Raw genomic sequence first — 57,671 nt, 5'->3', positions numbered from 1 at the left:
CAACACCGAAGGTCTTCATCAGGTGCAGCGTGATATCGATGTAGGGCTTAGAGACCAGGTCACCTTTGATGACAATCGTCGTGTCCTGCGGTGCCAGCGGCGCGGTCATCAGCAGTGCCGTCAGGAACTGGCTTGACACGCTGCCGTCAACCTCAACATGACCGCCGGTGAAACCTCCGCGCAGACGCAGCGGCGGATAATTTTCCTGCTCCAGATAGTCAATCTGCGCGCCGCCCTGACGCAGGGCATCCACCAGATGACCAATCGGACGCTCTTTCATGCGCGGCTCGCCGGTCAGCACAACGTCGCCACTGCCGAGACACAGCGCCGCCGCCAGCGGGCGCATTGCCGTCCCGGCGTTGCCGAGAAACAGTTCCAGCGCCTCAGACGAGCGTAACGCGCCGCCGTTGCCGGTGACGTCACAGCGGGTACGGTCTTCGGAGAGCGTGTAGTGAACTCCCAACGCTTTCAGCGCATTGAGCATATGGCGCACGTCATCGCTGTCCAGCAGATTCGTGAGGACAGTGGTGCCGTTTGCCAGAGCTGCCAGCAGCAGAGCGCGGTTCGAGACACTTTTTGAACCAGGCAGATTGATGGTGCCATCTACCCGCGCGATAGGTTGTAACGTCAGGGATTCCATGAAACTTAACTCTCAACTCAACTGAATAAAAACCCCGCAGCCAGGCTACGGGGGTGAAAAACGGTGCAATTAACCGTGACGACGTTCGAAGTCAATCATGAAGTCGGTCAGCGCCTGAACGCCTTCCAGCGGCATGGCGTTATAAATGGAGGCACGCATGCCGCCAACAACACGGTGGCCTTTCAGCGCGTGCAGGCCTGCAGCAAAGGACTCTTCCAGGAAAAGCTTATCCAGGCCGTTGTCCGCCAGCTGGAACGGCACGTTCATGCGGGAGCGGTTGGCTTTTGCGACGTCGTTGCGGTAGAAGTCGCTCTTATCAATGACGCCATACAGCAGTTCGGCTTTCTGCTGGTTGATTTTGTCCATCTGCGCCACGCCGCCGTTCTGTTTCAGCCATTTGAAGACCAGGCCAGAGAGGTACCAGGCAAAGGTTGGCGGGGTGTTGAACATCGAATCGTTATCGTTCAGGACGGTGTAGTCCAGAATCGACGGGCAGGCTTTATGCGCTTTTCCGAGCAGGTCTTCCCGCACGATAACCAGCGTCAGGCCAGCAGGACCGATATTCTTCTGCGCACCGGCGTAAATCACGCCGTAGCGGCTGATATCCAGCGGTGAGGAGAGAATGGTGGAGGAGAAATCCGCCGCCACGACCACGTTTTCGCCGAAATCTGGCTCTTCGTGAATGGCGATGCCGTCAATAGTTTCATTCGGGCAGTAGTGAAGGTAAGCCGCATCGCGGGAGAGTTGCCATTCGCTCATTGGCTTCACGGCACGCAGGCCGTCAACGGTCACTTTGGCGTCGATGACGTTTGGGGTGCAGTATTTATGCGCCTCTTTCACCGCGCTGGCTGCCCAGTATCCCGCATCAACGTAGTCAGCGGTCGTTTTGTCGCCCAGAATATTGAGCGGAACGCCAGCAAACTGACCGCGTCCCCCGCCGTGGCAGAACAATACTTTGTAGTTCGAGGGGATGTTCAGCAGATCGCGAAAATCCTTTTCTGCCTCTTCCGCCACCTGAATAAATTCTTTACCACGGTGGCTGATCTCCATCACCGACGTACCCAGACCGTTCCAGTCACACAGCTCCTGCTGAGCCTGCTTGAGTACATCCGCCGGTAACATTGCCGGACCTGAACTGAAATTAAAGACTTGAGTCATTTCCCCTCACCACGCTAAAAGCCATAAGTTATAACTGTGGATATCGGTTTTATCATTCAGTGACACGCGCCGCAATGTCTAAAACTGACGAGCGTTAAAATGTGTCCGCCGTCACACAAAACAATCTGCCACCCTGGTCATAAGAAACCGACAAAATGGCTGTCAGGTGATACGTTTAGCCCTGCTAACCCTGGTCCATTCTGGATTGGCACAGCGCGGACATAATTGATGAGAACCTGCCTGCATCGTAATGACATGGCTGCATTTTATGCAGGCATATTCTCCGGCGTCGGGCACGGTGGTAAATCGCTCAATTAAATTATCAGGCAAGATACACAGACCGGGCTTAACCTCATCGTCAGAATAATAGTAAACGCTGATTTGCCCGTTGGTTTCCATAATAGCCAGCCGGACCTGGCCAAGCTGCTCGACGCTGTTCAGACGCAGCTCCATGAAGAATTCAAATTCCGTCATGTTGGCGCGTTGCACTTTTTCCCACGCCAGTTGCCCTTCTTCCACGATGACCACCGGCTTGCCTTCAAACAGATCTTCCAGCTTTTCGCTTTTCGACATCAGCCACATCACCAGCCGGTACAGCAGGGCAAGCGAGAGGAAGACGATAAACACCGGCACCATGGGGACATCGTCATAAAAGGCCACGTCCCCCGCCGCCGAGCCAAGCGTCAGGATGATCAGCACCTCAAAGAGCGACATCTGGCGGACGCCGCGACGGCCAGTGATTTTGAGAAACAGAAAGACCAACACGAAGGTATAGAGGCTGCGCAGCGCCACTTCGCCTAAAAACTCGGGAGGAACTTTATCAAACGCCATCCGCTGGAGATCAAATGCTTTCATTTTTCTATGCCTTAACAGTAGGTTACTGACTCTAAGCATAGTCCAGCCTTTTATTTTCGCCGAAGATAGCACCCGTCACGCAAAACCCGTATCATTGCGCGCTTTACGTACGATAAAAGTGAACGCCATGACTCAAACGTTTATCCCCGGCAAAGACGCCGCTCTGGAAGATTCCATCGCTCGCTTCCAGCAGAAACTGACCGACCTGGGCTTTAATATCGAAGAAGCCTCCTGGCTGAACCCGGTGCCTCACGTCTGGTCCGTCCATATTCGCGACAAAGACTGTGCGCTGTGCTTTACCAACGGTAAAGGTGCGACCAAAAAAGCGGCACTGGCCTCTGCGCTGGGTGAGTATTTTGAACGTCTGTCGACCAACTACTTTTTCGCCGATTTCTGGCTGGGCGAAACCATTGCCAATGGCCCGTTCGTACACTATCCGAACGAAAAATGGTTCCCGCTGACCGAAGACGACGCACTGCCGGAAGGCATTCTGGATGCGCGCCTGCGTGCGTTTTACGATCCGGAAAACGAACTGACCGCCAGCATGCTGATCGATCTGCAGTCAGGTAATGAAGAGCGTGGGATCTGCGCCCTGCCGTTCACCCGCCAGTCGGATGAACAGACCGTCTATATTCCGATGAACATCATCGGCAACCTGTACGTATCCAACGGGATGTCCGCCGGGAACACCCGCAACGAAGCGCGCGTTCAGGGTCTGTCTGAAGTGTTTGAACGCCATATTAAAAACCGCATTATTGCCGAATCTATCAGCCTGCCTGAAATCCCGGCCGATGTGCTGGCGCGTTATCCGGGCGTGGTGGAATCCATCGCCAAACTCGAAGCGGAAGGTTTCCCTATCTTTGCCTACGATGGCTCGCTGGGCGGAAAGTATCCGGTTATCTGCGTGGTGCTGTTTAACCCGGCAAACGGAACCTGCTTCGCCTCCTTCGGTGCTCACCCGGACTTCGGCGTGGCGCTGGAGCGTACGGTAACCGAGCTGCTGCAGGGCCGTAGCCTGAAAGATCTGGACGTGTTCACGCCGCCTACCTTTGATGACGAAGAAGTGGCCGAGCACACTAACCTCGAAACGCACTTCATCGACTCCAGCGGTCTTATCTCCTGGGATATGTTTAAGCAGGACGCAGACTATCCGTTCGTGGACTGGAGCTTTGCCGGCACCACGGAAGAAGAGTTCGCCACCCTGATGGCCATCTTTAAAGCGGAAGACCAGGACGTTTACATCGCGGATTACGAACACCTGAGCGTTTACGCGTGCCGCATTATTGTTCCGGGCATGTCCGACATCTATCCGGCAGAAGATCTGTGGCTGGCAAATAACAGCATGGGCGCACACCTGCGTGAAACGCTGCTGTCCCTGCCGGGCAGCGAGTGGGAGAAAGAAGATTATCTGAACCTGATCGCCCAACTGGACGAAGAAGGTCACGATGACTTTACCCGCGTGCGTGAACTGCTGGGTCTGGCAACCGGAAAAGACAACGGCTGGTATACCCTGCGCATTGGCGAGCTGAAGGCAATGCTGGCGCTGGCGGGCGGCGATCTGGATCAGGCTCTTGCGTGGACGGAGTGGACCATGGAATTCAACCAGTCCGTATTCTCTGCCGAGCGCACCAATTACTACCGTTGCCTGCAGACGCTGCTGCTGCTCTCTCAGGAAGAAGACCGCGAGCCGCTGCAATATCTTAATGCCTTCGTGCGTATGTACGGCGCAGAGGCGGTTGAAGCGGCCAGCGCGGCGCTGAGCGGTGAAGAGCCATTCTACGGTTTGCAGGCTGTCGACAGCGATCTTCACGCCTTCCCTGCGCATCAGTCGCTGTTGAAAGCCTATGAGAAGCTGCAGAAAGCCAAAGCGGCGTACTGGTCAAAATAAGCGCATATAACATTATTAGCAGTAGGCGTATTCTGTCGTCTGGGCTATATTACGGGGCAATTTCATTGCCCCGTTTTTTATTTTATAAGCAATGATGTTTGAATGTAATAATTAAGTTAAATACGGGTAAATATATGAATACTTACCTGGGTATTACTGTTACTTATTATGGCAAATACTCCATTTTAATTAACTGTTTCAGAGGAGGTGAACCAAAAAAACTCAACTCTTTTTGTAACTTTTAAAATTTATTTTTATACGGATAATCAAATACTTACTCCGCTTTTGTTGTAAAACCGTACACATAGCGGGCCTATAAGCCAGGCGAGATATGATCTATATCAATTTCTCTTCTATAATGCTTTGTTAGTATCTCGTCGCCGACTTAATAAAGAGAGAGTTAGTGTGAAAGCTGACAACCCTTTTGATCTTTTACTCCCTGCTGCGATGGCAAAAGTTGCCGAGGAAGCGGGCGTCTATAAAGCAACGAAGCACCCGATGAAGACGTTCTATCTGGCGATCACGGCCGGTGTGTTCATCTCAATCGCCTTCGTCTTCTACATCACTGCCACTACCGGTACTGCTGCCATGCCTTTCGGCATAGCCAAACTGATTGGCGGTATCTGCTTCTCACTGGGTCTTATCCTCTGCGTCATCTGCGGCGCCGACCTCTTCACCTCGACGGTGCTAATTGTTGTGGCGAAAGCCAGCGGACGAATTACCTGGGGTCAACTGGCAATCAACTGGCTTAACGTATACGTTGGCAACCTGATTGGCTGTCTGCTCTTTGTTCTGTTGATGTGGCTCTCTGGCGAGTACATGACCGCCAACGGCGGCTGGGGCTTGAACGTCCTGCAAACCGCCGACCACAAAATGCATCACACATTTATCGAAGCCGTTGCTCTCGGCATCCTGGCTAACCTGATGGTCTGCCTGGCTGTATGGATGAGCTACTCGGGTCGTAGCCTGATGGACAAAGCCATGATTATGGTTCTGCCGGTTGCGATGTTTGTTGCCAGCGGCTTTGAGCACAGTATCGCGAACATGTTTATGATCCCGATGGGTATCGTAATCCGCAACTTTGCGAGCCCGGAGTTTTGGACTGCAGTTGGTTCAACCCCGGATAGTTTCTCTCACCTGACTATTATGAATTTCATTACTGATAACCTGATCCCAGTCACTATAGGGAACATTATCGGTGGGGGTTTATTAGTTGGGTTGACATACTGGGTCATTTACCTGCGTGGCGGCGACCATCATTAATGGTTTCCTCAGGCAGTAAATAAAAAATCCACTTAAGAAGGTAGGTGTTACATGTCCGAGCTTAATGAAAAGTTAGCCACAGCCTGGGAAGGTTTTACTAAAGGTGACTGGCAGAATGAAGTAAACGTCCGTGACTTCATTCAGAAAAACTATACCCCGTATGAAGGTGACGAATCCTTCCTGGCTGGCGCAACTGACGCGACCACCAAGCTGTGGGACAGCGTAATGGAAGGCGTTAAACTGGAAAACCGCACTCATGCGCCAGTTGATTTTGACACCTCCGTTGCTTCCACCATCACTTCTCACGATGCTGGCTACATCAACAAAGCCCTTGAGAAAATCGTTGGTCTGCAAACTGAAGCGCCACTGAAACGTGCGATTATCCCGTTCGGTGGTATCAAAATGGTTGAAGGTTCCTGCAAAGCGTATAACCGCGAGCTGGACCCAATGCTGAAAAAAATCTTCACCGAATACCGCAAAACCCACAACCAGGGCGTATTCGATGTTTACACCAAAGACATTCTGAACTGCCGTAAGTCTGGCGTTCTGACCGGTCTGCCAGATGCGTATGGCCGTGGCCGTATCATCGGTGACTACCGTCGCGTTGCGCTGTACGGTATCGACTTCCTGATGAAAGACAAATACGCGCAGTTTGTTTCCCTGCAGTCTGATCTGGAAAACGGCGTAAACCTGGAAGCGACTATCCGTCTGCGCGAAGAGATTGCTGAACAGCATCGTGCACTGGGTCAGATCAAAGAAATGGCAGCGAAATACGGCTGCGATATCTCTGGTCCTGCGACTAACGCTCAGGAAGCTATCCAGTGGACCTACTTCGGCTACCTGGCCGCAGTTAAGTCTCAGAACGGTGCAGCCATGTCCTTCGGCCGTGTATCCACCTTCCTGGATGCATACATCGAACGCGACATCAAAGCTGGCAAAATCACCGAGCAAGACGCTCAGGAAATGATTGACCACCTGGTCATGAAACTGCGTATGGTTCGCTTCCTGCGTACCCCAGAATATGATGAGCTGTTCTCTGGTGACCCAATCTGGGCAACCGAATCTATCGGCGGTATGGGCGTTGATGGCCGTACCCTGGTAACCAAAAACAGCTTCCGCTTCCTGAACACCCTGTACACCATGGGTCCTTCTCCGGAGCCGAACATCACCGTTCTGTGGTCTGAAAAACTGCCTCTGAACTTCAAGAAATTCGCCGCTAAAGTGTCCATCGACACCTCTTCTCTGCAGTACGAGAACGATGACCTGATGCGTCCGGACTTCAACAACGACGACTACGCTATCGCTTGCTGCGTAAGCCCAATGGTTGTTGGTAAGCAAATGCAGTTCTTCGGTGCGCGTGCAAACCTGGCGAAAACCATGCTGTACGCAATCAACGGCGGCGTTGATGAAAAACTGAAAATGCAGGTTGGTCCTAAGTCTGTGCCAATCAAAGGCGACGTGCTGAACTTCGACGAAGTGATGGAACGCATGGATCACTTCATGGACTGGCTGGCTAAGCAGTACGTGACTGCCCTGAACGTTATCCACTACATGCACGACAAGTACAGCTACGAAGCCTCTCTGATGGCACTGCACGACCGTGACGTTGTTCGCACCATGGCATGTGGTATCGCAGGTCTGTCTGTTGCAGCTGACTCCCTGTCTGCAATCAAATATGCGAAAGTTAAACCAATTCGTGACGAAGACGGTCTGGCTGTCGACTTCGAAATCGAAGGCGAATATCCGCAGTTTGGTAACAACGACTCTCGCGTTGATGACATGGCGGTTGACCTGGTAGAACGTTTCATGAAGAAAATTCAGAAACTGACTACTTACCGTAACGCTATCCCGACTCAGTCTGTTCTGACCATCACCTCTAACGTTGTGTATGGTAAGAAAACCGGTAACACCCCAGACGGTCGTCGTGCTGGCGCGCCATTCGGCCCAGGTGCTAACCCAATGCACGGTCGTGACCAGAAAGGTGCTGTTGCCTCTCTGACCTCCGTTGCTAAACTGCCGTTTGCTTATGCGAAAGATGGTATCTCTTATACCTTCTCCATCGTGCCAAACGCGCTGGGTAAAGACGACGAAGTGCGTAAAACCAACCTCGCAGGTCTGATGGATGGTTACTTCCACCACGAAGCGTCCATCGAAGGCGGTCAGCACCTGAACGTGAACGTGATGAACCGTGAAATGCTGCTCGACGCAATGGAACACCCTGAGAAATATCCTCAGCTGACCATCCGCGTATCTGGCTACGCAGTACGTTTTAACTCCCTGACTAAAGAACAGCAGCAGGACGTTATCACCCGTACTTTCACTCAGTCCATGTAACTGGATTTGACTGAAATCACGCGTTAAAAGGCGTACAATAAAGGCTCCACGCAAGTGGGGCCTTTTTAACACCCTCGCTTCATCAGTCTCTTTTGTCCGCTATCTATACTTAATGGATAACAGCCAAAACAGACTCGACATAGCCTTTGAGCTGTGCAACTACATAGGCCCCCGGATGGGCCAAATTCGGAGATATCACCGCAATGTCAACTATTGGTCGCATTCACTCCTTTGAATCCTGTGGCACCGTCGATGGCCCAGGGATCCGCTTTATTACCTTCTTCCAGGGCTGCCTGATGCGCTGCCTGTACTGCCACAACCGCGATACGTGGGATACCCACGGCGGAAAAGAAGTCACCGTAGAAGATTTAATGAAAGAGGTCGTGACCTACCGCCACTTTATGAACGCGTCCGGCGGCGGCGTGACCGCATCCGGCGGCGAGGCGATCCTGCAGGCAGAGTTCGTGCGTGACTGGTTCCGCGCCTGCCGCAAAGAAGGCATTCACACCTGCCTCGATACCAATGGCTTTGTGCGCCGTTACGATCCGGTCATTGATGAACTGCTTGAAGTGACCGATCTTGTGATGCTCGATCTCAAACAGATGAACGACGAGATCCACCAGAACCTGGTGGGCGTCTCCAACCACCGTACGCTGGAGTTTGCGAAATACATCTCGGGCAAAGGCATTAAAACCTGGATCCGCTATGTGGTGGTGCCGGGCTGGTCAGATGACGACGACTCCGCGCATCGTCTGGGCGAATTTACCCGCGACATGGGCAACGTCGAGAAAATTGAGCTGCTGCCCTATCACGAGCTGGGTAAACATAAGTGGGTGGCGATGGGCGAAGAGTATAAGCTCGATGGCGTTAAGCCGCCGAAGAAAGAGACCATGGAGCGCGTCAAAGGTATTCTTGAGCAGTACGGTCACAAGGTGATGTATTAATAAAAGGCCCGGTTAAACCGGGCCTTTTTGTATTCTATTTAAATACGCCGTTAATAATGGTCGTGACGATGGCCGTGCTGAGCGCAATTAAGACCAGGTCGTCCCCCACCACCCGCCATTCATATCCGGGATAAGACGGAAGCTGGCCGAGCATAGAGGCGGGTACCGTTTTTTTCGCAATGCCCGGAGGCAGCGGTTTACCGCGTGCGAGGTTCTTTGCAATGCCCGGCGGCAGTGAATCATAACCCGTCAAACCGTAGTTCAACGCCAGATGACGGGCATGATCGAAGCTCACGCGGGCGTCGACATCATCACTCACGCTCTTATTCGATTTCCCCGGTTTTTGGTTATCGTTATTGTGCTTATTGCCATGGTTGCCGGAATTACCGTTCCCATGGTTGCCGCTATTGCCTTGCCCATTACCGTGACCATTTCCATTCCCGTTTCCGGGGTTGGCCATAACCGGCGCACTGGCAAAGGTTAAAGACAACACTACGGCCAGGGCAGTAGTGGTAAGACGACGAGTAGACATGATGGCTGCCTTTTAGTGATAGAACTCACCTGAATTATCGCCTGGCGCAATAAACACACAATGCGTAAAACTCTGATATGTGATGGAGACAAAAAAGCCCGTCATCGACAGGCTTTTATTTCATCAGGCATGCGCAACCGGCGTCGGGTGCTCTCCCACTTTTCGCAAAAGCATGAGCAGGTAAATAAACGACACGCTGGCGATCATAATAAACAACAGGTTGTCAGAATAATTTTGCATCAGCATGGCGGTAAAGGTTGGCCCTAATAAACTGCCGATGGTGTAGCTCAGCAGCAGCGCCTGGTTCATCGCCACCAGCTGGTGATGCTCGACCTTTTCACAGGCCCAGGCCATCGCCACCGGATAGAGAGTAAAGCCCGCTGCGCCCAGGATAAACAGTGCGGGCGCCATCGCGGCGTTGCTGAGCATCGCCAGGCATCCCATGATAACCACGAAGACCTGCACGCGCAGAACCAGCAAACGGCCAAAGCGATCGGCCAGGCGACCAACAGGCCATTGCCCGACGATACCTGCGCTGACCATCACCGCCATCCAGAATCCAATGCCGGAGTCGCTGACGCCCTGATGGTTAAGATAAAGCGGCATCAGGCCATAGAGCGAGCCAAGCACAATACCGGAGATGATACAGCCGTTCACGCCCAGACGCGCCTGGCGCAATCTGAGCATCGGCCAGACGTGCGTGGCTTCCTGATGTTCACTGTGCTGGTTCACGATGCGGGTGAACAACAGCGGCAGGATCGCAGCCAGGACCATGCCCGTCACCCACGGCAGGACGCTCACCAGATCGGTCGGCAGTTTGCTGACCATCAGTTGCCCCAGCACGGTACCGATGTAATAGACCATCATGTAGGCCGCCAGCAGGCGTCCACGGTTGCGCGAGGTGCCGCTGCACATCAGGGCGCTTTCCACCACCACCCAGATCATCGCGCAGCCGACGCCCGCGATAAAGCGCCAGGCCATCCAGCTCCAGAAGCCGACCATCAGGCCCAGTCCGGCGCATCCGGCGGCGAAAATCAGCGAGGCCAGATAGTAGCTGCGGTTAAATCCCACGCGCTTTATCAGGCTGCCGGTAAGCAGCGTACCGAGCAGGTTACCTGTAAAAAAGGACGAGCTAACCATACCCACCTGCCAGGTCGGTAAGTTTTCATGGGCGAGCCAAAGCGGGACGAGCGTGTTTAACACGGCGATCGCCAGGGTCAACAAAAGCAGGCCACAGAGCAACAGGAGCACTGGCCGGGTATAGGTGGTCATGGATTAAAAACCGTGAGGAAGTTCAGATTTCGTGCGCATCATGCCACTGGCAAAAACAAAGTCAATCCACCGTTTCAGGCCGCTCGCACAATATGTTCCTCGTCGATTTAAAAAACTCATCCAGCCCATGCCGGGCGAGTTATAAATTTTTATTATGTATTTGTTTTTATTTATTTATGGCTAAAATCGAAGCCAAACGACAGTCGAAAAATTTCATGATTGAAAAATGAAAAGCCGGGCACGCTGTCCTAATGCCGATCATTTAAGGATCAGTTGACCGATCCGGTGGCTGGTGTAAAAAGGGTTCATGTTTCTGCATGGACCCTTTTTAAATGGAACTTTCACAGGCACTTGGCATTATTAATGTCACCTCCCCTGAGCACGCACGCAGCCTCTCAGATCTCATTCCCGCTGAATTCATTCAGAAGGCGTTAACGCTGACTGATACTGTCACGCTCCGTAAACGCAAGCTGCCTCTTGAATCCATGATCTGGCTTGTCGTTGGCATGTCCATCTTCTGCAATCGTCCCATGACCGAAATCGTGAATCTGATGGATATCACTGACAGGACCGGTGAACCCTTCACCGCCCGCAGCTCAGTCATTCAGCGCCGGAAAACGCTCGGGGAAGATGCCGTGCGGGAGCTGTTCAGCATTACGCAGCAGCACTGGAATGAACAGGCGGCCCATCCGAAATGGCACGGCCTGAACCTGTTTGCCGTGGATGGTGTCGTCTGGCGTACACCAGACACGCCGGAAAACAGCGCAGCCTTCAGCAGACCTGCCGGGAGCAACGGTCCCGGTGGCTATCCGCAGGTCCGGATGGTCTGCCTGATGGAGCTCAGCAGTCATCTGATTAACGCCAGCGCCTTTGACAGCGAAAACGTCAGCGAAATGCGGCTGGCAGCGCAGCTGGCAGAGAAAGCACCGGATACAAGTATCACACTGTTTGATAAGGGATTTTACTCCCCGGGACTGCTTCATCACTGGCAGACGTCAGGAGAAAAACGCCACTGGCTTCTGCCGCTGAAAAAAAACACACAATATGAAGTCGTGCGCAAACTGGGACGTGGCGACGAACTTGTGGAACTGAAAACCAGCCCGCAGGCCCAGAAACAGTGGCCTGCGCTCCCCGAACGGTTCACGGCAAGGTTGCTGACCCGAACGGTTGACGGCAGGGAAAGACAGGTCCTGACATCCCTGACAGACCAGAATCGCTATCCGGGCAATGATATCAGTGAGTTATATCGCCACCGGTGGGAAATTGAACTGGGTTACCGGGAAGCGAAACAGGGGATGCTGGACAGCCGCTGGACGTTACGCAGCAGGTTGCCGGAGCTGGTGCGGCAGGAGTTATGGGGTGTGCTGCTGACTTACAATCTGGTGAGGTACCAGATGGTAAGGATGGCGTTCGAACTGAAAGGCGATTATCTGCCTTATCAGCTGAGCTTTAGCGGCTCAGTAAGTGAAATCACCAGGCTGCTGATAACGTTACCCTGGGCTTCACCGGGTAAGATGCCGGGCGAGTTAAGGACGTTGTATGAAAAAGCAAAATGGCTGGTATTACCGGGAAGAAGAGACCGAAGTTACCCCCGGGAAATAAGAGCAAAAGCCCAGAAAAATCCGGCGAGAAAAAATGCTGGTCACCTTAAGTGACCAGCATTAGGCACGCTGTCCCGGCTTTTTATAACGAAGAGTATGGTTAACTGGCGATAGCCATACCCACGGTCATATGCAAACCGTAGAAGACGCCACGACCAATGAGTTCCCCTGCCAGCACCAGCACGAAGGCCAGCGACAACAACGGCAGCGCAGGCTGATAGCCTTTCAGCTGAGGCGCAATCCAGCATACGCACGCAACCACCAGCAACGCCAGACGACAGGCCATCAGCGTGCCGTAATTCGGCACCAGCGCGGACGCCTGCTGAATGGAGCTGTGAATGGTTGCCAGCTCAGCGCCCTGCATCAGGGCGACCATCGCACTGACCACCAGCGCCAGCAGCGAAACCGCCGGCAGAAGGCGCATAGCCCAGCCATCGACGCCCGCCACACGTAGCAGCAGGAAGCCCAGGATCGGCCCGCCGATAAACATCGTCAGGAAGAAGCTCATCGGCGTCCACACGCTGTACCACGTCGGCACGGTGTCGATGGTGTTATACACCCGCACCATCATCCAGACGAACACAACGCCGAGCACCATCGTCACGATAAGCCACAGGCTACGCAGCCCTGCTGGGAGCTTTTTCAGCGCCGCGAGCAGCCAGCCAAGGCCGCCGACGGCAAAGAAGATCGCCCCGCTGGCAATCTCGTTACTGAGCGAAGAGGCACCCACGCGGTTCAGGGAGTTAAAGGCGCGCATCGGCGAACCCAGGTGCAGCGTAGAGGCGATGAAGCCAATCCCCATCAGCACCCACAGGCCAAACATGCTGAGTACCAGACGCTGCTGCTGTTCGGCATTCAGATTGCCCTTTAACATCGCCAGCGCGAGCACGATAAACCCGCCCGCCACGCACTGCCCAAAGACCGTGAAGATCATCAGCGGCCATTCATGCCATCCACTTCCCATCTCACACCTCCTTCGGGTTTGCCAGGTAGCCGGTGGTATCCCCGGTCGGGCGGCTGTTGGCGTTAGGTTTAATCACAATGCTCGGCCTGGTGAAGTGCGCGGATGGCAGCGGCGCAACTGCCGCCAGCTGGCCGTGCTTTTTACGCAGCTCCTCAATCGGGCCAAAGTCCAGCGCGCGCAGCGGGCAGGACTCGACGCAGATCGGCTTTTTGCCGTCCGCCACGCGGGTATGGCAACCGTCGCACTTGGTCATGTGCCCTTTGGCGGCGTTGTACTGCGGTGCGCCGTACGGGCAGGCCATGTGGCAGTAGCGGCAGCCGATACAGACATCTTCGTCCACCACCACAAAACCGTCCTCACGCTTGTGCATCGCACCGCTCGGGCAGACCTTGGTACAGGCCGGATCTTCGCAGTGGTTACAGGCAATGGACAGATAGTAGGCGAAGACGTTCTGGTGCCAGACGCCGTTATCCTCCTGCCAGTCGCCGCCCGCGTATTCGTAGATACGGCGGAAGCTGACGTCCGGGGTGAGGTTTTTGTAGTCTTTACAGGCCAGCTCGCAGGTTTTGCACCCGGTGCACCGACTCGAATCAATAAAAAATCCATACTGGGTTGTCATCGGTTACTCCTTACACCTTTTCAACCTGAACAAGGTTCGTGTGGGACGGGTTGCCTTTCGCCAGCGGCGACGGGCGCTGCGTGGTCAGTACGTTAATACTGCCTGCCTGGTCTATGCGGTTTGCATCCGGGCTATACCAGGCCCCTTCCCCCAGCGCGACAACGCCAGGCATCATGCGCGGTGTGACTTTGGCCTCAATGTGCACCTCACCGCGGCCATTGAAGATGCGCACGCGGTCGCCGTTGCTGATGCCACGCGCTTTAGCATCCATCGGGTTGATCCACATCTCCTGACGGCAGGCGGCTTTCAGAACGTCAACGTTGCCATAGGTGGAGTGAACGCGGGCTTTGTAATGGAAGCCCGTCAGCTGCAGCGGGAATTTCTCCGTCAGCGGATCGTTATAATTTTCGAATCCAGGCGTATAGACAGGCAGCGGATCGATAACATCCCCGTCCGGCAGCTCCCAGGTGGAGGCAATTTTGGCCAGTTCTTCAGAGTAAATTTCAATTTTGCCCGACGGCGTGGTCAGCGGATTCGCCTGCGGATCTTCACGGAAGGCTTTGTAAGCCACATGGTGCCCTTCCGGGTCGCGCTGCTTGTACATCCCCTGCTTGCGGAAGGTGTCGAAGTCAGGCAGGTCCGGGATGGCCTGGCGGGAGAGTTCATGCAGGTGGCGCATCCACCCTTCCTGAGTACGCCCTTCGGTAAACTGCTGCTCCACGCCCAGACGTTTCGCCAGCCCGGTAGTCATCTCATAGATGGTTTTGCACTCGAAGCGCGGCTTGATGGCCTGGTCGGTGAAGATCACGTAGGACATGTTGCCGCATGAGGCGTCCAGCGCGAAGTCCATCTGCTCGGAGGCGGTGCAGTCCGGCAGCAGAATGTCGGCATATTTCACCGACGAGGTCATGTGGCAGTCGATCACCACAATCATTTCGCACTTCTTGTCGTCCTGCAGGATCTCGTGCGTGCGGTTGATCTCAGAGTGCTGGTTAATCAGACAGTTTCCGGCGTAGTTCCAGATCATCTTGATCGGCACGTCCAGCTTGTCTTTGCCCCGCACACCGTCGCGCAGGGCGGTCATTTCCGGGCCACGCTCAATGGCATCGGTCCACATAAACATGGAGATGCTGGTCTGCACCGGGTTGTCCAGCATGGGCATACGTTCAAACGGCACTTCATAAGAGCCTTCACGCGCGCCGGAGTTACCGCCGTGAATACCGACGTTGCCCGTCAGAATCGACAGCATAGAGATCGCGCGGGTGGCGATTTCACCGTTGGCGTGACGCTGCGGCCCCCAGCCCTGGCTGATATAGGCCGGTTTCGCCGAGCCGATTTCGCGCGCCAGTTGAACAATGCGCTCAGCCGGAATACCAGTGATAGTGGAAGCCCACTCCGGCGTTTTCGCCACGCCGTCGCTGCCCTGGCCGAGAATATAGGCTTTATAGTGACCGTTGGCCGGCGCGCTGGCAGGCAAGGTTTTCTCATCGTAGCCGACGCAGTATTTATCGAGGAAAGGCTGATCGACCAGATTTTCGGTGATCATCACCCACGCCAGGGCGTTGACCAGTGCCGCATCGGTGCCCGGACGAATAGGGATCCATTCATCTTCTCGCCCTGCCCCGGTATCGGTGTAGCGCGGATCGATGATGATCATTCGGGCGTTTGATTTAGCGCGCGCCTGCTCAAGATAGTAGGTTACCCCACCGCCGCTCATGCGCGTCTCGCCGGGGTTATTACCGAACAGTACGACCAGCTTGCTGTTTTCGATATCGGACGGGCTGTTGCCGTCGGCCCAGCCGCCGTAGGTGTAGTTAAGCCCCGCAGCGATCTGCGCTGAAGAGTAGTCGCCGTAATGGTTAAGATAACCGCCACAGCAGTTCATCAGGCGGGCGACAAGCGTTTTTCCAGGTGGCCATGAACGGGTCATGGTGCCGCCCAGCGTGCCCGTACCGTAGTTCAGGTAGATGGACTCATTGCCGTAGTCTTTAATCAACCGCTGCATCGTGGTCGCGATGATGTCGTAGGCTTCGTCCCAGCTGATGCGCTCGAACTTCCCTTCCCCGCGCTTGCCTACGCGCTTCATCGGATACTTCAGACGGTCCGGGTTATAGACCCGACGGCGCATAGAGCGCCCGCGCAGGCAGGCACGGACCTGGTGTAACCCTTCGTAGTTGTCATCCCCGGTGTTATCGGTTTCGACATATTTGATTTCACCGTCCACCACATGCATACGCAGTGGACAGCGGCTTCCGCAGTTCACGGTACAAGCGCTCCACACCACTTTTTCCTGGGCAGCAGACGGAGACAGTGCATCCGCCGCCGAAGCCAGACGAGAAAAAGGGAGCGTGAAGGCGCTGCTGGCAACGGCCAGGCCGCCTATTGCCGTGGTTTTCATTAACCCACGGCGAGTGACCTCGGCAGCCATTAATGCATCAGGCGCTTTGATTTTCATAAAAACTCACTTTGGTTGCTCACAAAGAAAAGAGAGGCGGCCCCAGCCGCTGTATATTTTTATTTATAACGAAGTACTTCGTTTTCAGCGAGTTACGCTAAATATCATCTACCGAAGTATTACTACTTTAGAGGGAGGGGTTATTGCTTAGTATCAAACGAGGGGCATAAAAAAAGCGCCGGGAGGCGCTTTTTACACGACGGCTTTCGTTAGCCGATGTACTGCTGGCCTTTCATATACGGGCGCAGCACTTCCGGGATCTCAATACGACCGTCCGCCTGCTGGTAGTTTTCCAGCACGGCAACCAGCGTACGGCCTACAGCCAGACCCGAACCGTTCAGGGTGTGAACCAGACGGGTTTTCTTGTCGGATTTGTTGCGGCAGCGTGCCTGCATACGGCGCGCCTGGAAATCCCAGACGTTAGAGCAGGAGGATATTTCACGGTAGGTATTCTGCGCAGGCACCCAGACTTCAAGGTCGAAGGTTTTACAGGCACCAAAGCCCATGTCGCCCGTGCAGAGCGCCATACGGCGGTACGGCAGGCCGAGCAGCTCCAGCACTTTCTCCGCGTGGCCGGTCATCTCTTCCAGCGCGTCCATGGAGTCTTCCGGACGCACGATCTGCACCATCTCGACTTTATCGAACTGGTGCATACGGATCAGACCGCGGGTATCGCGACCGTAAGAACCCGCTTCAGAACGGAAGCACGGAGAGTGCGCGGTCAGTTTGATCGGCAGATCGTCTTCGTCGATGATCTCATCGCGTACCAGGTTGGTCAGCGGCACTTCCGCCGTCGGGATCAGCGCGTAGTTGCTGCTGTCCGCTTCTTCGTCCAGCGGACGGGTATGGAACAGATCGCCGGCAAATTTCGGCAGCTGGCCCGTACCGTACAGCGTATCGTGGTTAACCAGATACGGGACGTAGGTTTCACTGTAGCCGTGCTGTTCAGTGTGCAGATCCAGCATGAATTGCGCCAGCGCGCGGTGCAGATGGGCAATCTGGCCTTTCATCACCACAAAGCGTGAGCCGGTCAGCTTAACCGCGGCCGCAAAGTCCAGCCCCGCGTGCATTTCTCCCAGCGTAACGTGATCGCGAACCTCGAAGTCGAACTCGCGAGGCGTACCCCAGCGTTTCACTTCAACGTTGTCGTTTTCGTCTTTACCCACAGGCGCGCTGTCGTCAGGAATGTTCGGGATCGCCAGCGCAATATCGCGAATTTCGGCCAGAAGAACGTCAAGCTCGGCTTTCGCCTGATCCAGTTCTTCACCCAGTTTGTTCACTTCCAGGCGTAATGGCTCAATGTCTTCCCCGCGCGCTTTCGCCTGGCCGATGGATTTCGATCGAGAATTACGCTCTGCCTGCAGATTTTCAGTTTGTACCTGCAGAACTTTACGACGCTCTTCGAGAGCGCGCAGCTTATCTACATCCAGCTTAAAGCCCCGGCGTGCCAGTTTTTCAGCGACTGCGTCTGGCTCATTACGCAGCAGATTGGGATCGAGCATGCTTATCCTGTGCTTATCGAATTAAAAGAGGAAAAGTGACCACAGCCTGCGGCCACAAGGTATTACCCTAAATAATTCGAGTTGCAGGAAGGCGGCAAGCGAGCGAATTCCCCAGGAGCATAGAAAACTATGTGACTGGGGTGAGCAAGCGCAGCCAACGCACATGCAACTTGAAGTATAACGGGTATAGATTGCCAACATTACCGCAACGTTAGCGCTAACGGTAGCGTTTTATAGGGCTATTTTGATCCTGTCCGGCAAGCCAGGCGAGCTTTTCGCCAATCTTGCCCTCAAGACCTCTGTTTGTCGGCTGATAGTAGCGAGTTTGTGCCATCTCCTGCGGAAAATACTCCTCTCCGGCAGCATAGGCGTTGGGTTCATCGTGGGCGTAGCGGTACGCCTGCCCGTAACCCATCTCTTTCATCAGTTTGGTCGGGGCGTTGCGCAGATGAACCGGGACATCGTAATCCGGGCGCTCGCGCGCGTCGGCCATAGCCGCTTTAAAGGCGGTATAGACGGCGTTGCTTTTCGGGGCGCAGGCAAGATAAACAATCGCCTGGGCAATGGCGCGCTCGCCTTCAGCAGGCCCGACGCGGGTGAAACAATCCCATGCGGAAAGCGCCACCTGCATCGCACGCGGATCGGCATTGCCAACATCTTCCGAGGCAATAGCCAGGCAGCGACGCGCCACGTAAAGCGGATCGCCACCGGCGGTGATAATGCGCGCATACCAGTACAGCGCTGCATCCGGCGCGCTGCCGCGCACGGATTTATGCAGCGCCGAGATAAGATCGTAAAAACGATCGCCTTTATTATCGAACCGCGCGCTGCGCTCACCCGCAATTTCAGTGAGCAGTTCAGGTTTCAGCACGCGCTTGCCGGCATCGTCAACTTCGGCCATATCGGCCATCATTTCCAGCGTATTGAGTGCCCGGCGCGCATCGCCGTTCACCAGCTGCGCTATCGCCAGACGCGTTTCGTCAGGCAGAACGATATCCTGTCCGCCGTAGCCGCGCACTTTATCGCTCATGGCCTGCGTCAGGACGTGCTCAATATCCTCGGTCGTCAGCGATTTAAGCAGATAGACACGCGCCCGGGAAAGCAGCGCTGAATTGAGTTCAAACGACGGGTTTTCGGTGGTCGCACCAATGAAGAAGATGGTGCCATCTTCAATGTGCGGCAGGAAAGCATCCTGCTGGCTTTTGTTGAAGCGATGGACTTCGTCGACAAAAAGAATGGTACGCCGCCCGGCGTTGCGATTCTGCCGCGCGCGTTCGATAGCCTCGCGGATCTCCTTCACGCCGGAGGTGACGGCGGAGATACGTTCAACGTCCGCGTTAGCGTAGCGGGCAATCACTTCTGCGAGGGTGGTTTTACCGGTTCCCGGCGGCCCCCAGAGGATCATGGAGTGCAGATGCCCGGCCTCAATGGCGCGCGGCAAGGGTTTTCCCGCAGCCAGCAGATGCTGCTGGCCGATGTACTGCGCTAAATTTTCTGGCCGCATACGCGCGGCCAGAGGTTGAAACGCGTTATCTGAAAAATCGAGCGACAGGTTGCCCACTCATGCCTCTTACTTACGTTGGTCGTCCACCGTTACGCCCTGCGGCGGGGTAAAGGTGAATTTCGATGCATCGACAGCGCCGTTTTGCTGTGATTTGAGCTGATAGCTGCTGCGCTGATCGTCTTGCTCAACTGCACCGAACTGATTAATGGTCCCGTTGCTGCTCACGTTGATGGTGAACTGTTTCAGGTTACCGTTGTTGCCTTTTGGCGTCAGAACAAACTCGTCACCGGTCTGTTTGATATTGTACTGCTGCCAGTCGCTGGCCTGGTTACGGGCAATCAGCATGAACGGCGTGTTGCCCGTGGCGTCTTTCAGCCAGGTCGCGGTAGCCTGCTCAACAAACGGGTTATAGAACCACAGCGTTTTGCCGTCAGACACAAGGATGCTTTCATCCGGCTGTGTCATATGCCAGTTGAACAGATTAGGGCGTTTTACCCATAAATCTCCCTGGCCTTCCTGCACCGCGTTGCCGCTGCCGTCTGTAACTTTTTGGGTAAAGCTGGCGTGGAAGCTGCTCACTTTATCCAGGCGGCTTTTAAGGTCGCTGGCGGCATCAGCCCAGACGCTGCTGGCAACAAAACTGGTAAGTAATGCACAGGCGATTGCGATTTTTTTCATTCTTATTCCTTAAAATACGTCGTCCCGAAGCGGGTTCCGTTTCTATTCTGGACCTGCCCGCAGGCAGGTGACAGAAGAATATGCTTAATTTTGACTGATTTACCCTTCTTTGCAATCTCGAAGGATCATTCAAACGGCGGCGGAGCCAGCACCTCACGGTTACCATTATGCCCCTGCTCGCTGACAATCCCCTGCGCTTCCATCTGCTCGATGATGCGCGCCGCGCGGTTATAGCCGATACGGAACTGACGCTGCACGCCGGAAATAGAGGCCTTGCGTTTTTCGGTGACGAAATTAACCGCCTGATCGAATAACGGATCCAGCTCCTCGCCACCGTCAAACCCGCCACCGCCGCCTTCGCTTTCGGTGTCGTTGGTAATGCCATCCACGTATTGCGGACGACCGCGGGCCTTCCAGTCCTGAACAACCGCGTGCACTTCCTGATCGCGGACAAATGCGCCGTGTACGCGCACCGGAGAGGTCGAGTTCGGGCCGGAGTACAGCATGTCACCCATACCCAGCAATGACTCTGCGCCGCCCTGATCGAGGATGGTACGCGAGTCAATTTTACTGGAGACGGTAAACGCAATACGGGTCGGGATGTTCGCTTTGATAAGCCCGGTAATAACGTCAACGGACGGACGCTGGGTCGCCAGAACGAGGTGAATACCGGCCGCACGCGCTTTCTGCGCCAGGCGAGCAATCAACTCTTCGACTTTCTTACCCACGGTCATCATCAGATCGGCGAACTCGTCCACCAGCACCACGATGTAAGGCAGTTTTTCCAGTACAGGATGCTGCGCATCCATGCTGTCACCCGGCTTCCAGTAAGGGTCCGGGATCGGACGGCCCATGCGTGCCGCCTCGGCGATTTTCTCGTTATAGCCCGCCAGATTACGCACGCCCAGCGCCGACATCAGTTTGTAGCGACGTTCCATCTCATTGACGCTCCAGCGCAGCGCGTTGGCAGCATCTTTCATGTCGGTCACAACTTCGGTCAGCAGATGCGGAATACCTTCGTAGACGGAGAGTTCCAGCATTTTCGGGTCGATCATAATGAAGCGCACGTCTTCCGGCTGTGCTTTGTAGAGCATGCTCAGGATCATGGCGTTCACGCCGACGGATTTACCGGAACCGGTGGTACCCGCAACCAGCAGGTGCGGCATTTTCGCCAGATCGGCGACCACCGGGTCGCCCGCGATATCTTTGCCCAGCACCACGGTGAGCGGGGATGGGTTGTCACGGAACTTGGTGTTATCCAGCACTTCGCGCAGGTAAACGGTCTGGCGCTTTTTATTCGGCAGTTCAAGCCCGACGTACGGCTTGCCTGGGATCACTTCAACCACACGCACCGCAACCGTCGACAGCGAACGCGCCAGGTCACGGGACAGGTTTGAAATCCGTGCCGCCTTAACGCCCGGGGCCAGATTCAGCTCGAAGCGGGTGATCACCGGACCCGGTGAGTAGTTCACCACATCGGCCTTGATGCGGAAGTCCGCGAGGCGAGCTTCCACCAGACGGGCCATCTGCTCCAGCGCAAAAGTATCGACTGGCTCGACTTCTGCCGGTGGCGGCGTTAACAGATCCAGAGACGGCAGCGGCGTGCTCGGACGCTGCAGCGGACGGCTGTCGCCGTTACGCATCAGCAGCGGATGAATGAGGCTCTCCTGCGGCTGTGCCGGTGGCTGCTGGAACTGCGGCTGCTGCGGTTGTGCATAAGCCTGCGGAGCGGGCTGCTGCGGCTGCGCATAAGCCTGTGGAGCCGGCTGCTGCGGCTGCGCATAAGTCTGCGGAGCCGGCTGCTGCGGCTGTGCATAAGCCTGTGGAGCCGGTTGCTGACGAACGGGTTCCGCTTCCGGCATGACGCTCGGCGTAAACAGCGGTTCGCTCGGGCCATCATCCACCAGATCTTTCATCGGCGAGAATTCGAAATCCGAAAGCGAGAACGGATTTGCGCCAGACGGCTGCTCACCGGAGTAGCGCTGCTGCTGCGTGGCCGCAAACTGACGTGCTAATTCTGCCTCTGCGGCATCGTCATCGTCTTCGGTAGTCTGCACATCGTGCTGATATTCGTCACCGTAACGCTGATTCTGCTGTGCGGCGAACTGGCGAGCCAGCTCATCCTGATGCAGCTCATCGCCATCATCTTCGTAGTCAGCCTCGCGCGCTTTCTCTTCCGCCATGCGCTGAGAAGGCAGCTTGATACCGTAGGAGGCCAGCTCGCGTCGAGTAGGTACGCGCACGCGGTTAGGGCGAGGCAGCTGTGGACCAATGCCCTCTTTTACCTGAGGACGCGGTGCGCCTCCGGCCAGGCCAAATACCGGTGCCGCTGCGGCGGCGGCAGCCGTCGCCTGTTTAACGCTTTCAGCCACTGGCGCAACGGCTGGCGTTGGGTCGACCGGTGGTACGGAAACAGACGGTGCAGGTGATGACGTTGGCTGCGCCGGTTCCGGCACAGGTTGATACCAGGCCGCCAGCTGCTCGCGTTCGCGGGCGCGGCGCTCTTCAACCTCTTCAAAGTAATACATTGGCGGACGAGACGGTTTCGCCTCTTCCACTGGTTCCGGTTCTGGCGCAGGAGCGACATACGGCTGCACGGGTTCAACCGGCTCAGGCGCAGCATACGGCTGGGCAGGTTCCACTGGCTCAGGCGCAGGTTCATGATACGGCTGGGCCACCGGCTGCTCGTAGTGCGGATACTCTTGCGGAGCGTAAGCAGGCTCTGGCTGATAAGGCTGCTGCCACGGCTCCTGCTGCACGGGCACATAGCTTTCCGGCTCCGGCGCAATAGTCGGTTCCGGCGTGTGGACGCCAGGCGCGGTTTGCCAGGCAACCTGCGGCTGCTGAATCACAGAATCCGGCGCGGGTACAGCCGCGGACGGCATGACTGCATCAGCCGGTGCAGCATAAGCCTGCGCAGCGGTTGTCGCCGCGGCAGCAGCGGCAACCGGCTCCGTGACAGAGTGACCGCTCATAAGCGGATCGTACTCGTCATAATCGTCTGGCGTTGCGCGATGCCCTGAGAAAAGAACGTCATCCGGGTCAACGGCGCTGCCCCCGGCGCGGTACTCAACCCGATCCTCTTCATCCATACGTTTGCCGGAGAAAAGCGCCGCATCCGTTTTACGGCCAAGCGGGTTGGCAAATTTTTCCGCTACGCGCTGACGACGCGCCAGCGCACCGCGCAGAATGCGCGCACGGCGGGATTCACGACGCTCAACGGGTGCATCGTCATCCTCATAGTCATCTTCATATTCGTCTTCATCCACCCACGTATCATCGCGGCGGGTACGGTTGCTGGCAAAAGTGAGAACCGTCAGGATAAAGCTGCCAATCTTCTCGGCGATGCTCACCCACGACCAGCCGGTGAACAGCGTCAAACCGGCGGCCCAGATGCAAAGCAACGCCAGCGTGCCGCCGCTGCTGTGAAGCATCGGTTGCAAGGCGGAGCTTAACAGGCTGCCAATCACCCCGCCGGAAGCAAAGTACCAGATATCATCGGCGTTAATGGCCGCCAGACCACAGGAGGTCAGGATCAGCGCCAGCGCCCCTATCAGGCGCAGTGAAACCGCAAAATAGTCGATGTAGTCGTCGTTCTGACGGTGACGCCATGCAAACCAGCATCCGCCAATAATAATGACGGGAATGGTGTACGCCATCACACCGAAAATGAAAAAGAGCGTGTCAGCAAGCCAGGCACCGGGAACGCCGCCTAAATTATGGATAGGCTCATGCCAGGCGGTTTGCGACCAGCTGGGATCGGAAGGATTGAAACTCAGTAACGCTGCCATCAGCCAGACGGCAAAAAGGGCAATAACAATCAGTAACGCCTCAAGGAGACGACGTCCGCTGCTTAGCTTCGATAGTGTGACTTCTTTGTCTTCAGTGTATTCCTGGCTCAAGAAAGGCTCTCCAGGTATCAGGCATATCCTGCCTGTTTGCTAAAACGGACAACAGCGCCGGGTATCCCCGGCACTGTTGCTGTATGGATTAACAGGAGTGTAATCAAACTACGCTGATAATGCACCTGTTCCGTGTTAGCGGGTCTTAATAACCAGACGATTACTCTGTTTGACCTCTTCCATCACCACGTAGGTACGGGTGTCGTTCACGCCTGGCAGACGCAGCAGGGTTTCACCCAGCAGCTTACGGTAGGCGGACATATCAGGCACACGGGTTTTCAACAGGTAGTCGAAATCACCGGAAACCAGGTGACACTCTTGAATCTCTTCAAGTTTTTGTACAGCGGAGTTAAATTGCTCAAACACATCCGGTGCGCCACGATTCAGAGTAATCTCAACAAATACCAGAAGTGAGGCATCCAGATAATGCGGGTTCAGCAGAGCCGTATAGCCCTGAATAAAACCCTGTCTTTCCAGTCGGCGCACACGCTCGAGGCACGGCGTCGGGGAAAGTCCCACACGTTTTGAAAGCTCGACGTTGGAAATACGCCCATCCTTTTGCAATTCATTAAGAATGTTACGATCGATACGGTCGAGATCTTTGCCAGGGCGCTTCTTGCTATCTACCATTATTATTGTCTCTCTGTATTCCTTCCCTACTCCTGCCTGGACCCTGTGCACATCACTGTTCAGAGCCTGTACCCGTTGTTTATCACATCGCCTGGTTATGTATTAGACGCGACGCAGATTCGGGTTCTGATGGTAAGAAGACCGTTGCCCGAAGGCCGTCACCGACATCACGTATGGCGTCTGTCCACGCCATGCGTAGATTTCACTGACCCGGTAAAAATGGCATTTACGTGCATGTCTATGCGACAAGCAGTTAACGCGGTTTTTTTTCTTCCTTGAATGTTTTCGCAAAAGCGCAGGGGATTGTCAAAGCAAAACATCGATTTTTAGTACAACATGCCGGATATTCATTACGGCAGGGTATTAATCCTCATTTTATTGTCTTATAAACGAGCGGATTCACAGATGAAGCGTTATGTTATAGCGCCACTTCCATCGCTCGTGGCTATTGCACATATCGGTATCAAAACTGCTGTGCTCTTTTTTTACGGCAACAAATTCCCTACAATCCAGCCAAACGTCTGCCAACAACAATGGGGATCTCATGGGCACGGCTAAACACAGTAAGCTGCTAATCCTTGGCTCTGGACCTGCGGGATATACCGCAGCGGTCTACGCTGCACGCGCTAACCTGCAGCCGGTATTAATCACCGGCATGGAAAAAGGCGGTCAGTTGACCACCACGACCGAAGTCGAAAACTGGCCAGGCGACCCGAACGACCTGACCGGGCCGCTGCTGATGGAGCGTATGCACGAGCATGCGGCCAAGTTCGAAACTGAAATTCTCTTCGACCATATCAACAAAGTCGATCTGCAGAACCGTCCGTTCCGCCTGACGGGCGACAGCGGCGAATACACCTGCGACGCGCTGATCATCGCGACCGGCGCATCTGCCCGCTACCTCGGCCTGCCGTCTGAAGAAGCGTTTAAAGGCCGCGGCGTGTCTGCCTGCGCAACCTGCGATGGTTTCTTCTATCGTAATCAGAAAGTGGCGGTCATTGGCGGTGGCAACACGGCGGTAGAAGAAGCGCTGTATCTGGCGAACATCGCCTCAGAGGTTCACCTGATCCACCGTCGTGAAACCTTCCGCGCGGAGAAGATCCTGATCAAACGTCTGATGGATAAAGTGGCGAGCGGCAACATCGTGCTGCACACCAACCGCACGCTGGAAGAGGTCACCGGCGATCAGATGGGCGTATCCGGCCTGCGTCTGCGCGATACCCAGAACGCGGATAACATCGAATCCCTGGACGTGGCGGGTCTGTTTGTGGCAATCGGTCACAGCCCGAACACCGGCATCTTCGAAGGTCAACTGGCGCTGGAAAACGGCTACATCAAGGTTCAGTCTGGTATTCACGGCAACGCGACCCAGACCAGCATCCCGGGCGTGTTCGCTGCAGGCGATGTGATGGACCATATTTACCGCCAGGCGATCACCTCTGCGGGCACCGGCTGCATGGCCGCGCTGGACGCCGAACGCTATCTGGACGGACTGGCTGAGCAGGCCAAATAATCTTTACAAGTCAGTAACAAACGTAAATAAAGGCGGCCACTGGTCGCCTTTATTTTGCCCCGCGTGTAACATGCTGGTGTCTAATTTCTTATAACGTCACCTGCAAAGTACGCAATGGAAAAAAACCGTCAACAAGAATTAACCCGCTGGCTAAAACAGCAAAGCGTTCTTTCCCGCCGCTGGCTTATGTTTTCCCGCGTTCTGGGGCTAATCAGCGGTCTGTTGATTGTTGCCCAGGCATGGCTGCTGGCCCGCATTCTCAACCATATGATCATGGAGAACATCCCGCGCGAAGCGCTGCTGATGCCGTTTGTCGTTCTGGTGCTGGTTTTTGTCCTGCGCGCGTGGGTGGTCTGGCTGCGCGAGCGCGTCGGCTTCCACGCCGGGCAGCAAATTCGCTATGCGATACGCCGTCAGGTGCTGGATCGCCTTCAGGAAGCTGGCCCTGCGTGGATCCAGGGTAAGCCTGCCGGTAGCTGGGCGACGCTGATCCTGGAACAGATTGACGATATGCACGACTACTATGCCCGCTACCTTCCCCAGATGGCGCTGGCTGTTTTCGTACCCTTGCTTATCGTTATCACGATATTCCCGATTAACTGGGTCGCGGCACTGATTCTGCTGGGCACCGCCCCGCTGATCCCGCTGTTCATGGCAATGGTCGGAATGGGCGCTGCGGATGCCAACCGCCGTAACTTCCTCGCACTGGGCCGTTTAAGCGGCCATTTCCTTGACCGCCTGCGCGGCATGGAAACGTTGCGCGTCTTTGGGCGGGGTGAAGCAGAAACCGAGAACATTCGTCTGGCCTCGCAGGATTTTCGCCAGCGCACCATGGAAGTGCTCCGTCTGGCGTTTCTTTCGTCCGGTGTGCTTGAGTTCTTTACCTCGCTGTCGATTGCCCTGGTGGCGGTTTACTTCGGCTTCTCCTACCTCGGTGCCCTGGATTTCGGCCATTACGGCACGGCGGTCACCCTTTCCGCCGGTTTCCTCGCCCTGATCCTGGCACCGGAATTTTTCCAGCCGCTTCGCGATCTCGGCACCTTTTATCATGCCAAAGCGCAGGCGGTAGGCGCAGCCGATAGCCTGAAAACCTTCATGGAGACGCCGCTGGCGCATCCGGAGCGCGGTGAAATCACGCTGAATGCCAAAGAGCCGGTGACCATCGAAGCGCGTCAGTTTTGCGTCCTGTCCCCCGAGGGCAACGTTCTGGCAGGCCCGCTGGACTTTACTTTGCAAGCCGGGCAACGTGTGGTTCTGGTCGGGATCAGTGGTTCCGGGAAAAGCTCCCTGCTGAACGCCCTGGCCGGGTTTATGGCCTATACCGGCTCGCTGCAAATCAACAAAACCGAGCTGCGCGATCTGGACCCCGACGCCTGGCGCAAACAGCTGAGCTGGGTCGGTCAAAACCCGCAACTGCCTGCCTCTACGCTTCGCGAAAATGTGCTTCTGGCGCGCCCGGATGCCCGTGAAGATGAGCTGCAGTCGGTGCTGGATCGCGCCTGGGTCAGCGAGTTTCTGCCGTTGCTCCCGCAGGGCGTAGACACGGTGGTCGGCGATCAGTCCGCCGGGCTATCCGTTGGTCAGGCGCAGCGCATTGCGGTTGCCCGTGCGTTACTGAATCCCTGCCAGCTAATGCTGCTGGATGAACCTGCCGCCAGCCTGGATGCACACAGTGAACAGCGCGTGATGGCGGCCCTGAATGCCGCGTCCGTGCAGCAAACCACCCTGATGGTTACGCACCAGCTGGAAGGGATTGCCGAGTGGGATCAGATCTGGGTTATGGAAAACGGTCAACTCGTGGAACAAGGCGATTACGCCTCTCTTGTTGCTTCGCAGGGGGCGTTTGCCACTCTGCTGGCGAACCGTCAGGAGGATATCTGATGCGCGCCCTGTTACCTTACCTCGCACTGTATAAACGCCACAAATGGATGCTGACGCTGGGGATAATCCTCGCCATCGTGACCCTGCTTGCCAGCATTGGTCTGCTCACACTGTCCGGCTGGTTCTTGTCTGCCTCCGCCGTCGCGGGTTTCGCTGGCTTATACAGTTTTAACTACATGCTTCCGGCAGCGGGCGTCCGTGGCACCGCCATTACCCGTACTGCCGGGCGTTATTTTGAGCGTCTGGTCAGCCACGATGCGACGTTCCGCGTGCTTCAGCACCTGCGTATCTACACCTTCAGCAAACTGCTGCCCCTCTCCCCTGCCGGGCTGGCCCGTTTTCGTCAGGGCGAACTGCTTAACCGCGTGGTGGCGGATGTCGATACGCTGGACCATCTGTACCTGCGGGTGATTTCCCCGATCGTCGGCGCGTTTGTGGTGATTGTGGTGGTCACTCTGGGGCTGTGCGTTCTCGATGTTCCGATTGCCCTGACGCTCGGCGGGATCATGCTGCTGACGCTGATTGTCCTGCCGCCGCTGTTTTATCGTGCCGGTAAGTCCACCGGCGAAAACCTGACGCGCCTGCGTGGAGAGTACCGTCAGGAGCTGACCGCCTGGCTGCAGGGTCAGGCCGAACTCACCATCTTTGGTGCCAGCAAACGCTACCGCGCGCGCATGGAAAGCACCGAGCTGAACTGGCACGAAGCCCAGCGCCGCCAGTCGGAGCTGACCGCCTTCTCACAGGCTGTGATGATGTTAATCGGCGGCGTGGCGGTCATCGCTATGCTGTGGATGGCCTCGGGCGGCGTGGGCGGCAATACCCAGCCCGGTGCGCTGATTGCCCTCTTTGTGTTCTGTGCGCTGGCGGCTTTCGAAGCGCTGGCCCCGGTTACGGGGGCGTTTCAGCATCTCGGCCAGGTTATCGCCTCTGCCCTGCGCATTACGGAGATCGCTGAGCAGGATCCGCAGGTTACGTTCACCTCAGAACAGACTGCCGTGCCCGACCAGGTTTCTCTGACGCTCAGCGATGTCACCTTCGCCTACGACAACCAGGCGCAGAATGCGCTGGAAGGCATTAACCTTTCGGTGAAGGCGGGCCAGCGTATTGCCATTCTTGGGCGTACCGGCTGCGGTAAATCGACCCTTTTACAGCTGTTAACGCGCGCCTGGGATCCGCAGCAGGGTCACATTCAGCTTAACGCCACGCCGCTGGTCGACTTTAGCGAGCAGAGCTTACGTCGGACCGTCAGCGTTGTGCCACAGCGCGTACATCTGTTTAGCGCTACGCTTCGCGATAACCTGCTTCTGGCGGCCCCTCAGGCATCCGACGACGCGCTGCGTGCGATGCTGGAGCAGGTCGGGCTGCATAAACTGCTCGAAGACGAGGGGTTAAACAGCTGGCTCGGAGAAGGCGGACGTCAGCTCTCCGGCGGCGAGTTGCGCCGTCTGGCGATTGCACGCGCGCTGCTGCACGATGCGCCGCTGATGCTGCTCGATGAACCCACCGAGGGGCTGGATGCCACCACCGAGAGCCAAATTCTTGATTTACTGGCAAACGTCATGGAAGGCAAAACCGTGCTGATGGTCACCCACCGTCTGCGCGGCCTGGCGAGCTTTGATCGGATAATTGTGATGGACAACGGACACATTATTGAGCAAGGTAGTCACGCAGAATTGTTGGCGAAACAGGGTCGCTACTACCAGTTTAAACAACGTCTGTAGACTAATATTGTACCGATCCTACTCGCGTACTGGAGTTCTGCTGTCATGCGCCTGGTCCAGCTTTCTCGTCATAATATTGCGTTCCCCTCCCCGGAGGGCGCGCTACGTGAGCCTAACGGGCTGCTGGCCCTGGGCGGCGATCTCAGCCCGGCGCGGCTGTTGATGGCGTACCAGCGCGGCATTTTCCCGTGGTTTTCCCCCGGCGATCCCATTTTATGGTGGTCGCCCGATCCCCGTGCCGTGCTGTGGCCCGCGCAGTTTCACCTGAGCCGCAGCATGAAACGTTTTCACGCCAGGTCAACATATCGCGTCACCCTGAACCACGCCTTTGGCCAGGTGATTGAAGGTTGCGCCGAAGATCGTCATGAAGGCACGTGGATCACGCGCGACATTATTACCGCTTACCATCAACTGCATGAGCTTGGCTATGCGCATTCAATCGAGGTCTGGAATGAGGGCGGCGAACTGATTGGCGGCATGTACGGCGTTGCTCAGGGCACGCTGTTCTGCGGTGAATCGATGTTCTCCCGCGCCGTAAACGCATCCAAAACGGCGCTGCTGGTTTTTTGTGAGGAATTTGCCGGGCGCGGCGGAAAGCTAATGGATTGTCAGGTACTTAACGACCATACCGCCTCGCTGGGCGCGGTTGAAATCCTCCGTCGCCATTACATTGAACACCTGGATACCTGCCGTCAGGAGACGCTCCCGCGCGATTTTTGGCTACCCCGAACACTCTTTATGCCCGGAGCCTAAATGTTTTCCGCACATTTTTTATGAGGGTGTTATAATTACGCCGCAGAATAGGTTCTGCCTGTTGCCCCGCCGCCGTTTGGGACCCCCGCTTCAGATAACGTCCTGACGTTTATCCTGTTGTCTCCCCTTTACGAATGCGCTTCCTGTTCGGTTGTACCGTGACGCCTGGGCAATACGCTGAGACTGTTTTGCTGCGTTTTAAACGCGCAATTCTTTACTTAATTGATGAATTTCGGCATTATCTTGCCGGTTCAAAACTTGGTAGTGATACCCCAGAGGATTAGATGGCCAAAGAAGACAATATTGAAATGCAGGGTACCGTACTTGATACGTTGCCTAATACCATGTTTCGCGTAGAGCTGGAAAACGGTCACGTGGTAACTGCGCACATCTCCGGTAAAATGCGCAAAAACTACATCCGCATTTTAACGGGCGACAAAGTGACTGTTGAACTGACCCCGTACGACCTGAGCAAAGGCCGCATTGTCTTCCGTAGTCGCTAATCGTTTTCGCCTGTAATGGCAGATGAATATGAAATAAGGCCGGGTTTTCCCGGCCTTATTTTTTTACAGGGTTTTATCGGATATCTGGCAGCTTAAAACCACGGGATGGTCGCTGTGCCACTTAATCCGTAGGTGGAAAACGTCCCCGAAACGGGCGTATTGCCGATCTCACCATGGCGTATAAACAGACGGAACGTCTGCCCCGTGGACAGGCTGCGCAAAGTGAGCCACGGCAAATCGGTCTGCTGTTCGCTCATGCCCGGCAGCCGCAGCCGGGCCTCTTCCTCCGTCAGCCAGCCTTTTTTGACCGAACGACGCAGTAACCGCTCCGGGCTGCTTTTCACCTGCACGCGGCTCACGCAGCGCCAGCTCACTCCCGCAGGAATCGGGCGCACGTCCGAACAATGGCAATAGTCCGTCAGCCCTTTTCGCCACGCTGTCGACTCCAGCGCCTGCAGCGCGGGCGCACTGCCGTGCAGACGAAGGCAGGTGCCTGGCTTAAGGTTATGCAACGGAAAGCTCACGCCAATATCGCCCTTTCCCCGCGCGCCTAACGCCCGGTGAAGTTTTGCAAAGAGTGCCGCCATCAGCATCTCTTCATGAAACTCGGGATCGGGCCGTACGTGGATCTCAATGTAGTGATCCATCATGACTCCTTATTCGCTCTTCTCGCCAAACACGCCGCCGCGGATCAAAATCGCCATCACATAATGCTGCTGCTCTACCTCTGGCTTGTGCCCTTTCGTCACCCAGTTATCCAGCAGCGTATAAAAGTCCGTTTTCTCTTTCGGCTGGCGGCATGCAATACCGCGACTGGTGACTGAACCGTATGGCTCCACGGCAATCGCGCCGAGTTCGTCAACGCGTGGATGCCAGGTATCAATGGTTCGGACCGCATTGCCGATCTTCTGCGAGTGCATACCCGCAACGTTATCGACCTGATAAAGCAGGCGGCTCTTGGCACTGTTGCTGTCGAGCACCAGCTCCTGCGATGGAAACACTTCCTGCCCGTTCCCCAGCAGAACATTAGCGCTGACCTCGAGCAGGACAAAGCTTTCACCGCGCAGTCCTTTCTCAATTTCCCGGGAAAGCGTTTGCAGCGCATTATCCTGGGTGGTGAAATCCCGCAGCGGATAGTCATGGGCGTTGAACGTCCAGGTCTCACTCCCCTTCTTCACCGTAATCTCGATTTTTTCTGCGCCTATGCGGTTACGCCACAGGAAGCGACCGTTCGCCAGATTGGTGGCATAGCGGTGGGCCAGCACGCTAAACCCATGCTCGGCAATGTATCCTTCAATAACCTGCTGCAGGGCATCCTGATAGGTGCGATCGTTACAAACCGACGGTACAGAAAGGTTGCCCAGCACGCGCAGGGTGAATCTCACCTGGAGGGTATCGGCCTCTGCCGGCAGCGCCGCCACATCCACGCGCTGCAGGTTGGCTTTCTGGATTTCCGCATCCAGTTTCGTTGGGTCGTTAAGGAGCGCATTTTTCAGCCGATTGGAAATCGTTCCGCGCACCGCCTTTTCCTGAAGCCGGATTGGCTGCCAGTCAGTTCCTTGCCAGTTCCCCGCATACATTACCGCGTCTGACGTTGCCAGCTTGCGTTCGAATGCCAGTACAGAAGCCGTTTTAACGGCAGTTGGAGCCTTTGCCATGTGATAGTCCTTTTTATGAATGTTGTTTTGCTGCCTGCGGCGCGTTGGCACCCTGGCAGTAGTAGCCGGTTTCCGTGGTGTGGTAGCGCCAGAAAATATCCTCCAGCGACGAAATGCGGTGCAGCCCACACCATTCGCCCACGCCATACACCGCTTCGGTAAAGGCAAACGGCGTCTGGTCGTCCCGGGCATGGGTCACCACACCCGGCGCGTAGAGTTCAGAAATGCGCTGGTAACCCGTCATCAGCGGAACCAGATACCCCGGGCAGGGTTTGGGAACGCGCTGCCAGGCGGCTGATTCACCTTCATGGATATCGTCCTCTTCCGGCGTTTCGGCCTGGAATTTCAGGGCGGCAAAATCGAGCCAGGCGTCCAGCATGGTGGCCTGCGGGTTATCTTCAATCAGGCTCTGATGATGCTCGCCAAGCCAGGCGCTGCGATCGCGCAGGACAAAGCCCGGCGTCAGCTGCCACTTCAGGTAAGCCAGCTGTTCATCTGTCGTCGGCTTATCCATAACCGCAATATCTTTAATGCTGACGATAATGCCGCCCGCCAGGCGCAGCGTCGGGCAACGCGCTTTCAGAAACTCTGCCAGCGCCTGCTGGCCGTATTCGCCGTTAACGATTTCACCGTGACACTCCAGCAGCAGGGAGACGGTCATATGCATCCGCCCCTCCTCGTTGAACGAGGCCGTTTTGCCTTCGCGGGTCAGCGGATTGCGCGTCAGGGCAAACTGATAGTCGCGGCCAGACGTATGCGCGTGGATCTGATGCCCGTGGCTGACAACGGCACAGCCTTCCAGCGTCAACCCGTGCGTTTGCGTCAGGATGCGCGACAGCGCGTGGGTGAAACCTAAAAAGTGGGTGATGGCCGGAAAACCGTAAGTGATGCCTGCAATGGCGTTGGCGTTTTCAACGCGCACGTGGCGTAAAAGGATCAGCGTGCTCATTTCAGCGCCTCCCGGAGCATTTTTTCCGTTTCACGCAGATTGGTACGAAGCTTTTCGCGCGTCGCCCATTCTCGTTTTTCCACCTGGCCGACATCCGGGAAGGCTTTTCTCAAACGGACGTTCAACCATACGGCAAAATCTTCTGCAACTTTCTTCTGCCAGTCATCTTTATCGCGTTCCTGGCGAAATGCCTCGTCAGTTTTAGTACGCCACGGATCGAGCCAGAGTTGTTGATGCGCTGCCAGCGTAGGACAGTTGAGCGTCCAGTTTTGCCACTCCTCACGCTGAAGTTTTCCAGAAACCATAAATAACAGATCGATAAGTTCCTCGACGTATTGCTCCCGATCACGGCGAATCGTTACATCTTTTCCTGGCCGTTTGATTACCTCGATCATCAACCGAACCGTACTACGTGCCGCGAGATCAAACTCTCCGCCTTTAGCAAAAATCGAATGTATATTTACTGGCGGCTGGAATACAAATTCCCACTGCGGAGGCTGCGCCGAAAGCAGCCAGACCCGCCCGCCGCGCACGCTGTTCAGATAGGAGATATTCTGTGGCTTGGTACCGCCAAAATGCATTTCAGCGCTTTCAGGAAAGAGCACAAGAGGCTGCGGATGCCAGGTTTTCTCGCGTCGTGCTTTGCGGATGGCGTTTACATCGTCACCAAAACGAAACGCGATCATTTTCTGGTGGTAAGCATGCACCAGCGAGGTGGCAAAGAGAGGACTGAGGAGATGGTAATCCTCACCCACCGGGAAATAGTTCTGCTTTGCCAGCTTGTGCGAAGTGGGTTCACCGGGCGTGAGCGCACGTGAAAAACCGATAATCCATTCATCGAGTTGAGTCGCATCCTTCGAGAAGGCGGCAAGCGGGCTATAGTCACCTCGTTTCAGGCAGGCAAGGAGTGAATCTCCTTCAACGCGGGTTTGCAGCAGCTTTGCGACGTCCAGCGCAGCGGCATTCCCGACGGCATCCGGCTCGACGTCGTCTAACGCGGCGCTGCTGAGATAGCCTTCCTTCTGCGTCGTTTCACTGTACAGGCTGCTGCTTTTCGAATCCCCGTGCGTGAACTTCGCCGCATGGGTGACCAGGCTAATCTGCCCGGCTCGTCGTGCGGCATCGGTGAGCCACGTCTGCGGTTCATAGCGAAGCTCAAGCTCCCTGCGTTCACCTGCCAGAGTTGCGCGATCCGCTTCGTCACCCTTTGCTGCTTCTTTATCAAACGCTTCCAGCTTCGTTTGCCGTCGTGCGGCAATATATTCAGCAATAAAAGTACATAAGTTCCCTTGAAGCACGAATCCCTCCTGAGTAAGGATTACTTATAAAAACAACTAAAACAATTGTTTGGAGTACAAAAGCAGCATCAAAATACCAAAAATCATCCCAGATCTAAGTGCTAATCTGAACATAGAAACGCTTCCGTGGATTGCTAGTGCGAGCAATGTACTCTTTTTGCAAAGCAAATTCCATTCCTATATAAAGCACCTATATAAAGCGTCTATATTATCTCCTTTTTTGCTACCTTTTTTAGATCTCTTGCCCTAAAATTCCCCGCGTAACTATCGCGCAGATAGTTTAGAAATATATGAAGCACCTAAATGCTTCGTCTACTGCTGTACAAGCAGCTCGCGCCCCTTTCAGGGGGCGCGAAACACTCCCAGAATCGGGTGATATCGCCACTGCTCTTCTGATTCCCTCACCGTAATCTCCCCATATCGCTTTGAAACCGCCTCCAGCGCCATCTGATTTGCCTCGGCCTGCGCCAGCAATATCGCCTGATAATCCACTGCAAACCACGGCTCCACGCCGGCGGCCAGCGTAATCTCCTGGCGTTCAAATCGCCCCGCATCTTTCAGGCCGCCGTTGGTCTGTATCAGACAAAAAGCGGGCTTGTCGTCTTCCTCTTGCATTCCCAGGTAAAACGTTTCCTGTGATGCCGATTGACGAAACGGCGTGCGCCGTTGCAGCTCGCCGCACCAGGTGAGCGGCAGTCTCCACCAGTGGGCAGCGATGGCCTCGTTCTTGTCAGCAGATTCCAGCAGCGCGGCGCGCAGCCGGGTGTGTTCCTGAGCGGCAAATGCGTTATCCGCCAGGGCATCCGTTATTCGTGGTATGGCATTAATGGCGCAATACGCCGACGCGGGCAGCAGCGTCTGCAAATCATGATCGCTAAACGCGTGTTTTTCCGTTTCAAAACCCGGCTTGCAGTACGCAACACGCTTCCCGCGCAGTGCATTAATATTGCGGTTCAGAATCACCAGATTTTCAGTCTCTGGCACTAACTGACGATGGCGCTGAATACGGCCCGCGAACTGGATCAGCGAGCGCATGGAACTGGGTTCGATAATCCCCCAATCAGCACACAGATCGCACCCAGTTTCTAGTACGGAGGTAGCAAGCACCACAAACAGATGGTGCTGACAGGGCGATTCCAGCGCCTGTTTCACCTCGGGGAGCTGCCAGATACTGTCGGGATCGTGGCGCGTAAAGGCACTGTCCAGCCGGGCTTCAATATGCGAGCGCACCACCAGAGGGTGCCGCCCGTGATACACGCAGTAGTGGATGCAGGTATTTTCCGGTGCTGGCATGGTCATCAGCGCCTGCGCCACGGCCACCAGCGGGTTAATATTGGCCAGCCGTATCAGGCCGAATGAAACCGTTTTGCCGCTGTTATGCACGCTGTGGTGAGCATGGTGAAGTTCAGGCATGTACTGATGCAGCGTTTTCGCGACCGCAGAAATCACCGCCTGCACGTCGGGAGATTCAGGCTCGACGCGGGCAAGTTTCCCCCTGCGCAGAACGGGTTGTTGGGGCAGCTTTTTCAACCGCCCGGCGACAAACCGGGCGTGCGCCTGCTGGAATATCCCGCTTTCAGCCACATCCTGGGACTGCGCGCCGTATTCATCAAACCAGGCGCAGCAAATATTCACAGGCCTGTTCGGTTCACCGCATGCCTGCTGATACGCTTCCCGCCCCGCCCGATAGGCCTCGAACAGGGCCTGCGTCAGCGCGGGCGGCAGCGTTGCAGACGAGAGCAGCACGCGTGAACCCAGCATCCCGGCCCAGTTAACCAGCCGGGAGAGCGCGTGCAGGTCGTCAATATCAAAATCATCAGGCTCGTCCAGCACCAGATCGCTGGTCATCAGGCGCAGCATCGCGGGGATCTGCCTGCCGCCGCGAATGCCTTCGGTGGCAGGCATCAGATGATCGATGGTGGTGACCAGCACCGGGGCACTCACCAGCCGGTTAAGCGCGGGCTCGGAAGAGAGCCATTGTTGCGTGATTCCCTGACACACGCTGCCTTCATAGTGAACGTACTGATGGCTGGCGAAAAAAGCTTCGTTGCTGGCGCTATTGTCGTCCGGCTCTTCCTGCTTTTTCTGCTCTTTAAGCTGTCGTTCATAAAGTTCACGCACGGCAGCCGAACCGGTGACCACGGCAAGCGTGTCCTCATCCAGTCTCAGACGTTCGCGCAGCGCCTGCCCGGTTTGCAGCGTCAGGGTACGCAGGCCCAGTGCGATGCTGAAGCGGCAGCCTTCGTGCTCATCCGCCAGGGCATACATGATGCGGGCATTGGCGAAGGTCTTACCGCAGCCCGTAGACGCCATATTGATGCCAAAAAATCCCTGCGCTGCACTGCGTTCGCGCAGCGCCGACGCGACATCCCAGGCTCTGTTCTGCCACTGAAACCGCTCGCCCTTCGCCCGCTCGCGAAAGGTGTTGTGCCGCGCAATCGCGGGCAGCGAACGCCGCAGCCAGGGCAGCGATCGCCCCAGCAGCAGAGCGTGATGCGCCACGCCTGTGTTGTGTTCATCCAGCTTTTGTTTTAGTTGAGTGGTGGCGCGATCGCTGTTGGCCCACAGATCAAGGTCTTGCGCCTGCCACTGGACGCAGGGGGGTTGTGAAGAATAAAAGTGATCGGCCAGCATCAATGACAGACGGGCAAGGTGTGCGGTAAACAGATTGTCCAGCGTGCCATACTGGCGTAACGACGCTGCATGGCGGGCACGCCTGCCGATCTGCCTGGCTTTTTCACGCCAGACGGCGCTTTTAAACGGCGTACCCTTGGGGAATGTCCAGACGCTTTTTAAATCGCTGGCTTGCCACTTATGCTTCTCATTGATCTGGTGATTGAGCGCGTTCCAGTGGACATTCAGCTGACGATCAAGCCAGCCGTCACAGTACTGAAGGTTAGGTCTGGATTGCAGGGATTGCGGCAGGCGGTGATGAGACAGGATCAGCCATGTCACGATCCTCGCCAGCGGAGGCAGTCCCTTTAACGGACTGCCGTCCGTCAGCTGCGGCTCCTTGAGCATTGCTTTCAGCATTCGCGTTTCGTCGGCAGGCTTCAGGTGCTCAAGCGATGCCAGCCACGCCTCGTCGCTCTGCCCTGCGGCAAACCCCTGAAACAGCCGGGCTGAAATCCATTCATGGCGATAAGGCTGGCAGCGATAATCACTTTTAACCGTCAGGGTCTGCTGAAAGCATTTTCCCGCCTTACCAAAATCGTGAAACAGCCCGGCGATGGCGGCCAGCAGCGCAATACTTTCTGCGCAGTGCCAGTGATGTTCAGCTCCGCTTTTCAACACGTTGGACGTCGTGCGGTTTGTCGGCACGCGTCCCTGAGCGTTGAAGCGGCGCAGGTTGCCCACGATCCAGAGCAATTTCGTCTCACCGCTTTTTTTAATCCAGTGGCAGGCCACCGCGGTATTACGTCGCGCGTGTTTGCGCAATAATTTTCGCAGGGTATTGAGGCCATCAAGGGTTATGGGGGTTTGCCAGGCCGCGTCGCCGGTGCGTTCGGCAAACTGGTCAATAATCTGGCAGCTGATTTCACGGGCGCGTTTGGTACAGCGGGAGATAATCAGGACGTTCATTCTGCCACACCCGCCAGTGAGCAAGCCGTTTCCTGAAGCGTCGTGATCATGACGTCCAGCGCGTCGGCCTGCTGAAAGGCGTTGATACAGCGCTGGCGAAACTGCATGTTGTCTTCTCCCTGCATCGCCGCGATAAACGCCTGGGGCATCACCAGCGCATCTTTAATCAGATCCGCAAGATCGAAGACCAGCCCGCCCCGACGGGTTTTGCCGTGCATCACCGCCAGTCCGTGCGGGATCCCCGTCACCCACGCGGCGACCGCCGCCAGCCCGTAGGCCAGATAATTACCCTGGTCGAGAAACCGGTTAGCCATATCCACACCGCCACCGCGTTTTGCGCGACTAAAATCACCGTAGCCGACCGCCTGGCTGACCTGTTTATAGAGGGATTTGGTGAGGAGCGCTTCTTTGAGCATCAACGCGGTATGATCGGCGGCGTCCGACATGCTCTCCCGGGCGTGTGCCAGAGACGCCAGCAGCCGGGTTTTGTCAGGCTGGAAAGCCTCTTCGCGCTGCATTTTCGCGCCCAGCCAGTGTTTCTCTATTTGCTGAAGCCGAATCATTTGAAACTGCTTTGCCGCCTGCAGCCGTTTTTCTTCGTTGAACCAGAACGAGACCCAGTTCTGGAGATACGCAGTGGGTCGATATTCGCTTTGCGGGCATAACCAGGAGACATCAATATCCACTTCGTTAGCGGAATAAAGCGGTGTGCCGTCCGTACCGCAAAAGCCCACCATCACCCCTGCCCGCGCAAATTCCCGCATGGCCATTTGGGTGACCGACGTCCCCATACCCAGCATTACCGCCGTCGTATTCGCAATGGGGATGTTCCAGTAAAACGATTCTTTACCTTCCTGCGTGACATATTCCACCCGCCCGCCGTTCACCTGAATGCGGCATTTTTCCAGGTAATAAATATTTGCACGTTTAGAATGAAGGATCGTTTTCAAATCTGAGGGGGGAATAGTTGGCTGCGACATAAAATACATCAAGTGAAATATCAATGGCGTTTATGGTATCGGCATTTTGTAGGTCCTGGATGTGATCTATTTCAAATAAGTCGTGATGCTGACAGGTATTTTTGCACGCAACTGTTTAATTTTATTATTAATCATTATTGGTATTCATATAAATAAATTATCCATACAAAATAAATATACATATTTTAGTTTTTAGATGGGTGTGATGAGTTGATGAATAATATTGAGAGAAATGATTAGTTTCTTGATTGAATATATTATTTAGGGTGATGAATTGCAGTCGGGAGTTTGTAGATATTTATGGATTGCGGGTTGTTTGCAGGGCGGTGAACTAGCGGGGCGGCGCACTGTCGGCTGGTTTATTTTTAATAAGCTGCCTGTACGACAGTGAACGTCTGGGCGCTGAAACAACAGCGGGCTATACTTTTCTAAGCTGCCTGTACGGCAGTGAACTGGCCGTCAGTCGCGACGATTGCTCGGCAACTTTTCTCAGCTGCCTGTACGGCAGTGAACTTCAGGCGACATAGACCCTTCCAGATTTAAAATTTCTAAGCTACCTGCACGGCAGTGAACCGAAAGATGACGCCTCGGCGGTACTGGTTAAGGTTTCTAAGCTGCCTGCACGGCAGTGAACTTGCGTATATGGCAATCGGGTGGCTGTCGTACTTTTCTAAGCTGCCTGTACGGCAGTGAACACGGACACGGCCACGGAGGAGGACGCCCGGGATTTCTAAACTGCCTGTACGGCAGTGAACGCCTGCAGCGCGGTGTCCAGCTGGCGGTACCATTTCTAAACTGCCTGTACGGCAGTGAACTCACGGATTAGGCCGCGGCGAATACGCAATTAATTTCTAAACTGCCTGTACGGCAGTGAACTAAGACGTGGCAACTGAACAACGGCAGACGCGTTTCTAAGCTGCCTGTACGGCAGTGAACTTTCCCGGTTTTTAGTTGAGGGATGCAGTTAATTTCTAAGCTGCCTGTACGGCAGTGAACAAGCCGAGCGTTTCAGCTCCGGTTCCCTGCCATTTCTAAGCTGCCTGTACGGCAGTGAACCGTCGTGCCTGCCATGGCCTCAGAAAGGTGATTTTCTAAGCTGCCTGCACGGCAGTGAACACTGACTTACTGACAAATTAGGAACGCCAATATTTCTAAGCTGCCTGCACGGCAGTGAACTTCCGGGATGCCCCTTACACCACTTTCGAGACTTTCTAAGCTGCCTGTACGGCAGTGAACGTCACACGTCTTCTTTTTCATGGGCGGACTGGGGATTTCTAAGCTGCCTGTACGGCAGTGAACCAGCATCGGCAAAACCTTTTCTGATTGTCGATGTTTCTAAGCTGCCTGTACGGCAGTGAACTCACGAATGATTTTCTTCACAGGGTGGCATGGATTTCTAAGCTGCCTGTACGGCAGTGAACATTCTACAAACTTCACCTCTGTCGCCCCACACCTTTCTAAGCTGCCTGTACGGCAGTGAACGCCGTATGCCGCACCGTCAGCGCTACGCTGGATTTTCTAAGCTGCCTGTACGGCAGTGAACAATACCGCGCCCAACACCACTGTTGAAAACCATTTCTAAGCTGCCTGTACGGCAGTGAACTGTCCGACCCGGACCCGGACCTCCTGCGCGTGTTTCTAAGCTGCCTGTACGGCAGTGAACCCAGTGCCGTCTGCTGTGCTCTTTTTTGTCGTTTTCTAAGCTGCCTGTACGGCAGTGAACATTCTTGTGAATTATTTCGGCTAACCTTCCCCATTTCTAAGCTGCCTGTACGGCAGTGAACACGACGAGCGCCAGAATGAGGCGCGCCTGCGCTTTCTAAGCTGCCTGTACGGCAGTGAACAAAAACATAACCACAAATTTCTGAAGCAATTCTTTCTAAGCTGCCTGTACGGCAGTGAACTCAGTGTCTCAGATGGAATCATACGCACTGATTTTCTAAGCTGCCTGTACGGCAGTGAACAAGCGAAGAAATCATGGGTTGGTTCTCTCGTTTTTCTAAGCTGCCTGTACGGCAGTGAACTTCACGCGACGCCGTGCGCACGCAGATTGCCTTTTCTAAGCTGCCTGTACGGCAGTGAACTTGAGCTGGTCATCGCTATCTCGAATCAGATCTTTCTAAGCTGCCTGTACGGCAGTGAACACATCGATGATAGTAGACAGATGGACATATACTTTCTAAGCTGCCTGTACGGCAGTGAACCAGCAGGCCCTCGATTATGTCGCTGGTAATGATTTCTAAGCTGCCTGTACGGCAGTGAACGACCAAGCTCGACGGCGCGAGCGACGTTGGCCTTTCTAAGCTGCCTGTACGGCAGTGAACATGATTCATCTTGCAATTGAGTTGTGGGCAATTTTTCTAAGCTGCCTGTACGGCAGTGAACAACGTAATTCCAACGGGGATTGAGCCACGTCCTTTCTAAGCTGCCTGTACGGCAGTGAACACTGCATGACAAAGCCTGTCATTAACCAGCTCTTTCTAAGCTGCCTGTACGGCAGTGAACATAACGAACAGGCAGCAGATGATCAGGTCACCTTTCTAAGCTGCCTGTACGGCAGTGAACAAGTCCTCGCCGAGGCAGTGACGAAGATGTGCTTTCTAAGCTGCCTGTACGGCAGTGAACGCCGGTTCTTTCTCGGGCGCAGTTCTCCAGTTTTTCTAAGCTGCCTGTACGGCAGTGAACTAATGGAATATTATTTCGGGGCGTTCTGTATCTTTCTAAGCTGCCTGTACGGCAGTGAACACAGCTAACTCCGGCACCCAAGGTATTTACATTTTCTAAGCTGCCTGTACGGCAGTGAACCAACGGACCTGACCCGGTTGATTTTCATTACCTTTCTAAGCTGCCTGTACGGCAGTGAACATAAACAAAAGAATGCGGGAAAACTTTTTAAAATTTTCTAAGCTGCCTGTACGGCAGTGAACGCAAATTAGTAAAGGCGTTTGTAGCTTCCTGTTTTCTAAGCTGCCTGTACGGCAGTGAACTGGAAGAGAACGCACTTATCCTATTGTTTATGAAAAATAAAAGCAATATTCCTGCTTAACCCCCTTTTTCCGGCGTTTAAATAACCCAACCAGAAATCAATACTTTACGACAAGGCTAAAAAAAGGGTTTTCCCATAAATGCAGAAAGTGAAAAGTGTAGAGACCTCAATAATCCACACCCCAGAAATATCCCCCTCACCTCGTCCTCTCCTTTTAAAGAAAAGGAGGCAGATGCGCGCGCAATATAACTGGCTTCTGTCCGGCCATAAAAAAACCGGGCTTTCACCCGGTTTTTAAGACTGACGTTTTAAATCAGTGAGCCGCTTCCGGCTTGTGCTTCGCCGCACTCTGGAAGTCGTAGGTCAGTTCATTCTTCGCCTGATCCAGCGCTACGGTGACCTGGCCGCCGTCCACCAGCGAGCCAAACAGCAGCTCGTTCGCCAGCGGTTTCTTCAGGTTATCCTGAATCACTCGCGCCATCGGACGCGCGCCCATCGCACGGTCGTAGCCTTTCTCGGCCAGCCAGTTGCGGGCCTCCTGGCTGACTTCCAGCGACACGCCTTTCTGATCCAGCTGAACCTGCAGCTCGACGATGAACTTATCCACCACCTGATGGATCACTTCGGTAGAGAGGTGATCGAACCAGATAATGTTGTCCAGACGGTTACGGAACTCCGGCGTGAAGATCTTCTTGATCTCCTCCATCGCATCTGTGCTGTTATCCTGGTGGATCAGGCCGATGGATTTACGCTCGGTTTCGCGCACCCCGGCGTTGGTGGTCATCACCAGCACCACGTTGCGGAAGTCCGCCTTGCGCCCGTTGTTATCGGTCAGCGTCCCGTTGTCCATCACCTGCAGCAGGATGTTGAACACGTCCGGGTGCGCTTTCTCGATTTCATCGAGCAGCAGTACCGCGTGCGGATGCTTGATCACCGCGTCGGTGAGCAGGCCGCCCTGATCAAAGCCCACGTAGCCCGGAGGCGCACCAATCAGACGGCTGACGGTGTGACGCTCCATATACTCGGACATATCAAAGCGCAGCAGCTCAATGCCCAGCGCTTTGGAGAGCTGCACCGTCACCTCGGTTTTCCCGACGCCGGTTGGGCCAGCGAACAGGAAGGAGCCGACAGGCTTATGGTCATGCCCCAGCCCGGCGCGGGCCATCTTGATCGCTTCGGTTAAGGCCTCAATGGCTTTATCCTGACCAAAGACCAGCATTTTCAGGCGATTGCCGAGGGTGCGAAGCGTGTCGCGGTCGCTCTGAGAAACGCTCTTCTCAGGGATACGCGCGATACGTGCCACCACGGACTCGATATCAGCCACGTTAACGGTTTTCTTACGCTTGCTGACCGGCATCAGACGCGCACGCGCCCCTGCCTCATCAATCACGTCAATGGCTTTATCCGGCAGGTGACGATCGTTGATGTATTTCACCGCCAGCTCCACCGCCGCACGCACCGCTTTCGCGGTATAACGCACGTCGTGGTGTGCTTCGTACTTGGTTTTCAGGCCGTTGATGATCTGCACCGTTTCGTCAACCGACGGCTCAGTGACGTCAATTTTCTGGAAGCGACGCGCCAGCGCGCGGTCTTTCTCGAAAATGTTGCTGAACTCCTGGTACGTAGTGGAGCCCATCACGCGGATCTTGCCGCTGGAGAGCAGCGGTTTGATCAGGTTAGCGGCATCCACCTGGCCACCGGAGGCGGCACCTGCACCGATGATGGTGTGGATTTCATCGATAAACAGGATACTGTTGGTGTCCTGCTCCAGCTGTTTCAGCAGCGCCTTGAAGCGTTTTTCAAAATCGCCGCGGTATTTGGTGCCCGCCAGCAGCGAGCCGATGTCCAGCGAGTAGATGGTGCAATCGGCAATCACTTCCGGCACGTCGCCCTGCACGATCCGCCAGGCCAGGCCTTCGGCAATCGCCGTTTTACCGACGCCGGATTCCCCCACCAGCAGCGGGTTGTTTTTACGGCGGCGACACAGCACCTGGATTGCGCGCTCCAGCTCTTTGTCGCGGCCAATCAGCGGGTCGATACCGCCCACGCGAGCAAGCTGGTTAAGGTTGGTGGTGAAGTTTTCCATACGATCCTCCCCGCCTGCTTGCTCATCGGTGTTGTTAATCTGGTTGCCGGGATCGGATGCCTGATTCGGCTCGTCTTTTCGCGTACCGTGAGAGATAAAGTTCACCACGTCGAGTCGGCTGACTTCATGTTTGCGCAGCAGATAAGCCGCCTGGGACTCCTGCTCGCTGAAGATGGCGACCAATACGTTCGCGCCAGTCACTTCGCTACGCCCGGAAGACTGGACGTGGAATACCGCACGCTGCAACACGCGCTGGAAGCTGAGCGTCGGCTGCGTGTCGCGCTCTTCTTCACTGGCTGGCAGCACCGGTGTGGTTTGTTCGATGAAGGCCTCGAGTTCCTGACGTAGCGCCACCAGATCCACGGAGCAGGCTTCCAGCGCTTCGCGGGCAGATGGGTTGCTAAGCAGTGCGAGCAGTAAATGCTCGACGGTCATAAACTCATGTCGGTGCTCACGCGCTCTGGCGAAAGCCATGTTTAAACTGAGTTCCAGTTCTTGATTGAGCATAGGCACCTCCCCCAATTTTATGCCTTATCAGGCTTTTTCCAGCGTACACAGCAACGGATGCTCGTTCTCCCTCGCATAATCGTTCACCATCGCCACTTTGGTTTCCGCCACTTCTGCCGTAAAGATGCCGCAGATGGCTTTGCCTCGATAATGAACGGTAAGCATCAGTTGCGTTGCACGTTCTACATCATAAGAAAAGAACTTTTGTAGCACGTCAATAACAAATTCCATCGGCGTGTAATCATCGTTCATTAACATAACTTTATACATAGATGGCGGTTTTAGCGCGTCGCGCACTTTATCTTCCGCCAGCTGGTCAAAATCCAGCCAATCGTTGGTCTTACCCATTTTGCATAACCACGTTGAATCTACCTCAGAAGTTAGATAACAATCATCTATTACTGTCATCCGCGATGTCTGTCACAAACCGCTGCAATAGCGTTAACTGCCTCAAATTTTGGTTGATTATTGTCCCAACTCCAGCGCCAAACGCTTGACGGCTTCTTTCGTTTATCTAAATTGTACAAGCGTGAGTTGGCGAGGTTTTGAACAGCCCCCACTCCACCACCGGTTCATTCCATCTTAATTTATAAGATTTACGAAGGATGTCGAAGCATGGAAATGGGTACTGTTAAGTGGTTCAACAACGCCAAAGGGTTTGGCTTCATCTGCCCTGAAGGCGGCGGCGAAGATATCTTCGCTCACTATTCCACCATTCAGATGGATGGTTACAGGACGCTCAAAGCCGGGCAATCCGTTCGGTTCGATGTACACCAGGGGCCAAAAGGCAATCACGCCAGTCTTATCGTGCCCGTAGAAGCTGAAGCGGTTGCATAGCGCTTAGTTTCATTGTGTACACCCTGCAGGCAAAATGCCAGCCCGATCGGCTGGCATTTTTATTTTCGGGCTATTCCCGCGCCAGGGCATCCACCGGGTCGAGCCGCGCCGCATTGCGTGCCGGTAGCCAGCCGAACAGGATGCCGGTAAAGGTTGAGCACAAAAACGCGGTGAGAATTGCCAGCGGCGAGAAACCAATCTCCCAGCCGGGTAAAAAGAGCTGGAGCGCGAAAGCAATCATCATCGACAGCGCAATGCCCATCGCGCCGCCCACCAGACACACCAGCACCGCCTCAATCAAAAACTGCTGCAACACGTCGCTGGCGCGGGCGCCCACCGCCATACGGATGCCAATCTCGCGCGTACGCTCCGTGACTGACACCAGCATGATATTCATCACCCCAATACCGCCGACGACTAAAGAGATCACCGCCACCAGCGTCAGGAACATCTGTAGAGTACGTGTGGTCTTTTCTGCCGTTTTCAAGATCCCGTCCATGTTCCAGGTGAAGAAATCTTTTTTCCCGTGGCGCAAAGTTAACAGCCGCTCAATCTGCTGCTCAGCAAGCGCGCTGTCGTAGCCCTCGTTCACGCGAACGGTGATGGAGTTAAGCCACGACTGCCCCATAATGCGCCCGGAAATGGTGCTGTAGGGCAGCCAGACGCGCAGGATCTTGCTGCTGCCAAACATAGACTGCTTTTCTTCTGCCACGCCGATGACCGTCGCCGGCATATTTCCGACGAGGATCACTTCGCCCACCACGCTGGCCTTATCCGGGAACAGCTGCTTGCGCGAGTTGGCATCCAGCACGACCACCTGCGCCCTGCCCGCCAGCTGTTCGGCATTAAAGGTTGCGCCCTCGCTGAAGGTCATGCCGTAGACGTTAAAATAGTCCCCGCTCACGCCGTTGGCGCTGGCCGCGACGTCGATGTTGCCGTAGCGCAAACGCAGGTTCTGCGACACCGCAGGCGTCGCCGAGTTAACCCATGGCTGCTTCTGGAGCGCCGCCAGGTCGTCATATTTCAGCGCCTGCTGATTCTGCGGCTCGTCGTCACCAAAATCCTTGCCGGGATAGACATCGATGGTGTTGGTGCCAATCGCGCGGATATCCGCCAGCACCAGCTGCTTGGCGGCATCTCCCACCACCACAATCGACACCACCGAGGCGATGCCGATGATGATGCCGAGCATGGTCAGCAATGTGCGCATCTTATTGGCCGCCATCGCCAGCCAGGCCATGGTCAGCGCCTCGCGAAATCCGCTGGAGAACTGCCCCCAGCCCGTTGAAACAGGCAGCGCTTCTTTCGGCGCGGCCGCTCTGGACGCACGCGGCGGCGGATTGCTGACCAGCTCGCCGTCGTGGATCTCAATAATCCGCTCCGCCTGCGCCGCCACCTGCGGATCGTGGGTAACGATAATCACCGTATGCCCCTGATCGCGCAGCTGATGGAGGATCGCCATCACCTCTTCACCGGAATGGCTGTCGAGCGCCCCGGTGGGTTCATCCGCGAGGATCACCTGCCCGCCGTTCATCAGGGCGCGCGCGATACTCACGCGCTGCTGCTGGCCCCCGGATAGCTGCGACGGCTGATAGTCCACCCGCTCCGCCAGTCCCAGCCGCGTGAGCAGCGCCTTCGCACGCTCCAGGCGTTTTTTACGTTCCACACCCGCATAGACGGCAGGCACTTCCACGTTTTGCGCCGCACTCAGGTGCGACAGCAGATGATAGCGCTGGAAGATAAACCCGAAGTGTTCCCGACGCAGCTTCGCCAGCGCGTCGCTGTCCAGCGTCGAAACATCCGTCCCGGCCACACGATAGGTGCCGCTGGTCGGCTTATCCAGACACCCGAGGATGTTCATCAGCGTGGATTTGCCGGAGCCGGAGGCCCCCACAATCGCCACCATCTCGCCCGCTTCAACGCGCAGGGAGATGCCCTTGAGCACCTCCACCGGCCCGTCTCCGGAAGGATAGCTGCGACGAATATCATTCAGCTCAAGCAGCGCCGTCATTTAGCGGCTCCGGGTAAACTTTCGCTGGTGACCACCTCTTCGCCCTCTTCCAGCCCTTTCTCGATCACCACGTCGGTATCGTTACGCGCGCCGATTGTGACCTCACGTTCGCGGGTCTCGCCGTTGCGCAGCACTTTAACCTTATAGCGGCGGTCGCCTGCGGATTCACCCAGCGCAGAGAGCGGAACGGTCAGCACGTTTTTCACACCGGTCAGCTGGATATGCACCTGGGCGGTCATGTCCAGACGCAGAACGCCCTGCGGGTTCGGCACCTCGAAACGGGCGTAGTAGAAGATAGCGTCGTTAACCTTTTCAGGCGTAGGCAGGATATCTTTCAGCACCCCTTCATAGCGGGTCTGCGGGTCGCCCAGCACCGTGAACCAGGCTTTTTGCCCCGGCTTAAGATGGATCACATCCGCCTCGGACACCTGCGCTTTGACCAGCATGGTGCTCATATCCGCCAGCGTCAGAATGTTCGGCGCCTGTTGCGCCGCAATCACCGTTTGCCCCTGGAGCGTGGTGATCTGGGTGACTTCCCCGGCCATTGGCGCGACGATTTTGGTGTAGTCGAGGTTGGTTTTCGCCGTGTCCAGCGAGGCCTGGTTGCGTTTGATCTGCGCGTCGATGGTGCCGATCTGCGCCTGTTTTACCGCTAGCTCGGTGGCCGCCGTGTCCAGATCCTGCTTTGAGATCGCCTGCGTTTTTGCCAGCGCCTGCTGGCGCGTCAGCGTGACCTGCGCAAGATTGCGCTCGGCCAGCGCCTGGCTGCGCTGGGCACGCAGCTCCATCAGCGTGGCTTCCACTTCACGGATCTGGTTTTCAGCCTGCTCCGGGTCAATTACCCCCAGAAGCTGGCCTTTCTTGACCTTATCGCCAATCTCGACCGACAGCGTTTTCAACTGACCGCTGACCTGCGCACCGACGTCAACTTTGCGCAGGGCATCAAGCTTGCCCGTCGCCAGCACGTTTTGTTGCAGCTCGCCTGGACGAACAATCAACGTTTGATACTGAGGTACAGGCGCGTTAAGCACCTGCCATAGCCAGAATCCACCCGCTAACACCACTACCGCCAACAGCAGAAACAGCTTTCCGCGTTTTCCCTTGAGGTTCATAAATATTCCAAATAAATGTTCTGGCAATCATAACTGCTGATTCTAGCTAAACCACTCGTCAACGAAACCCCCTCTTTCCTGACAACGTCGGAATTTGTTGACGAGATGTTGATAAATCCCCTGCTGAAATAGCGCTATTCCCTAAGAAGCAGGATCTATCATGTCTTCCATCGTCGATACACCTTATTCACACCTGCCACAACCCAAATCCGGCTGGCAGCTTTTTAAATGCCTGACGCTCGGGAACATCACCCCGGGCATGGCCTGGCAAAACCCGGCCTATCGGCGTAAATTCCTGTTACGTTCGCTTGCCACGCCTTTCAGCACCGCCCGGCTGCTGGCAGACCTGGCAAAGCAACCGCGTCTGATGCAAATGCTTCGGGTACAGCCCGGCCTGCCGTGCCGCCTGCATCGCCCGTGGCTGACCGTCAATATGGACCGCGCACACGCGCTGGCGTCAATTAACTGGCACTATCAGGCCATGAGTCGTCATCTTCCTGCTGCGCTGCTCAACGGTTATCTGTCAAACAAGGGTGCGACGCTGCTGACCTTAACCGGTAAAGATGATCAGCAGTTTACCGTTCGCCTGTGCGCAGACGCGTTCCTGGATAAAGAAGGCGAAGCGACTCTCGCCTTTTGCGACCATCAACATACCGTGCTGGCCGAGATGACCTTCACGTTATGCGAGTTTGACGGAAAATCCACCCTCTTTATTGGCGGGCTTCAGGGTGCAAAAGCGCACGTCCCGCACGAGCTGATTCAGGGTGCGACCAAAGCCTGCCACGGGTTATTCCCGAAACGCCTGCTGGTGGAAGCGGCCATGACGCTTGGCGCGGCCTTCCCGGTAGAGCAGATTATAGCGGTGAGTAACGCCACCCATATCTATCGCAGCTGGCGCTACCGCAAGAAAAAAGAGGGAAAATTGCTGGCCGATTACGACAGTTTCTGGCGCTCGATTGGCGGCCAACCGCAGGACGACGGCAATTTTGCCCTGCCGCTGACCATGCCGCGCAAACCAATGGAAGAGATAGCGAGCAAAAAACGCTCAGAATACCGTCGTCGCTATGAACTGCTCGACAGCCTGATCACCCAGGTGACCCAGGCCAGCCGCAGTTAATCCGCTCTCCCGCGTGCCAGCCACAGCACGCGGGAGAACATTTTGCGCAGCAGCGTCGGCACCGACTCCACGCCGCGCCTTCCCGCTTCCGTTGCCACCTCAATCGCCAGATCCGGTTTTGACGAACGGTGAATGGCTTTGGCGATGACCCGACGCATATTCATCGGGACATCCACCGGCACCATGGCCACGCGGTGAAACACATCATCGAAACCCTGACGATACATAAAGTGTTCCATGTCCATCGCGGGCAGCGTGGTCAGATGATCGCGCTCTTCTTCCCGGTCATTGTTCAGCAAGCTGCGCACGTTGGAGGCGTACTTTTTCCCCGCCTCGTCACCGTCTACCAGCACATGCCACTGAATGCCCATCCGGCGGGCAAATTTAATGAGCGGTTTTAACCCGGACTGGGCAAACTCAATCACCTTGATCCCTTCGGCATCAAAATGATGGCCGCACTGGCGCGCCAGCTCGTTGATCACCCAGGTCTCCGTTTCCCCTTCTACCAGCAGCCAGCAGCGCGCAAAAAGCGAGGAGGCGCGATTAAAGCGAATATGAAAGGCAATGCGCCGCCCGTCCTCGGCATTTAAGCCGCCCGGCCCCAGCCGATAAGCGGAGACGCGGGATGATTCGCGCACCAGGCGACAGACGTATTCGACCGGCGTAAGGGAGAGCAGCTCCCCGGAGTTGGTGGTCGTGATGCGCTGGAGAGGCAGCAAATTGAGCAGATGCCACGCCACGGAGAGCATGATCGGGTGCAGACGGGTTTCGGGGTCTTCCACCAGCAGCAGCGGCCGCGCATCGCGGTCCAGACGGACGGTGCCTTTCGCCTGCAGCAGCGTTGAGAACAGCCCCAGCAGAATAACCCGATGGGTGCGCCCGCCGGGCCTGTCGATCATCCGGTTGATGATATCCAGATAGCGCCAGCTGCGTTGTTCATCGTGGGAGCGGCGGCGCATCAGCCGGTGGCGGGAAGGCGACATCCCCTGCTCGGAGAAATAGTGCTCCAGCAGCTGTACCATGGCCGAAAGCCCCTGGCGGATCTGCCCGTCGGTAAGATTCTGTGGCCGGGAGACCAGCTCGCGCGCCAGAAAATCCAGCTCGCGGGCGGTGACTTCAACGTCCGGCATATCCGGAACCGTGCCGTTGCGGATACGGCGCATAAAACGCGCGTCGCGCAACCGGAGCACGGGCATCAGCCGGTTCAGATGGCGGGCAAGCTCGTCAATATTCTCCAGCGGAATGGGGTTGCCTTTCTCATCCAGGAATTCGCGCAGGGTTAACACGCTGTCCGTCCCGGCCAGCTCTCCTTCCAGACGGTAGAAAATGCGGTGATAGTCATCAGCGCACGGTACCCAGCAGGGCGACATGGGGCGGAACCGGCGCACGCGATGCCGCCCCGGCTCGGACTCACGGAAGGTCAGAATAATATGCAGGTGTTTCTCGCGGCCTGTCACATCGCCCGGCGGAAACCAGAAGTCATCGTGAACAAAATGGTAGAGCTTTTCTTCAGGCGAAAGCAGCAGCGTCAGCGCGTCCAGCAGGCTGGATTTACCCCAGGCGTTCTCACCGATCAGGACGTTGTTCTGCTCAAGCTGCAGCGACAAACGGTTAATACCGCGAAACCCGACAATTTCCACACGTTCGAGAAGCATAAATCCCCCGCGAGATGGCCACTTTTTCCTTCAAGTTATCAGCAGTATAGCGGGATGCACCCTTTCGGAACACCGCAATATATGAATAGTCTTGTCAATAAATACCCATTTCCTGTGCAAGGTCAATCTGAAGCAAGGATTCACAACACCTTGCCTTAAATCAAATTAAACGAATTTATTTGAGTGGCGAAGGTATGGAATGGGTTTTTAAAATAGCGGCTCTTTAAATCGTCATCCTTTTATGACGATATCCCCCGCGCACGGCAATACGTGTGCGGTAGTTTATTATTTGAGGTGGTTATGTTTAGAAAATTGGCGGCAGAATGTTTTGGTACATTCTGGCTGGTGTTTGGTGGCTGCGGTAGCGCCGTTCTTGCAGCCGCATTTCCGGAATTAGGCATTGGTTTTGTCGGTGTGGCGCTGGCTTTTGGTTTGACCGTATTAACCATGGCCTATGCCGTCGGCCCTATTTCCGGCGGTCATTTTAACCCGGCGGTAACCTTAGGTTTATGGGCAGGCGGTCGTTTCCCGGCGAAAGATATCCTTGGTTATATTATTGCTCAGGTTGTGGGCGGTATTATTGCCGCCGCAGTGCTGTACGTTGTTGCCAGCGGTAAAGCGGGCTTTGACGCCGCAGCCAGCGGTTTCGCCTCTAACGGCTATGGTGCGCATTCACCAGGCGGTTTCTCTATGCTGTCTGCAATTGTGATTGAGATTGTCCTTACCGCAGGCTTCCTGTTGGTGATCCACGGCGCAACGGATAAACACGCGCCCGCAGGTTTTGCCCCCATTGCCATTGGCCTGGCGCTGACGCTTATCCACCTGATCTCCATTCCCGTCACCAACACTTCCGTTAACCCGGCGCGCAGCACCGCGGTTGCCATTTTCCAGGGCGGCTGGGCGCTTGAGCAGCTGTGGCTGTTCTGGGTGATGCCGATCGTCGGCGGTATTCTGGGCGGCCTGCTCTACCGCACCCTGCTGGAAAAACGCGATTAACGTTTTTCTCTTTCCCTCTCCTGTGGCAGAGAATGCGTGTTTTCTCCCTCTCCCCGTGGGAGAGGGCTGGGGTGAGGGCATCAGACTGCAACGCGCGGTATTGTGCCGGGTGGCGGCTTCGCCTTACCCGGCCTACGGGTCCCACCCGGCTTTTTTTTGTGGCTTTACTGGGCAGCCGTTATTGGGTAGTGTCTTTGGCGCTTAACAAATACCCCATAAGGACCGGCTGTTCATGTTTTCAGGACTCCTCATCATTCTGCTGCCCCTGATTGTGGGCTACCTCATTCCGCTGCGTCGTGAATCAGCCTTAAGGCTCATCAACCGTTTTCTCAGCTGGATTGTCTACGTTATTCTTTTCTTTATGGGGATCAGCCTGGCGTTCCTGGATAACCTGGCGACCAATTTACTTTCCATCCTGCATTATTCTGCCGTGACGGCAGTGGTTATTTTAGCCTGTAATATAGCCGCCCTCTTCTGGCTGGAACGATCTATTCCATGGAAAAATACCCACCATCAGGAAAAATTGCCGTCCCGTATTGCCATGGCGCTCGAATCGTTAAAATTATGCGGTGTCGTGGTATTGGGTTTTCTGCTGGGACTGACCGGATGGTCTTTTTTACAGCATGCCACCGAGGCCAGCGAATATACCCTGATTTTCCTGCTGTTCCTGATTGGCATTCAGCTGCGCAATAACGGCATGACCTTAAAACAGATTGTCCTTAATCGTCGCGGCATGATGGTGGCGGTGATCGTGGTGGTCAGTTCCCTGGTGGCGGGCGTCATTAACGCCTTTATTCTTGGCCTGCCGCTGAAAACCGGGCTGGCGATGGCCTCGGGGTTTGGCTGGTATTCGCTGTCCGGCATTCTGCTGACCGAATCGTTCGGCCCGGTCATTGGCAGCGCGGCGTTCTTTAACGATCTGGCGCGCGAGCTGATTGCCATCATGCTGATCCCCGGTCTGGTGCGCCGCAGCCGCTCCACCGCGCTCGGTCTGTGCGGTGCCACGTCGATGGACTTCACCCTGCCGGTCCTGCAGCGTTCAGGGGGCCTTGAGATGGTCCCTGCCGCCATCGTACACGGGTTTATTCTAAGCCTGCTGGTCCCTGTTTTGATGGCCTTTTTCTCCGCCTGATCGTCACGAGGCGGCCGATTCAGGCCGCCAAAATTGCGCTAAATCAATATCCCTCTATTTTGTAGAAGAAACCCCTTTTCTCCGCTGTGGCACAGGCATAATCTTAAACATGTATATCAAATATAACTTTAACAGGTGTGATTATGTTTTGTGTGCAATGTGAACAAACCATCCGTACTCCGGCAGGCAATGGCTGCTCCTGGGCGCAGGGGATGTGCGGTAAAACCGCCGAGACGTCAGACCTGCAGGATCTGCTGATCGCTTCCCTGCAAGGGCTTTCCGCATGGGCATTCAAAGCCCGCGAATACGGTATTATCGACCACTACGTCGACAGCTTCGCGCCACGCGCATTTTTCTCCACGCTGACCAACGTTAACTTTGATTCTCCTCGCATCGTCGGCTATGCCCGCGAAGCCATTGCCCTGCGTGAAGCGCTGAAGGCCCAATGCCTGAACGCCGACGCCAGCGCGCGCGTGGATAACCCAATGGCCGAGCTGCAGCTGGTGAGCGACGACCTGGGCGACCTGCAGCGTCAGGCGGCGGAATTTACCCCGAACAAAGACAAAGCGGCGATTGGCGAGAACATTCTTGGCCTGCGTCTGCTGTGCCTGTACGGCCTGAAAGGTGCCGCAGCCTATATGGAACACGCGCACGTTCTCGGCCAGTACGACAACGACATCTATGCCCAGTACCACAAAATCATGGCATGGCTCGGCACCTGGCCTTCCGACATGAACGCTCTGCTGGAGTGCTCAATGGAAATCGGCCAGATGAATTTCAAGGTAATGAGCATTCTGGATGCCGGTGAAACCAGCACCTACGGCCACCCAACGCCAACCCAGGTCAACGTTAAAGCGACCGAAGGCAAATGTATCCTGATCTCCGGGCATGACCTGAAAGATCTCTACAACCTGCTGAAGCAAACCGAAGGCACCGGCGTTAACGTCTATACCCACGGTGAAATGCTGCCTGCACACGGCTACCCGGAGCTACGTAAATTCAAACACCTGGTCGGGAACTACGGCAGCGGCTGGCAGAACCAGCAGGTTGAATTTGCCCGCTTCCCTGGCCCAATCGTGATGACCTCTAACTGCATCATCGACCCTACCGTGGGCGCGTATGATGACCGTATCTGGACCCGCAGCATCGTCGGCTGGCCGGGCGTGAGCCACCTCGAAGGCGACGATTTCGGCCCGGTTATCGCCCAGGCGCAGCAGATGGCTGGCTTCCCTTACAGCGAAATCGAACACCTGATCACCGTGGGCTTTGGCCGCGAAACCCTGCTGGGTGCGGCAGATTCCCTCATCGACCTGGTGAGCCGTGAAAAACTGCGCCACATCTTCCTGATTGGCGGCTGTGACGGCGCGCGCGGCGAGCGTAACTACTTCACTGATTTCGCCACCAGCGTACCGGATGATTGCCTGATCCTGACGCTGGCGTGCGGGAAATACCGTTTCAACAAGCTGGACTTCGGCAACATCGAAGGCCTGCCGCGTCTGGTCGATGCCGGTCAGTGTAACGACGCCTACTCAGCCATCATTCTGGCCGTTACCCTCGCAGAGAAACTGGGCTGCGGCGTGAACGACCTGCCGCTGTCACTGGTGCTCTCCTGGTTCGAGCAAAAAGCGATTGTCATCCTGCTGACCCTGCTCTCACTGGGCGTGACCAACATCGTGACCGGCCCGACCGCGCCTGGCTTCCTGACGCCGGACCTGCTTGCCGTGCTGAACGAGAAATTTGGTCTGCGTTCCGTGACCACCGTTGAAGAAGATATGAAAGAGCTGCTGAGCGCGTAAGGAGAGATTCATGACCATGCCAACCTCACAATGTCCGTGGCGGATGCAGGTTCATCACATCCATCAGGAGACGCCGGATGTGTGGACGCTGTCACTGCTGTGCCATGACTACTATCCGTATCGTGCAGGTCAGTATGCGCTGGTCAGTGTCCGCAACGCTGCGGACACCCTGCGCGCCTACACCCTCTCCTCCACGCCGGGCGTGAGCGAGTACATTACGCTTACCATCCGTCGCATTGATGAGGGTGCAGGTTCCGAATGGCTGACCCGCGACGTGAAGCGTGGGGATTACATCTGGCTTTCAGACGCGCAGGGCGAGTTTACCTGTGACGACAAAGCAGATGATAAATTCCTGCTGCTGGCCGCCGGCTGCGGCGTGACGCCCGTAATGTCAATGCGCCGCTGGCTGGCGAAAAACCGCCCGCAGGCCGACGTGCAGGTGATCTTCAGCGTCCGCTCGCCAGACGATGTGATTTTTGCCGAGGAGTGGCGTAACTACCCGGTCACGCTGGTAGCGGAAAATAACGCTACCCACGGTTTTGTCTCTGGTCGTTTAAGCCGGGAATTGCTGCAAAGCGTGCCGGATATTGCCTCCCGCACCGTGATGACCTGCGGCCCTGCGCCGTACATGGATATCGTGGAAAAAGAGGTTAAAGCGCTGGGTGTGACCCGCTTCTTTAAAGAGCAGTTCTTCACACCTGTCGCCGAAGCGGCAACCAGCGGGATCAAATTCACTAAGCTGCAACCTGCGCAAACCTTCTTTGGCCGCGTGGGCACCACGCTGCTGGAAGCACTGGAAAGCAACAAGGTGCCGGTAGTCGCGGCCTGTCGCGCTGGCGTGTGCGGCTGCTGTAAAACGAAGGTGGTTTCCGGCGAGTACACCGTGAGCAGCACCATGACGTTGACGGACGCAGAAATCGCCGACGGTTACGTGCTGGCCTGCTCCTGTCATCCGCAGGGCGATCTTGTCCTCGCATAAAACGTAAAGGTTCGCTCACAGGCCCGGTAAGCGTTAGCGCCACCGGGCTTTTTTGTCGGGTGGCACTGCGTTTACCCGACCTACGGGGAGTGTGGTGGGGATTTCTAAGCTGCCGGTGGGGTAGTGAACGCCAACTCGAACGGCGTGATCTCCGTCTTCAGTTTCTAAGCTGCCTGTACGGCAGTGAACCGTGACTAAAGGCATGAGCAAATCAGACAAGATTTCTAAGCTGCCTGTACGGCAGTGAACACATCAGGTTAACCTGTCGAAGGAACTGGTCATTTCTAAGCTGCCTGTACGGCAGTGAACGGTAGAGCAACGAAGGGCAAGATGCCCCCTCATTTCTAAACTGCCTACCCGGCAGTGAACACCAAGATCATGCCAATAGTGCAACAGCAGCATTTCTAAGCTGCCTATCCGGCAGTGAACACGACTGCGGCGCGATTTACGCCAATGCGGAATTTTCTAAGCTGCCTATCCGGCAGTGAACTGTATATGCTGCTGAGCGTACTGCGAACGAAGTTTCTAAGCTGCCTATCCGGCAGTGAACTACACCAGCTTTCGCTGATGCCCTTCACTCGCTTTCTAAGCTGCCTATCCGGCAGTGAACTTTGTTATCAAGAAAGAGAAAGAAGATTGGATTTTCTAAGCTGCCTATCCGGCAGTGAACACGTATACAAAAATGCAAAGTAATTCCCAATATTTTCTAAGCTGCCTATCCGGCAGTGAACAGCAACGGAACACTGTCTGTTCCATTGCTTTCTTTCTAAGCTGCCTATCCGGCAGTGAACAGCCGCACTAAGCCGCATCTAAGCCGCCTACGTTTCTAAGCTGCCTATCCGGCAGTGAACAGCAACGGAACACTGTCTGTTCCATTG

The 57,671-nt window shown here is 55.6% G+C and carries 40 protein-coding genes and 2 CRISPR repeat arrays (1 of these 42 running past the window's edge); of the genes, 16 read left to right on the top strand and 24 right to left on the bottom strand.

The annotated features are described in order from the left end of the window. From aroA to QLG21_RS21315, 3 genes are all read right to left on the bottom strand, one after another. On the bottom strand, positions 1 to 640 hold the start of the coding sequence (gene aroA / locus QLG21_RS21325) for a 3-phosphoshikimate 1-carboxyvinyltransferase (protein ID WP_058609233.1). The gene continues 644 nt to the left of window position 1, outside the view; only the first 640 of its 1,284 coding nucleotides appear in the window; it begins with the start codon at positions 638 to 640; the stop codon falls past the left edge of the window. 69 nt (positions 641 to 709) lie between these two features. Continuing rightward, positions 710 to 1,798 (bottom strand): 3-phosphoserine/phosphohydroxythreonine transaminase, encoded by a 1,089-nt coding sequence (gene serC, locus QLG21_RS21320; RefSeq protein WP_042319449.1) that lies wholly within the window; start codon positions 1,796 to 1,798, stop codon positions 710 to 712. Positions 1,799 to 1,960: 162 nt separating this feature from the next. Beyond that, positions 1,961 to 2,653: a DUF421 domain-containing protein gene (locus QLG21_RS21315; RefSeq protein WP_006174448.1), complete on the bottom strand. Its 693-nt coding sequence runs from the start codon at positions 2,651 to 2,653 to the stop codon at positions 1,961 to 1,963. 127 nt (positions 2,654 to 2,780) lie between these two features. Here QLG21_RS21315 and ycaO point away from each other — a divergent pair, with 127 nt between their 5' ends. From ycaO to pflA, 4 genes are all read left to right on the top strand, one after another. Next, positions 2,781 to 4,541 (top strand): 30S ribosomal protein S12 methylthiotransferase accessory factor YcaO, encoded by a 1,761-nt coding sequence (gene ycaO, locus QLG21_RS21310; protein ID WP_282485173.1) that lies wholly within the window; start codon positions 2,781 to 2,783, stop codon positions 4,539 to 4,541. A gap of 405 nt (positions 4,542 to 4,946) precedes the next feature. Beyond that, positions 4,947 to 5,804, top strand: a complete 858-nt coding sequence (focA, locus tag QLG21_RS21305) for a formate transporter FocA (protein ID WP_042319447.1) — start codon at positions 4,947 to 4,949, stop codon at positions 5,802 to 5,804. Positions 5,805 to 5,855: 51 nt separating this feature from the next. Beyond that, entirely contained in the window at positions 5,856 to 8,138 is a 2,283-nt protein-coding gene (gene pflB, locus QLG21_RS21300; protein WP_282485172.1) for a formate C-acetyltransferase, read from the top strand. Positions 8,139 to 8,341: 203 nt separating this feature from the next. After that, positions 8,342 to 9,082, top strand: a complete 741-nt coding sequence (pflA, locus tag QLG21_RS21295) for a pyruvate formate lyase 1-activating protein (RefSeq protein ID WP_006174441.1) — start codon at positions 8,342 to 8,344, stop codon at positions 9,080 to 9,082. A 34-nt stretch (positions 9,083 to 9,116) separates the two neighbouring features. On the opposite strand, the gene QLG21_RS21290 is transcribed toward pflA, so the two are convergent. Further along, positions 9,117 to 9,614: an anti-virulence regulator CigR family protein gene (locus QLG21_RS21290; RefSeq protein WP_042319443.1), complete on the bottom strand. Its 498-nt coding sequence runs from the start codon at positions 9,612 to 9,614 to the stop codon at positions 9,117 to 9,119. 123 nt (positions 9,615 to 9,737) lie between these two features. Further along, positions 9,738 to 10,886: an MFS transporter gene (locus QLG21_RS21285; RefSeq protein WP_006174438.1), complete on the bottom strand. Its 1,149-nt coding sequence runs from the start codon at positions 10,884 to 10,886 to the stop codon at positions 9,738 to 9,740. 332 nt (positions 10,887 to 11,218) lie between these two features. Here QLG21_RS21285 and QLG21_RS21280 point away from each other — a divergent pair, with 332 nt between their 5' ends. Beyond that, on the top strand, positions 11,219 to 12,541 hold the full coding sequence (locus tag QLG21_RS21280) for an IS4 family transposase (RefSeq protein WP_282485171.1): 1,323 nt from the start codon (positions 11,219 to 11,221) through the stop codon (positions 12,539 to 12,541). A gap of 46 nt (positions 12,542 to 12,587) precedes the next feature. Here the strand turns inward: QLG21_RS21280 and QLG21_RS21275 are convergent, their stop codons facing one another. The 8 genes from QLG21_RS21275 to lrp all read right to left on the bottom strand — a co-directional run bounded on the left by QLG21_RS21275 (position 12,588) and on the right by lrp (position 24,741). After that, the gene (locus QLG21_RS21275) at positions 12,588 to 13,451 is read right to left on the bottom strand and encodes a dimethyl sulfoxide reductase anchor subunit family protein (RefSeq protein ID WP_282485170.1); all 864 of its coding nucleotides are present in this window, start codon (positions 13,449 to 13,451) and stop codon (positions 12,588 to 12,590) included. A 1-nt stretch (position 13,452) separates the two neighbouring features. After that, the gene (locus tag QLG21_RS21270) at positions 13,453 to 14,070 is read right to left on the bottom strand and encodes a DMSO/selenate family reductase complex B subunit (protein WP_282484330.1); all 618 of its coding nucleotides are present in this window, start codon (positions 14,068 to 14,070) and stop codon (positions 13,453 to 13,455) included. A 10-nt stretch (positions 14,071 to 14,080) separates the two neighbouring features. After that, positions 14,081 to 16,525: a dimethylsulfoxide reductase subunit A gene (gene dmsA / locus QLG21_RS21265; protein ID WP_282485169.1), complete on the bottom strand. Its 2,445-nt coding sequence runs from the start codon at positions 16,523 to 16,525 to the stop codon at positions 14,081 to 14,083. A 209-nt stretch (positions 16,526 to 16,734) separates the two neighbouring features. Then, the gene (gene serS / locus QLG21_RS21260) at positions 16,735 to 18,027 is read right to left on the bottom strand and encodes a serine--tRNA ligase (protein ID WP_282485168.1); all 1,293 of its coding nucleotides are present in this window, start codon (positions 18,025 to 18,027) and stop codon (positions 16,735 to 16,737) included. A gap of 217 nt (positions 18,028 to 18,244) precedes the next feature. Then, positions 18,245 to 19,588, bottom strand: a complete 1,344-nt coding sequence (gene rarA / locus QLG21_RS21255) for a replication-associated recombination protein RarA (protein ID WP_282485167.1) — start codon at positions 19,586 to 19,588, stop codon at positions 18,245 to 18,247. 9 nt (positions 19,589 to 19,597) lie between these two features. Further along, complete coding sequence (gene lolA / locus QLG21_RS21250) at positions 19,598 to 20,209, bottom strand: outer membrane lipoprotein chaperone LolA (protein ID WP_006174426.1); 612 nt, start codon at positions 20,207 to 20,209, stop codon at positions 19,598 to 19,600. A gap of 125 nt (positions 20,210 to 20,334) precedes the next feature. After that, the gene (ftsK, locus tag QLG21_RS21245; protein ID WP_282485166.1) at positions 20,335 to 24,111 is read right to left on the bottom strand and encodes a DNA translocase FtsK; all 3,777 of its coding nucleotides are present in this window, start codon (positions 24,109 to 24,111) and stop codon (positions 20,335 to 20,337) included. Between the two features lie 135 nt (positions 24,112 to 24,246). Beyond that, entirely contained in the window at positions 24,247 to 24,741 is a 495-nt protein-coding gene (lrp, locus tag QLG21_RS21240; RefSeq protein WP_002439523.1) for a leucine-responsive transcriptional regulator Lrp, read from the bottom strand. A gap of 544 nt (positions 24,742 to 25,285) precedes the next feature. Here lrp and trxB point away from each other — a divergent pair. The 5 genes from trxB (at position 25,286) to infA (ending at position 31,112) form a co-directional block, all read left to right on the top strand. Further along, positions 25,286 to 26,254 (top strand): thioredoxin-disulfide reductase, encoded by a 969-nt coding sequence (gene trxB, locus QLG21_RS21235; protein ID WP_137848955.1) that lies wholly within the window; start codon positions 25,286 to 25,288, stop codon positions 26,252 to 26,254. 114 nt (positions 26,255 to 26,368) lie between these two features. After that, positions 26,369 to 28,135 (top strand): cysteine/glutathione ABC transporter permease/ATP-binding protein CydD, encoded by a 1,767-nt coding sequence (gene cydD / locus QLG21_RS21230; RefSeq protein ID WP_137271874.1) that lies wholly within the window; start codon positions 26,369 to 26,371, stop codon positions 28,133 to 28,135. Further along, positions 28,135 to 29,856: a cysteine/glutathione ABC transporter ATP-binding protein/permease CydC gene (gene cydC / locus QLG21_RS21225; RefSeq protein ID WP_282485165.1), complete on the top strand. Its 1,722-nt coding sequence runs from the start codon at positions 28,135 to 28,137 to the stop codon at positions 29,854 to 29,856. Before cydD ends, cydC begins: the two co-directional genes overlap by 1 nt. Before the next feature lie 45 nt (positions 29,857 to 29,901). Further along, entirely contained in the window at positions 29,902 to 30,609 is a 708-nt protein-coding gene (gene aat, locus QLG21_RS21220; RefSeq protein ID WP_282485164.1) for a leucyl/phenylalanyl-tRNA--protein transferase, read from the top strand. A 284-nt stretch (positions 30,610 to 30,893) separates the two neighbouring features. After that, on the top strand, positions 30,894 to 31,112 hold the full coding sequence (gene infA / locus QLG21_RS21215) for a translation initiation factor IF-1 (RefSeq protein ID WP_002211347.1): 219 nt from the start codon (positions 30,894 to 30,896) through the stop codon (positions 31,110 to 31,112). Positions 31,113 to 31,204: 92 nt separating this feature from the next. On the opposite strand, the gene cas6f is transcribed toward infA, so the two are convergent. From cas6f to clpS, 8 genes are all read right to left on the bottom strand, one after another. After that, complete coding sequence (gene cas6f / locus QLG21_RS21210; RefSeq protein WP_282485201.1) at positions 31,205 to 31,759, bottom strand: type I-F CRISPR-associated endoribonuclease Cas6/Csy4; 555 nt, start codon at positions 31,757 to 31,759, stop codon at positions 31,205 to 31,207. Positions 31,760 to 31,768: 9 nt separating this feature from the next. Beyond that, on the bottom strand, positions 31,769 to 32,770 hold the full coding sequence (gene csy3 / locus QLG21_RS21205; protein ID WP_282485163.1) for a type I-F CRISPR-associated protein Csy3: 1,002 nt from the start codon (positions 32,768 to 32,770) through the stop codon (positions 31,769 to 31,771). A 13-nt stretch (positions 32,771 to 32,783) separates the two neighbouring features. Continuing rightward, the gene (csy2, locus tag QLG21_RS21200; protein ID WP_282485162.1) at positions 32,784 to 33,719 is read right to left on the bottom strand and encodes a type I-F CRISPR-associated protein Csy2; all 936 of its coding nucleotides are present in this window, start codon (positions 33,717 to 33,719) and stop codon (positions 32,784 to 32,786) included. Next, a complete protein-coding gene (csy1, locus tag QLG21_RS21195; protein WP_282485161.1) occupies positions 33,716 to 35,017 on the bottom strand; it encodes a type I-F CRISPR-associated protein Csy1 in 1,302 nt (433 codons plus the stop codon). Before csy1 ends, csy2 begins: the two co-directional genes overlap by 4 nt. Before the next feature lie 342 nt (positions 35,018 to 35,359). Next, positions 35,360 to 38,599: a type I-F CRISPR-associated helicase Cas3f gene (cas3f, locus tag QLG21_RS21190; protein WP_282485160.1), complete on the bottom strand. Its 3,240-nt coding sequence runs from the start codon at positions 38,597 to 38,599 to the stop codon at positions 35,360 to 35,362. Continuing rightward, positions 38,596 to 39,579, bottom strand: a complete 984-nt coding sequence (cas1f, locus tag QLG21_RS21185) for a type I-F CRISPR-associated endonuclease Cas1f (RefSeq protein WP_282485159.1) — start codon at positions 39,577 to 39,579, stop codon at positions 38,596 to 38,598. The genes cas3f and cas1f overlap by 4 nt, the downstream gene beginning before the upstream one ends. 365 nt (positions 39,580 to 39,944) lie before the next feature. Further along, positions 39,945 to 42,566: direct repeats of the CRISPR family, unit length 28 nt; unit sequence TTTCTAAGCTGCCTGTACGGCAGTGAAC. A gap of 312 nt (positions 42,567 to 42,878) precedes the next feature. Further along, positions 42,879 to 45,158 (bottom strand): ATP-dependent Clp protease ATP-binding subunit ClpA, encoded by a 2,280-nt coding sequence (gene clpA, locus QLG21_RS21180; RefSeq protein ID WP_058609246.1) that lies wholly within the window; start codon positions 45,156 to 45,158, stop codon positions 42,879 to 42,881. 27 nt (positions 45,159 to 45,185) lie between these two features. After that, the gene (clpS, locus tag QLG21_RS21175) at positions 45,186 to 45,506 is read right to left on the bottom strand and encodes an ATP-dependent Clp protease adapter ClpS (protein ID WP_006174393.1); all 321 of its coding nucleotides are present in this window, start codon (positions 45,504 to 45,506) and stop codon (positions 45,186 to 45,188) included. A gap of 267 nt (positions 45,507 to 45,773) precedes the next feature. On the opposite strand from clpS, the gene cspD reads away from it, so the two are divergent. Then, positions 45,774 to 45,995, top strand: coding sequence for a cold shock-like protein CspD (gene cspD, locus QLG21_RS21170; protein ID WP_006174390.1), 222 nt, complete (start codon positions 45,774 to 45,776; stop codon positions 45,993 to 45,995). A 70-nt stretch (positions 45,996 to 46,065) separates the two neighbouring features. Here the strand turns inward: cspD and macB are convergent, their stop codons facing one another. Together macB and macA are read right to left on the bottom strand one after the other, a co-directional pair. Then, the gene (gene macB / locus QLG21_RS21165; RefSeq protein ID WP_006174388.1) at positions 46,066 to 48,006 is read right to left on the bottom strand and encodes a macrolide ABC transporter ATP-binding protein/permease MacB; all 1,941 of its coding nucleotides are present in this window, start codon (positions 48,004 to 48,006) and stop codon (positions 46,066 to 46,068) included. Continuing rightward, positions 48,003 to 49,118 (bottom strand): macrolide transporter subunit MacA, encoded by a 1,116-nt coding sequence (gene macA, locus QLG21_RS21160; protein WP_137848960.1) that lies wholly within the window; start codon positions 49,116 to 49,118, stop codon positions 48,003 to 48,005. Before macA ends, macB begins: the two co-directional genes overlap by 4 nt. A 160-nt stretch (positions 49,119 to 49,278) precedes the next feature. On the opposite strand from macA, the gene QLG21_RS21155 reads away from it, so the two are divergent. Further along, positions 49,279 to 50,235, top strand: a complete 957-nt coding sequence (locus tag QLG21_RS21155) for a VirK/YbjX family protein (RefSeq protein WP_282485158.1) — start codon at positions 49,279 to 49,281, stop codon at positions 50,233 to 50,235. On the opposite strand, the gene QLG21_RS21150 is transcribed toward QLG21_RS21155, so the two are convergent. Continuing rightward, positions 50,232 to 51,890 carry an ATP-dependent endonuclease gene (locus tag QLG21_RS21150; RefSeq protein WP_282485157.1) on the bottom strand — a complete coding sequence of 553 codons (1,659 nt, stop codon included), beginning with the start codon at positions 51,888 to 51,890 and terminating at the stop codon, positions 50,232 to 50,234. The two genes, QLG21_RS21155 and QLG21_RS21150, sit on opposite strands and share 4 nt — an antisense overlap. A gap of 300 nt (positions 51,891 to 52,190) precedes the next feature. Here QLG21_RS21150 and aqpZ point away from each other — a divergent pair, with 300 nt between their 5' ends. The 4 genes from aqpZ to hcr all read left to right on the top strand — a co-directional run bounded on the left by aqpZ (position 52,191) and on the right by hcr (position 56,793). Continuing rightward, the gene (aqpZ, locus tag QLG21_RS21145) at positions 52,191 to 52,886 is read left to right on the top strand and encodes an aquaporin Z (protein WP_088207582.1); all 696 of its coding nucleotides are present in this window, start codon (positions 52,191 to 52,193) and stop codon (positions 52,884 to 52,886) included. A gap of 232 nt (positions 52,887 to 53,118) precedes the next feature. Continuing rightward, the gene (locus tag QLG21_RS21140) at positions 53,119 to 54,018 is read left to right on the top strand and encodes a lysine exporter LysO family protein (protein WP_006174379.1); all 900 of its coding nucleotides are present in this window, start codon (positions 53,119 to 53,121) and stop codon (positions 54,016 to 54,018) included. 143 nt (positions 54,019 to 54,161) lie between these two features. Beyond that, positions 54,162 to 55,814, top strand: a complete 1,653-nt coding sequence (gene hcp / locus QLG21_RS21135) for a hydroxylamine reductase (protein ID WP_088207584.1) — start codon at positions 54,162 to 54,164, stop codon at positions 55,812 to 55,814. A 10-nt stretch (positions 55,815 to 55,824) separates the two neighbouring features. Continuing rightward, on the top strand, positions 55,825 to 56,793 hold the full coding sequence (gene hcr, locus QLG21_RS21130; protein ID WP_137848963.1) for an NADH oxidoreductase: 969 nt from the start codon (positions 55,825 to 55,827) through the stop codon (positions 56,791 to 56,793). Positions 56,794 to 56,894: 101 nt separating this feature from the next. Further along, positions 56,895 to 57,644: a CRISPR direct-repeat array (repeat unit 28 nt; unit sequence TTTCTAAGCTGCCTATCCGGCAGTGAAC). Positions 57,645 to 57,671 lie beyond the last annotated feature (27 nt).

Source organism: Enterobacter sp. V87_3 (genome assembly GCF_029967835.1).
Classification (GTDB): Bacteria; Pseudomonadota; Gammaproteobacteria; order Enterobacterales; family Enterobacteriaceae; genus Enterobacter; species Enterobacter cancerogenus.
This window is presented reverse-complemented; position numbering and strand designations above follow the sequence as displayed.

Coding starts and splice junctions, on each gene's coding strand:
- serC (WP_042319449.1), bottom strand. CDS start 1,798: ATGACTCAAGTCTTTAATTTCAGTTCAGGTCCGGCAATGTTACCGGCG.
- QLG21_RS21315 (WP_006174448.1), bottom strand. CDS start 2,653: ATGAAAGCATTTGATCTCCAGCGGATGGCGTTTGATAAAGTTCCTCCC.
- ycaO (WP_282485173.1), top strand. CDS start 2,781: ATGACTCAAACGTTTATCCCCGGCAAAGACGCCGCTCTGGAAGATTCC.
- pflB (WP_282485172.1), top strand. CDS start 5,856: ATGTCCGAGCTTAATGAAAAGTTAGCCACAGCCTGGGAAGGTTTTACT.
- pflA (WP_006174441.1), top strand. CDS start 8,342: ATGTCAACTATTGGTCGCATTCACTCCTTTGAATCCTGTGGCACCGTC.
- QLG21_RS21290 (WP_042319443.1), bottom strand. CDS start 9,614: ATGTCTACTCGTCGTCTTACCACTACTGCCCTGGCCGTAGTGTTGTCT.
- QLG21_RS21285 (WP_006174438.1), bottom strand. CDS start 10,886: ATGACCACCTATACCCGGCCAGTGCTCCTGTTGCTCTGTGGCCTGCTT.
- QLG21_RS21280 (WP_282485171.1), top strand. CDS start 11,219: ATGGAACTTTCACAGGCACTTGGCATTATTAATGTCACCTCCCCTGAG.
- QLG21_RS21275 (WP_282485170.1), bottom strand. CDS start 13,451: ATGGGAAGTGGATGGCATGAATGGCCGCTGATGATCTTCACGGTCTTT.
- QLG21_RS21270 (WP_282484330.1), bottom strand. CDS start 14,070: ATGACAACCCAGTATGGATTTTTTATTGATTCGAGTCGGTGCACCGGG.
- dmsA (WP_282485169.1), bottom strand. CDS start 16,525: ATGAAAATCAAAGCGCCTGATGCATTAATGGCTGCCGAGGTCACTCGC.
- serS (WP_282485168.1), bottom strand. CDS start 18,027: ATGCTCGATCCCAATCTGCTGCGTAATGAGCCAGACGCAGTCGCTGAA.
- lolA (WP_006174426.1), bottom strand. CDS start 20,209: ATGAAAAAAATCGCAATCGCCTGTGCATTACTTACCAGTTTTGTTGCC.
- lrp (WP_002439523.1), bottom strand. CDS start 24,741: ATGGTAGATAGCAAGAAGCGCCCTGGCAAAGATCTCGACCGTATCGAT.
- trxB (WP_137848955.1), top strand. CDS start 25,286: ATGGGCACGGCTAAACACAGTAAGCTGCTAATCCTTGGCTCTGGACCT.
- cydD (WP_137271874.1), top strand. CDS start 26,369: ATGGAAAAAAACCGTCAACAAGAATTAACCCGCTGGCTAAAACAGCAA.
- cydC (WP_282485165.1), top strand. CDS start 28,135: ATGCGCGCCCTGTTACCTTACCTCGCACTGTATAAACGCCACAAATGG.
- aat (WP_282485164.1), top strand. CDS start 29,902: ATGCGCCTGGTCCAGCTTTCTCGTCATAATATTGCGTTCCCCTCCCCG.
- infA (WP_002211347.1), top strand. CDS start 30,894: ATGGCCAAAGAAGACAATATTGAAATGCAGGGTACCGTACTTGATACG.
- cas6f (WP_282485201.1), bottom strand. CDS start 31,759: ATGGATCACTACATTGAGATCCACGTACGGCCCGATCCCGAGTTTCAT.
- csy3 (WP_282485163.1), bottom strand. CDS start 32,770: ATGGCAAAGGCTCCAACTGCCGTTAAAACGGCTTCTGTACTGGCATTC.
- csy2 (WP_282485162.1), bottom strand. CDS start 33,719: ATGAGCACGCTGATCCTTTTACGCCACGTGCGCGTTGAAAACGCCAAC.
- cas3f (WP_282485160.1), bottom strand. CDS start 38,599: ATGAACGTCCTGATTATCTCCCGCTGTACCAAACGCGCCCGTGAAATC.
- cas1f (WP_282485159.1), bottom strand. CDS start 39,579: ATGTCGCAGCCAACTATTCCCCCCTCAGATTTGAAAACGATCCTTCAT.
- clpA (WP_058609246.1), bottom strand. CDS start 45,158: ATGCTCAATCAAGAACTGGAACTCAGTTTAAACATGGCTTTCGCCAGA.
- clpS (WP_006174393.1), bottom strand. CDS start 45,506: ATGGGTAAGACCAACGATTGGCTGGATTTTGACCAGCTGGCGGAAGAT.
- cspD (WP_006174390.1), top strand. CDS start 45,774: ATGGAAATGGGTACTGTTAAGTGGTTCAACAACGCCAAAGGGTTTGGC.
- macB (WP_006174388.1), bottom strand. CDS start 48,006: ATGACGGCGCTGCTTGAGCTGAATGATATTCGTCGCAGCTATCCTTCC.
- macA (WP_137848960.1), bottom strand. CDS start 49,118: ATGAACCTCAAGGGAAAACGCGGAAAGCTGTTTCTGCTGTTGGCGGTA.
- QLG21_RS21155 (WP_282485158.1), top strand. CDS start 49,279: ATGTCTTCCATCGTCGATACACCTTATTCACACCTGCCACAACCCAAA.
- QLG21_RS21150 (WP_282485157.1), bottom strand. CDS start 51,890: ATGCTTCTCGAACGTGTGGAAATTGTCGGGTTTCGCGGTATTAACCGT.
- aqpZ (WP_088207582.1), top strand. CDS start 52,191: ATGTTTAGAAAATTGGCGGCAGAATGTTTTGGTACATTCTGGCTGGTG.
- QLG21_RS21140 (WP_006174379.1), top strand. CDS start 53,119: ATGTTTTCAGGACTCCTCATCATTCTGCTGCCCCTGATTGTGGGCTAC.
- hcp (WP_088207584.1), top strand. CDS start 54,162: ATGTTTTGTGTGCAATGTGAACAAACCATCCGTACTCCGGCAGGCAAT.
- hcr (WP_137848963.1), top strand. CDS start 55,825: ATGACCATGCCAACCTCACAATGTCCGTGGCGGATGCAGGTTCATCAC.